The 57,671-nt window shown below is 41.0% G+C and carries 56 protein-coding genes, 1 pseudogene and 1 riboswitch (2 of these 58 running past the window's edge); of the genes and pseudogenes, 41 read left to right on the top strand and 16 right to left on the bottom strand.

Features of this window, described 5'->3' with window-relative positions; translation table 11 throughout:
- Nucleotides 1–7 carry the 3' end of a hypothetical protein gene (locus ACZ43M_RS06390; protein ID WP_464506576.1) on the top strand. It extends 374 nt beyond the left edge of the window, so the window shows 7 of its 381 coding nt (coding positions 375–381); its start codon lies beyond the left edge, outside the window; the stop codon is at nt 5–7.
- A 774-nt stretch (nt 8–781) separates the two neighbouring features.
- On the opposite strand, the gene ACZ43M_RS06395 is transcribed toward ACZ43M_RS06390, so the two are convergent.
- From ACZ43M_RS06395 to ACZ43M_RS06405, 3 genes are all read right to left on the bottom strand, one after another.
- Nucleotides 782–1,000: a hypothetical protein gene (locus ACZ43M_RS06395; protein WP_464506578.1), complete on the bottom strand. Its 219-nt coding sequence runs from the start codon at nt 998–1,000 to the stop codon at nt 782–784.
- Nucleotides 1,001–1,297: 297 nt separating this feature from the next.
- A complete protein-coding gene (locus ACZ43M_RS06400; RefSeq protein WP_464506579.1) occupies nt 1,298–2,233 on the bottom strand; it encodes a polysaccharide deacetylase family protein in 936 nt (311 codons plus the stop codon).
- Nucleotides 2,234–2,438: 205 nt separating this feature from the next.
- Nucleotides 2,439–2,639, bottom strand: coding sequence for a hypothetical protein (locus ACZ43M_RS06405; RefSeq protein ID WP_464506580.1), 201 nt, complete (start codon nt 2,637–2,639; stop codon nt 2,439–2,441).
- 120 nt (nt 2,640–2,759) lie between these two features.
- Between ACZ43M_RS06405 and ACZ43M_RS06410 the strand changes: the two genes are divergently transcribed.
- Entirely contained in the window at nt 2,760–3,134 is a 375-nt protein-coding gene (locus ACZ43M_RS06410) for a DnaJ family domain-containing protein (protein ID WP_464506581.1), read from the top strand.
- A 594-nt stretch (nt 3,135–3,728) separates the two neighbouring features.
- A riboswitch (cyclic di-GMP riboswitch) is annotated at nt 3,729–3,821 on the top strand.
- Nucleotides 3,822–3,851: 30 nt separating this feature from the next.
- A complete protein-coding gene (locus tag ACZ43M_RS06415; RefSeq protein WP_464506582.1) occupies nt 3,852–4,013 on the top strand; it encodes an anti-repressor SinI family protein in 162 nt (53 codons plus the stop codon).
- Between the two features lie 24 nt (nt 4,014–4,037).
- On the opposite strand, the gene ACZ43M_RS06420 is transcribed toward ACZ43M_RS06415, so the two are convergent.
- The gene (locus tag ACZ43M_RS06420) at nt 4,038–4,364 is read right to left on the bottom strand and encodes a helix-turn-helix domain-containing protein (RefSeq protein WP_464506583.1); all 327 of its coding nucleotides are present in this window, start codon (nt 4,362–4,364) and stop codon (nt 4,038–4,040) included.
- 262 nt (nt 4,365–4,626) lie between these two features.
- Here ACZ43M_RS06420 and map point away from each other — a divergent pair, with 262 nt between their 5' ends.
- Nucleotides 4,627–5,382: a type I methionyl aminopeptidase gene (map, locus tag ACZ43M_RS06425; protein WP_464506584.1), complete on the top strand. Its 756-nt coding sequence runs from the start codon at nt 4,627–4,629 to the stop codon at nt 5,380–5,382.
- 26 nt (nt 5,383–5,408) lie between these two features.
- Here map and ACZ43M_RS06430 read toward each other — a convergent pair whose 3' ends face one another.
- The gene (locus ACZ43M_RS06430) at nt 5,409–5,633 is read right to left on the bottom strand and encodes a DUF1128 domain-containing protein (RefSeq protein WP_464506585.1); all 225 of its coding nucleotides are present in this window, start codon (nt 5,631–5,633) and stop codon (nt 5,409–5,411) included.
- A gap of 204 nt (nt 5,634–5,837) precedes the next feature.
- On the opposite strand from ACZ43M_RS06430, the gene ACZ43M_RS06435 reads away from it, so the two are divergent.
- Both ACZ43M_RS06435 and ACZ43M_RS06440 read left to right on the top strand, forming a co-directional pair.
- Nucleotides 5,838–6,200, top strand: coding sequence for a YtxH domain-containing protein (locus ACZ43M_RS06435; protein ID WP_464506586.1), 363 nt, complete (start codon nt 5,838–5,840; stop codon nt 6,198–6,200).
- Nucleotides 6,201–6,235: 35 nt separating this feature from the next.
- Complete coding sequence (locus ACZ43M_RS06440) at nt 6,236–7,072, top strand: YihY/virulence factor BrkB family protein (protein ID WP_464506587.1); 837 nt, start codon at nt 6,236–6,238, stop codon at nt 7,070–7,072.
- 232 nt (nt 7,073–7,304) lie between these two features.
- Here ACZ43M_RS06440 and ACZ43M_RS06445 read toward each other — a convergent pair whose 3' ends face one another.
- Together ACZ43M_RS06445 and ACZ43M_RS06450 are read right to left on the bottom strand one after the other, a co-directional pair.
- Complete coding sequence (locus ACZ43M_RS06445) at nt 7,305–9,218, bottom strand: heavy metal translocating P-type ATPase (protein ID WP_464506588.1); 1,914 nt, start codon at nt 9,216–9,218, stop codon at nt 7,305–7,307.
- A gap of 162 nt (nt 9,219–9,380) precedes the next feature.
- On the bottom strand, nt 9,381–10,559 hold the full coding sequence (locus ACZ43M_RS06450; protein WP_464506589.1) for an MFS transporter: 1,179 nt from the start codon (nt 10,557–10,559) through the stop codon (nt 9,381–9,383).
- Nucleotides 10,560–10,771: 212 nt separating this feature from the next.
- Between ACZ43M_RS06450 and cax the strand changes: the two genes are divergently transcribed.
- The 14 genes from cax to ACZ43M_RS06520 all read left to right on the top strand — a co-directional run bounded on the left by cax (nt 10,772) and on the right by ACZ43M_RS06520 (nt 25,322).
- The gene (gene cax / locus ACZ43M_RS06455) at nt 10,772–11,827 is read left to right on the top strand and encodes a calcium/proton exchanger (protein ID WP_464506590.1); all 1,056 of its coding nucleotides are present in this window, start codon (nt 10,772–10,774) and stop codon (nt 11,825–11,827) included.
- Between the two features lie 535 nt (nt 11,828–12,362).
- Nucleotides 12,363–13,130 (top strand): YfkD family protein, encoded by a 768-nt coding sequence (locus tag ACZ43M_RS06460; RefSeq protein ID WP_464507977.1) that lies wholly within the window; start codon nt 12,363–12,365, stop codon nt 13,128–13,130.
- 124 nt (nt 13,131–13,254) lie between these two features.
- Nucleotides 13,255–13,452 carry an SE1561 family protein gene (locus ACZ43M_RS06465; RefSeq protein ID WP_464506591.1) on the top strand — a complete coding sequence of 66 codons (198 nt, stop codon included), beginning with the start codon at nt 13,255–13,257 and terminating at the stop codon, nt 13,450–13,452.
- Nucleotides 13,453–13,655: 203 nt separating this feature from the next.
- Entirely contained in the window at nt 13,656–15,179 is a 1,524-nt protein-coding gene (locus tag ACZ43M_RS06470) for a fumarate hydratase (protein ID WP_464507978.1), read from the top strand.
- Between the two features lie 384 nt (nt 15,180–15,563).
- Nucleotides 15,564–16,520 (top strand): nuclease-related domain-containing protein, encoded by a 957-nt coding sequence (locus ACZ43M_RS06475; RefSeq protein ID WP_464506592.1) that lies wholly within the window; start codon nt 15,564–15,566, stop codon nt 16,518–16,520.
- A 74-nt stretch (nt 16,521–16,594) separates the two neighbouring features.
- Nucleotides 16,595–17,362, top strand: a complete 768-nt coding sequence (gene pdaA / locus ACZ43M_RS06480; RefSeq protein WP_464506593.1) for a delta-lactam-biosynthetic de-N-acetylase — start codon at nt 16,595–16,597, stop codon at nt 17,360–17,362.
- Between the two features lie 77 nt (nt 17,363–17,439).
- Nucleotides 17,440–18,306, top strand: a complete 867-nt coding sequence (locus tag ACZ43M_RS06485; protein ID WP_464506594.1) for a DNA-3-methyladenine glycosylase family protein — start codon at nt 17,440–17,442, stop codon at nt 18,304–18,306.
- Nucleotides 18,307–18,323: 17 nt separating this feature from the next.
- Nucleotides 18,324–19,706, top strand: a complete 1,383-nt coding sequence (gene rlmD, locus ACZ43M_RS06490) for a 23S rRNA (uracil(1939)-C(5))-methyltransferase RlmD (protein ID WP_464506595.1) — start codon at nt 18,324–18,326, stop codon at nt 19,704–19,706.
- A gap of 253 nt (nt 19,707–19,959) precedes the next feature.
- Entirely contained in the window at nt 19,960–20,949 is a 990-nt protein-coding gene (locus ACZ43M_RS06495) for a tRNA dihydrouridine synthase (protein ID WP_464506596.1), read from the top strand.
- A 54-nt stretch (nt 20,950–21,003) separates the two neighbouring features.
- On the top strand, nt 21,004–22,098 hold the full coding sequence (locus tag ACZ43M_RS06500; RefSeq protein WP_464506597.1) for an NADH-dependent flavin oxidoreductase: 1,095 nt from the start codon (nt 21,004–21,006) through the stop codon (nt 22,096–22,098).
- A gap of 140 nt (nt 22,099–22,238) precedes the next feature.
- Entirely contained in the window at nt 22,239–22,805 is a 567-nt protein-coding gene (locus tag ACZ43M_RS06505) for a DUF4256 domain-containing protein (protein ID WP_464506598.1), read from the top strand.
- Nucleotides 22,806–22,969: 164 nt separating this feature from the next.
- A complete protein-coding gene (locus ACZ43M_RS06510; RefSeq protein ID WP_464506599.1) occupies nt 22,970–23,365 on the top strand; it encodes a DoxX family protein in 396 nt (131 codons plus the stop codon).
- A 25-nt stretch (nt 23,366–23,390) separates the two neighbouring features.
- Nucleotides 23,391–24,242 carry a VOC family protein gene (locus ACZ43M_RS06515; RefSeq protein WP_464506600.1) on the top strand — a complete coding sequence of 284 codons (852 nt, stop codon included), beginning with the start codon at nt 23,391–23,393 and terminating at the stop codon, nt 24,240–24,242.
- An 18-nt stretch (nt 24,243–24,260) separates the two neighbouring features.
- Nucleotides 24,261–25,322 carry an LLM class flavin-dependent oxidoreductase gene (locus ACZ43M_RS06520; protein WP_464506601.1) on the top strand — a complete coding sequence of 354 codons (1,062 nt, stop codon included), beginning with the start codon at nt 24,261–24,263 and terminating at the stop codon, nt 25,320–25,322.
- A gap of 48 nt (nt 25,323–25,370) precedes the next feature.
- On the opposite strand, the gene ACZ43M_RS06525 is transcribed toward ACZ43M_RS06520, so the two are convergent.
- Nucleotides 25,371–25,586, bottom strand: coding sequence for a hypothetical protein (locus ACZ43M_RS06525; RefSeq protein ID WP_464506602.1), 216 nt, complete (start codon nt 25,584–25,586; stop codon nt 25,371–25,373).
- Between the two features lie 154 nt (nt 25,587–25,740).
- Here ACZ43M_RS06525 and ACZ43M_RS06530 point away from each other — a divergent pair, with 154 nt between their 5' ends.
- From ACZ43M_RS06530 to phoU, 6 genes are all read left to right on the top strand, one after another.
- The gene (locus tag ACZ43M_RS06530) at nt 25,741–26,643 is read left to right on the top strand and encodes a phosphate ABC transporter substrate-binding protein (protein WP_464506603.1); all 903 of its coding nucleotides are present in this window, start codon (nt 25,741–25,743) and stop codon (nt 26,641–26,643) included.
- A gap of 69 nt (nt 26,644–26,712) precedes the next feature.
- Complete coding sequence (gene pstC / locus ACZ43M_RS06535) at nt 26,713–27,636, top strand: phosphate ABC transporter permease subunit PstC (protein ID WP_464506604.1); 924 nt, start codon at nt 26,713–26,715, stop codon at nt 27,634–27,636.
- Nucleotides 27,633–28,520 (top strand): phosphate ABC transporter permease PstA, encoded by an 888-nt coding sequence (gene pstA / locus ACZ43M_RS06540; protein ID WP_464506605.1) that lies wholly within the window; start codon nt 27,633–27,635, stop codon nt 28,518–28,520. Before pstC ends, pstA begins: the two co-directional genes overlap by 4 nt.
- 17 nt (nt 28,521–28,537) lie before the next feature.
- Nucleotides 28,538–29,296, top strand: a complete 759-nt coding sequence (pstB, locus tag ACZ43M_RS06545; protein ID WP_464506606.1) for a phosphate ABC transporter ATP-binding protein PstB — start codon at nt 28,538–28,540, stop codon at nt 29,294–29,296.
- Between the two features lie 12 nt (nt 29,297–29,308).
- Entirely contained in the window at nt 29,309–30,082 is a 774-nt protein-coding gene (gene pstB, locus ACZ43M_RS06550) for a phosphate ABC transporter ATP-binding protein PstB (protein ID WP_464506607.1), read from the top strand.
- 15 nt (nt 30,083–30,097) lie between these two features.
- Complete coding sequence (gene phoU / locus ACZ43M_RS06555; protein ID WP_464506608.1) at nt 30,098–30,757, top strand: phosphate signaling complex protein PhoU; 660 nt, start codon at nt 30,098–30,100, stop codon at nt 30,755–30,757.
- 79 nt (nt 30,758–30,836) lie between these two features.
- Here phoU and ACZ43M_RS06560 read toward each other — a convergent pair whose 3' ends face one another.
- Nucleotides 30,837–31,553 (bottom strand): response regulator, encoded by a 717-nt coding sequence (locus tag ACZ43M_RS06560; protein ID WP_464506609.1) that lies wholly within the window; start codon nt 31,551–31,553, stop codon nt 30,837–30,839.
- Nucleotides 31,554–31,838: 285 nt separating this feature from the next.
- On the opposite strand from ACZ43M_RS06560, the gene ACZ43M_RS06565 reads away from it, so the two are divergent.
- The 8 genes and pseudogenes from ACZ43M_RS06565 (at nt 31,839) to ACZ43M_RS06600 (ending at nt 44,008) form a co-directional block, all read left to right on the top strand.
- Complete coding sequence (locus tag ACZ43M_RS06565) at nt 31,839–32,768, top strand: phosphate ABC transporter substrate-binding protein (protein WP_464506610.1); 930 nt, start codon at nt 31,839–31,841, stop codon at nt 32,766–32,768.
- A gap of 185 nt (nt 32,769–32,953) precedes the next feature.
- Nucleotides 32,954–34,141 (top strand): annotated as a pseudogene (locus ACZ43M_RS06570) (sulfite reductase subunit alpha); the annotation flags it as partial.
- Between the two features lie 124 nt (nt 34,142–34,265).
- The gene (locus ACZ43M_RS06575) at nt 34,266–35,453 is read left to right on the top strand and encodes an LL-diaminopimelate aminotransferase (RefSeq protein WP_464506611.1); all 1,188 of its coding nucleotides are present in this window, start codon (nt 34,266–34,268) and stop codon (nt 35,451–35,453) included.
- 265 nt (nt 35,454–35,718) lie between these two features.
- Complete coding sequence (locus ACZ43M_RS06580) at nt 35,719–36,894, top strand: C40 family peptidase (RefSeq protein WP_464506612.1); 1,176 nt, start codon at nt 35,719–35,721, stop codon at nt 36,892–36,894.
- A 508-nt stretch (nt 36,895–37,402) separates the two neighbouring features.
- Entirely contained in the window at nt 37,403–39,328 is a 1,926-nt protein-coding gene (gene abc-f / locus ACZ43M_RS06585) for a ribosomal protection-like ABC-F family protein (RefSeq protein WP_464506613.1), read from the top strand.
- 457 nt (nt 39,329–39,785) lie between these two features.
- Nucleotides 39,786–41,021: an IS110 family RNA-guided transposase gene (locus ACZ43M_RS06590; protein ID WP_464506614.1), complete on the top strand. Its 1,236-nt coding sequence runs from the start codon at nt 39,786–39,788 to the stop codon at nt 41,019–41,021.
- Nucleotides 41,022–41,404: 383 nt separating this feature from the next.
- Entirely contained in the window at nt 41,405–43,084 is a 1,680-nt protein-coding gene (locus ACZ43M_RS06595) for a transposase (RefSeq protein ID WP_464506615.1), read from the top strand.
- A gap of 258 nt (nt 43,085–43,342) precedes the next feature.
- Nucleotides 43,343–44,008: a YdeI/OmpD-associated family protein gene (locus ACZ43M_RS06600; protein WP_464506616.1), complete on the top strand. Its 666-nt coding sequence runs from the start codon at nt 43,343–43,345 to the stop codon at nt 44,006–44,008.
- A 50-nt stretch (nt 44,009–44,058) separates the two neighbouring features.
- On the opposite strand, the gene ACZ43M_RS06605 is transcribed toward ACZ43M_RS06600, so the two are convergent.
- Entirely contained in the window at nt 44,059–45,279 is a 1,221-nt protein-coding gene (locus ACZ43M_RS06605; protein WP_464506617.1) for an MFS transporter, read from the bottom strand.
- A 253-nt stretch (nt 45,280–45,532) separates the two neighbouring features.
- Here ACZ43M_RS06605 and ACZ43M_RS06610 point away from each other — a divergent pair, with 253 nt between their 5' ends.
- Nucleotides 45,533–46,162 carry a fumarylacetoacetate hydrolase family protein gene (locus ACZ43M_RS06610; RefSeq protein WP_464506618.1) on the top strand — a complete coding sequence of 210 codons (630 nt, stop codon included), beginning with the start codon at nt 45,533–45,535 and terminating at the stop codon, nt 46,160–46,162.
- Nucleotides 46,163–46,210: 48 nt separating this feature from the next.
- On the opposite strand, the gene ACZ43M_RS06615 is transcribed toward ACZ43M_RS06610, so the two are convergent.
- On the bottom strand, nt 46,211–46,846 hold the full coding sequence (locus tag ACZ43M_RS06615) for a pentapeptide repeat-containing protein (protein WP_464506619.1): 636 nt from the start codon (nt 46,844–46,846) through the stop codon (nt 46,211–46,213).
- An 89-nt stretch (nt 46,847–46,935) separates the two neighbouring features.
- Nucleotides 46,936–47,253 (bottom strand): hypothetical protein, encoded by a 318-nt coding sequence (locus ACZ43M_RS06620; RefSeq protein ID WP_464506620.1) that lies wholly within the window; start codon nt 47,251–47,253, stop codon nt 46,936–46,938.
- 229 nt (nt 47,254–47,482) lie between these two features.
- Between ACZ43M_RS06620 and ACZ43M_RS06625 the strand changes: the two genes are divergently transcribed.
- From ACZ43M_RS06625 to ACZ43M_RS06635, 3 genes are all read left to right on the top strand, one after another.
- Nucleotides 47,483–48,499: a pirin family protein gene (locus tag ACZ43M_RS06625; RefSeq protein WP_464506621.1), complete on the top strand. Its 1,017-nt coding sequence runs from the start codon at nt 47,483–47,485 to the stop codon at nt 48,497–48,499.
- Between the two features lie 105 nt (nt 48,500–48,604).
- On the top strand, nt 48,605–49,417 hold the full coding sequence (yidA, locus tag ACZ43M_RS06630) for a sugar-phosphatase (RefSeq protein WP_464506622.1): 813 nt from the start codon (nt 48,605–48,607) through the stop codon (nt 49,415–49,417).
- A 123-nt stretch (nt 49,418–49,540) separates the two neighbouring features.
- Nucleotides 49,541–50,974, top strand: coding sequence for an amino acid permease (locus tag ACZ43M_RS06635; RefSeq protein ID WP_464506623.1), 1,434 nt, complete (start codon nt 49,541–49,543; stop codon nt 50,972–50,974).
- 99 nt (nt 50,975–51,073) lie between these two features.
- On the opposite strand, the gene dctA is transcribed toward ACZ43M_RS06635, so the two are convergent.
- Nucleotides 51,074–52,336: a C4-dicarboxylate transporter DctA gene (gene dctA / locus ACZ43M_RS06640; protein WP_464506624.1), complete on the bottom strand. Its 1,263-nt coding sequence runs from the start codon at nt 52,334–52,336 to the stop codon at nt 51,074–51,076.
- Between the two features lie 232 nt (nt 52,337–52,568).
- Complete coding sequence (locus ACZ43M_RS06645) at nt 52,569–53,630, bottom strand: DctP family TRAP transporter solute-binding subunit (protein ID WP_464506625.1); 1,062 nt, start codon at nt 53,628–53,630, stop codon at nt 52,569–52,571.
- Nucleotides 53,631–53,708: 78 nt separating this feature from the next.
- Here ACZ43M_RS06645 and ACZ43M_RS06650 point away from each other — a divergent pair, with 78 nt between their 5' ends.
- From ACZ43M_RS06650 to ACZ43M_RS06660, 3 genes are read left to right on the top strand one after another with little or no spacing between them, the layout of a single operon-like run.
- A complete protein-coding gene (locus ACZ43M_RS06650; protein WP_464506626.1) occupies nt 53,709–55,280 on the top strand; it encodes an ATP-binding protein in 1,572 nt (523 codons plus the stop codon).
- Nucleotides 55,281–55,310: 30 nt separating this feature from the next.
- Nucleotides 55,311–55,985, top strand: a complete 675-nt coding sequence (locus tag ACZ43M_RS06655; protein WP_464507979.1) for a response regulator — start codon at nt 55,311–55,313, stop codon at nt 55,983–55,985.
- 25 nt (nt 55,986–56,010) lie between these two features.
- Nucleotides 56,011–56,157 (top strand): hypothetical protein, encoded by a 147-nt coding sequence (locus ACZ43M_RS06660; RefSeq protein WP_464506627.1) that lies wholly within the window; start codon nt 56,011–56,013, stop codon nt 56,155–56,157.
- Between the two features lie 10 nt (nt 56,158–56,167).
- Here ACZ43M_RS06660 and ACZ43M_RS06665 read toward each other — a convergent pair whose 3' ends face one another.
- Both ACZ43M_RS06665 and ACZ43M_RS06670 read right to left on the bottom strand, forming a co-directional pair.
- Nucleotides 56,168–56,716, bottom strand: a complete 549-nt coding sequence (locus tag ACZ43M_RS06665; protein WP_464506628.1) for a GNAT family N-acetyltransferase — start codon at nt 56,714–56,716, stop codon at nt 56,168–56,170.
- A gap of 244 nt (nt 56,717–56,960) precedes the next feature.
- Nucleotides 56,961–57,671, bottom strand: partial view of an MMPL family transporter gene (locus ACZ43M_RS06670; protein WP_464506629.1) — the 3' portion only. Its footprint extends 1,413 nt past the window's final position; only the last 711 of its 2,124 coding nucleotides appear in the window; the start codon falls outside the window, past its right edge; its stop codon occupies nt 56,961–56,963.

The following is a 57,671-nucleotide window of genomic DNA, read 5'->3' on the forward strand; positions in this document are numbered from 1 at the left end:
TTTTTGAGAGAACAATATGATTGCCGTCAGGACCGAGCAGGAGGATCATCAGGACATTTTACATACAACTTCATTGTATCCCCACCGTTACCTGACGATATTTCAAAGACGGAATTAGTTTTTAGGGAGTATAGCGACCCCTTTAGGGAAAAACCAACAGGACTTGAAATTGTTATGAATATAAAATAATAAGCAAATAGGTAAAACAACTTAACTTAGATCCGGACGTAAATTAGCCGGATCTTTTTCTTTTTCAACTAACAATGCAGTTTAGTGTAGGAAGAAATTAACTTTTTTGTGGTAAAATATTGGTAAAAAGTTGCATTGGGTTTCCCGACAAATTAGTGAACGTTATCATATGATTCTGTTATTGGAACCTCTTGTTCATAAAATGTTCAGGAAGTGGTAGTGCATATTAATTGAATTTGAAAGCGTTTGCAATTATAATTAAATTGGGTCGGATGGCAAACGTGGCCGTCATGGTATGCAGCGTAGGTGGGGCTGATACTCAACAGGAGCTTATATGCTCTATTTTTTTTGCAGAAAAAATCCACTTTACATTTGAAGAACACAAAGAAAAAAGCCCATTTTAAAACAAATGAGGCTTAAATAGTTGAAACACCTTTATAGTTTTGCGAAATGGCTCACTTTTCACTTGCGAAATACAGATTGCCTAAAGTCAGATACATGTGTTTCTTTATGAACCTTGTTGCACCGGTCACAATAACATATTCTTTTTCCAACTTCCATCCCTGGCTGTGTCCCCCTTTTTCAAATGAATTTACCAAAACCTATTAGGGTTTGACCAAAAATCATCTTGATCTGATTCCTTAGGAATTATCCTGTATTCCAAAGTAGCTGGCAAGCTGTTTCTGATTCCCTCGATAAATGCTTCGGCAGCTTTTTCATTATCAAAAAACACTTCTTTTTCCCCAATGATTGTATTTTTAAACTCAATTTCCTGGCCATCTCGTTCAAAGGCTTTAACGATAAATTTCATGTTATAACCATTCCCTTCCCTTCTCCTCCATTCAATAAAACAACAACCTTAAAAGGACTTGTTCACTTATAGGTAGACAAAGCCATCTAAAAGAATGGCTACGGAAAATGGACATTTTTTTTACCTCAATATATATATATATTCTATATTCCATACTGACCAAAAATGGGAATACAAAAAGAGTCGGGGAAAATAGTTTTTATAGGAGGAGCTGCTATTTTTGATATTAATTATCTTCGCCTCTGAACAGCCTCTTTTAAACTTTGAATGATAAATTCTTCTTGTGTACTCGTTTTATCATTTTTCACTCATTAGATCACTTACGGTACCAAGTCGGTATCCTTTTTCCTTAATACCTTTTATCATATCTTCTAGCCCTTCTGCAACGGGCTTTGTTGGATGCATAAGAACCATCGAGCCATTATCTACATTTGTGATAATACGACTTACCATTTCTGATGCTGAAGGCTTTTTCCAATCTACTGTGTCAACTGTCCACAAAATAGTTCTCATATGAAGGTCATTTGCAACTTGAACGGTAACTTGGTTGAAACTTCCGCTGGGCGGTGCGAACCACTTCGGTTTTATGCCTATGGTTTCTTCAATGAGAGCATTCGTCTTTTCTAACTCTTGTATGGTATCACTTTTAGAGCGCTTCTTAAGATCAGGATGACTATAAGCATGATTTCCAATTTCATGGCCTTCCCGATAGATCATCTTAGCTAGGTCAGGATTCTTTTTAACCCAGCTACCATCGAAAAAAAATGTCGCCTTGACCTTGGATTCCTTTAGTGTGGTAAGGATCGTTGGAATGTACTCATTACCCCAAGCAACATTTATTAATAACGCCACCATAGGCTTTTCTGGATTCCCTTTATAAATCGGGTTGGGTGCTAGATTTTCTAAATGGACATTTGGAGGTTTTTCCTTATAAACAACTTTGTTTTTGTGAAAATTACCATCTGATTTCATTTTTTTATAACTAGATTCAATATCTACATCCAATCCATTGTATCCAGGTATTGCCTTCCACACTCTATCGACTTTTGCATCAATCGGTTCAATTTTATGTGCCTCTCTATAAGCTTTAATTTCTTTGTAAAGTTCATCATTTTTCCCTTTTAAGGCTGCTGTACCAGAACCAATAGTATTAAATGGTCCAATAAGATCCGTAAGTGTTAAAATGAAAGTACTTAAAAACACTATTAATATTAGCGAATTTTTTTTCCTCATAAAACTCCTCCGCAATATAACCTAATAATTTTAAAATACCCATCAACAATAGACTTATGTAATTTTAAAAAACAATCATATCACTAATCTTATAGGCTTATTATTCCTATCCTATTAACTACAGCGTAGGAAAAATCGGCTTTCTTCATGTCTATATTGCTTAGCGTATGTTTCCACGTTTGTTGTTGGGACTCTCAATAAAAAATTATTTACCTTTAATTAAGGATGTTATTAAACCCACAGAGGTAATAGCTATACATGAATAAATGAAGGTATCTAATTTTAATAAAGCCAGACCTGCTAACACAATAATTCCATCTATCTTTTTCTCAGCCATAAACGCATGTTGAGGAAATTCACCAGGATGGTTCTTTTTTTTGTGGTTAAAATGTTGTCCTCGTGCCATTTGCAACACTCCTTTCGTATTCGCAAGTAGCATTCCCAATCATAAGATAAATCATTACCGGGATGAACAACAACTTTGTTATGATAACATTGTGACTATGCTTAATAAGGGGGACGAAAAATGGATATGTTTCATATTGTCTCAGAAGAACGAATCAAAAAAGCATATAAAGATGGAGAATTTGACAATCTTAAGGGTTTTGGTAAGCCGCTTGAGCTTGAGGATCTATCAGGCATACCGGAAGAATTACGGATGGTGTATAAAATTCTAAAAAACTCTGGTTACTCGGAGGAAGAAAGTCATTTGCGCAAAGAAATGATGACGATTGAAGATCTAATTAAAAAATGTGATGACAGCGGTGAAAAAGAAAACCTTGTCCGAAAAATGAATGAAAAGCTGCTTCGTTATAATCAACTAATGTCCAAGCGAGGTGCAAAAACAAATTCCGCATTATTCAAAAATAACGAATTAAAAATCCAGAACAAATTAAAATAACAAGTATAGTAAATAAAATAGAAAAAGCTGTGCGAAGGAGGGTAAGTTATTCCTCGCCAGCTTTTTCTTCTGATTGTGCCGGCTTGCACATCCGGTCAAGCATAAAGCCAGCGAACACCATAAACGCAATGGGAATAGCAAAGTTTAGAACATGTATGACAGTCATATTATATGTCACCTCCAAATTATTAGAAAATTAATAATATTAAGTATATTTTTATGTTGTTAATATTATATTCTATTTGTCACATTTTAGACAAATATTTTTATATATAGAACCCACGGGGACGGTTCTGGTGGCTCCTTGGGGACTTGTTAATCCATTTATATAAAAATTTTCTAAAAAGAAGGAGATTTCGACTGAAATCTCCTTCTTTCTTTTTTAACTTTCTATTTATCGAAAATAGCAAGAGCTGACTTTTGTAAAGGTTTGACAGATTATGTCTAAACATTGGGGTCGGTATTTTGAAAATATTGACAAAAACTAACACAATGTTAGGAAGGAACTAGTTATAATGTACTTATTACATAGTCAAATATGATAAAAGCCCTAGCTAAAAAGACAGAGATTGCCATGGCCTTTAGTCGTAGAAAAACAGAAAAGGGCAAACCTGTTGAAAAACAGGGACGCAAAGCTTGCGGGTCTAAGGTAAGTGACAGGATTACTAGGATGGCCGAGCTGCCTGGAATACGCTGGTATTTTGGGAGGAATATAAAATGAGTATGGTGAATGGGCAAATGCAAAAGATTGACAAGGAATGGCTAGCACTTATCTTGGAAGCGAAGGAACTAGGATTATCGGTAGACGAGGTGCGGGATTTCCTCAGTGGAAACAAGGGAGCGGATCTGCCCGTCAAAAAAGCATCCTACAAAAATTAATTTTTTGTAGGATGCTTTTTTTTGTTAATTCTTCCCTTGATTATTCTTCCACTGGGTAAATTCCAAGAACTCGCGGAATTGGTCTTTGGAAACACCAGAAGTCATCGCTTCCTTAACGAGATTCATCCAATCACTATCCAAATCGGACTTATCAACCTGTTCATGAATTAAATGTTCAACCGGAATATTTAAGACTGCTGCAATCTTTTCGAGAAACTGAATTGATGGATTCTTTTGCAGGTTTCTTTCAAGAGAGCTTAAATATGATTTCGCAACTCCTGCTTGTTCAGCAAGTTCAGACAGTGACATCCTTTTCTCTTGGCGAAATTTTTTTACGCGGTCACCTATCATAGAGCCTCACACACCTATATAAATAATTTATATGTTTATTCTACCAAAAAGAATAAATAAGCACCATATTAAGAACGTATCATTATGATAAAAAAACGAACTTTATGGCACGTATAAAAAAAATTTTCCCAATGTCAAAGTATTTTTGAAAAAAATACTGTATAGAGTTAATATAAGAAGTGTTGCATTTTATATTTAATATCTTAATATGCACCATTATGTTCATTATATATAAAATTAATTCAAAAGGCGGGGAACTTACATGATCGTGCTTAAATCACAACGTGAAATTGAGGCCATGAAAAAGGCTGGAGAAATCCTGGCTGCCTGTCATAAGGAAATTGCAAAGTTAATCAAACCAGGTGTAACGACTTGGGAAATTGATCAATTTGTTGAGGAATTCCTGCGGAAGCACAATGCGACACCGGAGCAAAAGGGGTACAAGGGCTATGAATACGCCACCTGCGCTAGCATTAATGATGAAATCTGCCACGGTTTTCCGCGAAAAGAACCATTAAAAGAAGGCGATATCGTCACCATTGATATGGTTGTTAATTACAATGGGGCCCTGGCTGATTCTGCTTGGTCTTATGCAGTCGGTGAGGTTACAGATCAAACGGAACATCTCCTAAATGTAACGAAAGAAGCGTTATATCGGGGAATTGCCCAAGCTGTGCCTGGAAACCGAATCGGGGATATCGGACACGCGATTCAAACCTATGTGGAGGGGGAGGGACTGTCGGTAGTCCGCGATTTTATCGGTCACGGCATCGGCTCAGTAATCCACGAAAAGCCGGATGTGCCTCATTATGGCTTGCCTGGCAAAGGACCGCGAATTAAGGAAGGCATGGTATTTACAATCGAACCGATGGTCAATATCGGCATGTTATTCACAAAAATGGACGAAAACGGTTGGACCGCCAGAACGGTTGACGGCACGTATTCGGCACAATATGAACACACCATTGCCATTTCAAAAGACGGCCCGGTCATTTTAACAGACCAAGATGAAAAGTAAAAAAACAGATCGCGAGGATCTGTTTTTTATTTTTTTCGTAAACTCCCTAATTCCTCTGCCAGTGCCTGCATTTCACTTGGGCTGAAGGAATTTTTCCGTTGCACCATTTCATAAATTTCCTTTAACTCTTCATACATTTCTTCGTCAAAGTGGGACGGCTTGATTGCACCGAAATTTAACACTTTTAACTTTTCTTTAATTTGCTCAATCATATACTCGACATTTTCAATTGATTTCTGCGTCAAATCCATTTTCGGTCATCCTTTCCGAATTCATATGTTCATCTTTTCATGTAAGCAAAAACATGTCAATACTTTGCCTGTGATAATAGTGTTTACTAAAAATTAAAACGGGTAGACTTGCATAGGAACCAAAGATAAAGCAAAATAAATGAAGGACAACTATTATTGGTAAGATTTTCATAAATTTTTACATAAAGCTAAGGAGACGTTAAAATGACTAGGAAAAATCAATTTTGGAAGGGAATGTTTTTCGGCGCGCTTGCCGGTGGAGTCGTTACTCTTCTCGATAAAGATACTCGTGAGGCGATGAAGGAAAATGTGAAAAAGGTATCGGGAGTAGTATCTGATGTAGTCCGGAATCCTGGTGAAATGGCTGATAAAGTGAAAGGAACCGCCGCTAAATTAAAGACTACCTTCGAACAAGTTGGGGAGGATATTTCCTTCATTGTTGAAAAGGTGGATGAATTGCGGGAGTTAACACCAAAGGTGACCGATGCAATTAAGGAAACGAAGGATACCTTGAGTACAGACGATCAACTTTTGGAAGAACTGCTTGAAGAAAAAGAATATCGGTAAATCTATTCAAATTACAATAAATCAGAGGTGAGGGGATGAAGGACAAAGGAAATATCCGCTCGTCATTGCTGCGGATGCTTTGGCACCGAATTGATGAGGATGATCTTCCAGGAATGAGTGCCCAACTGGCTTATTATTTTCTTCTTTCACTTTTTCCACTATTAATTGTTATGTTTTCTTTACTTCCGTATTTGCCAATTCATGAACATGATATGCTTGGAATGATCCGCGGCTTTGCCCCAGAAGAAGCAATGCAGTTAATTGAAAAAAACGTTAGTGAAATCATGAGTCATCGTCATGGAGGACTGCTCTCATTCGGGGTTATCGGAACAATATGGTCTGCCTCCAATGGAATTAACGCGATTGTTAAAGCCTTCAACAAAGCCTACAATGTGAAGGAAAGCCGCTCATTTATCGTTTCGCGGGGGATGGCGATTCTCCTTACGTTTGGGATGATTCTCGTTTTTATAGTCGCCATTATATTGCCTGTGTTTGGCAGGGAAATCGGTGTATACTTGTTCGCTCAATTTGGCTATTCTGATGAATTTATTCGGCTCTGGAATACCATTAGCGTAGCGGTGAGTGCCGTCATTTTATTTCTCATTTTTACTGGTCTGTACTGGATTGCGCCAAATGTAAAACTTCGCTGCCGCAGTGCGTTTCCTGGCGCCATTTTTGCCACAATCGGCTGGATTGTTTCTTCGCTTTGTTTATCTTTCTATTTAGGAAATTTCAGCACCTATACTGTCACATATGGAAGTATCGGGGCAATCATCGTATTAATGGTATGGCTGTACATTTCGGCATTCATCATCATTTTAGGCGGGGAAATCAACGCTTTTTATACCGAAGAGAACAAGTCCAACTGCTAATAGTTACCTTTATGTAATTGCTGCTGTCGGTCCAAACTAGGATAGAGGGGTCCACGCTCCTCAAGTAAAGCAGGGAGGTTTGGACAATGACCAAGCATACAAAAAAAGATGGCAGCACGAAGCAGAAAAGCAAGGGTGCTAAAGGGAACAAAACATCAGGATCTGCAAACGGGTCCAACAGCTACCACTAAATAAAAATGGAAAAAAAGACCGGGTGAACGCTCACCCGGTCTTATTTCAATAATCTAAGGCTATTAAGGATAACAAGGATCGTACTGCCTTCATGGCCAATGACCCCAAACGGCAAGTCAATCGATTGGAAGAAGTTCGAAGAAATCAACACCATAATGACAGTAATCGAAAAAATAACATTTTGCTTGATAATTTTGTTCATTCGCTGTGATAAGTGGATAGCTTCGGCGATCCGCGGCAGGTCATTTTTCATAAGGACAACGTCCGCCGTTTCCAACGCAACATCTGTGCCTTCGCCCATCGCAATTCCGACATTTGCCATCGCTAGTGCCGGTGCATCGTTAATCCCATCACCGACCATTGCCACTGTTTTATATTTCTCTTTTAATTGCTTCAAGTGTTCCACTTTTGTTTCTGGCAAACATTCAGCAAAATGCTCATCGACATGGCTTTCGGCAGCAATTGCTTTGGCAGTATTTTTGCTGTCACCAGTGAGCATGACGGTGCGAATGCCTTTCTTCTTTAAATGGTCAATGGCAAGCTTCGTTTCTTCACGAACGACATCCTTTAAGGCAATCACTGCACTTAGCTCACCGTTAATCTCAATAAAGACGAGGGTATTGCCCGCTGCAGCCAAATCCTTGGATTTTCCACCGGCAAATTGCTCGGCATTGTCCTTGCCAACAAATGCCGCTTTCCCGATCTTCCACTGTTGTCCGTTAATGACTGCTTTTACACCCCAGCCAGGGACATCCTCCAAACTATCGGGATAAAACAGTTCTTTTGTGCCGGCTGCTTTCGCATATTTCACTATCGCTTGAGCGAGCGGGTGGTTTGAATGACTTTCAATTGATGCGGCCTTCCAAACCAAATCCGATCGGTCGAGTCCATCCTTTACTAAAACATCAGTGACCTCTGGTTTACCTTTAGTCAACGTCCCAGTTTTATCAAAGGCAATTGCGCCCAAATGGCCCAAATTTTCAAGGTGGACACCGCCCTTGACGAGAATCCCATGCCTCGCTCCGTTTGAAATCGCTGACAAGGTAGCGGGCATAATTGAAGCAACAAGCGCGCATGGTGAGGCAACCACCAGTAAAATCATAGCCCGATAAAAGGCCTCATGCCAGCTCCAGCCAAACAAAAACACTGGGAGGAAGAACATGGCGAAGACCACAAGCAGGACAACCTTTACATAAGTTCCTTCAAAGCGTTCAATAAACTGCTGCGAAGGTGATTTTTCACTTTGCGCAGATTGCACCAATTGAATGATTTTTTGGAACAAGGTATCGCTGCTTTCCTTTGAAACTTCAACAGTGATGGAGCCGGTCATGTTAACTGTCCCGGCGAAGACTTCCTCCTGGGTGCTTTTGGAAACGGGCATTGATTCACCGGTAATGGCTGCTTCATCGATATTAGTGTGTCCCTTGATGATGACACCATCTGATGGGATCCGCTCACCCGGTTTAATTAAAATCTGGTCGCCCACCCGCAGCTCGGTTACAGATACACGCTTTTCATTCCCGTTGCTAATCAACCATGCTTCTTCAGGTTGCAGCTTCATTAATGATGAAATTTCCTTATGGCTTTTATTCATCGTGTATGTCTCGAGGGCACCACTGACAGCAAATATAAAAATTAAAATGGCGCCTTCTGTCCAATAACCGATAATCGCTGACCCGATGGCTGCAAAGACCATCAGCATCTCCACGTTCAATTCCTTGTTTTCATAAGTGGCCTCAACGCCTTCCTTGGCTTTGGCAAAACCGCCAATAACAAACGCCAGCAGATAGGCAATAATCGAATCGGCCCCTTGACCATATTTATCGAGCAGCCAGCCGGCAAGGATGAAAACTCCGCTTAATCCCGCAGCTATCAGTTCAGCATATGGTTTAATTTTTTCAAAAAAACTCACCTTTTGGATACTTTTTGTTAGTGCCTTTGTTTCTGAAACCATGGTTTCTCCCCCCTAATTGAGAAAAATAATCAAAATCACAACCCCTAAAAAACACGAAAGCTGTCATCGAAAGTGATGACAGCAGTTTTCCTTTGAGCAAATATTATTATTTTGTTATGTTTATTTTACCATACATATTATGCCAGTGGTATGATTTTGCCTCTAAGATTTGCTTCGTTCGACGACAATGACGGCTTTTTTTCCAAACATAAAGATGAAAGCCGAAACAGCGAGGAGCAGGACACTGATAATGTAGAAAAAGCTGACATTCTGAAAAAATTTAATAAACAATCCCCCGATAATCGGTCCGCATAAGCTTCCCATGCTAAAAAAGATACCGCAGAGCAAATTTCCGGTCGGAAGCAGATCCCTTGGCATCAAGTCGGCCATGTAACTGATTCCCAGCGAGAAGGTAGAGCCGACCACCATTCCGGAAATTAGGATGGCAGCAGCCAAGCTAATTACAGAATGCTCTAAGAAACTAGCTGCCGTAAAACTACAAAATCCTAAAGAGAGCACTGTCATTAACACGTTTCGGCGTCCGTATTGGTCGCTCATCATCCCTAAAGGTAGCTGTGTGATAATACTCCCGATAGCAAAAGCCGACAAAACAACCGAAACACTAGAAACATCAAGATCCCGCCTTAATGCATAAACGGGGAAGCTCCCGTTTAAAGATGATTCCAAAAATCCATAGACAAGCGGCGGTAAAAACGCGACCCAGCCATATTTCATGGCTCTTCCGAATTGTTTAATCGTCGCCAGAAACGAATTGATTTTCACTTCTTGTTCCGGCAGTTCATTATTTAACGTAAAAACAAACACCCAACCGGCCAAGCAAAGGATTGAGGAGATGATAAATGGCAGGGCCTCATTTACATCGACAAGCGGGGTCATCAACGGACCTGCCGCAAAGCCAATGCCAAAAAATAACCCGTAAAGGGAAATATTCCGCCCCCGTTTTTCAGGCGTGGAGAAGGAGGTAATCCACGTTTGGGTTGCAAAGTGCAGAGCATGGTCGCCGATTCCAATTACCAGCCGCAAGACAAACCAAAACCAAAATGATTTCCATAGTGGAAATAAGGCCAGTGAGACAATGACGAGCCCTCCGCCGATTATGATGACTGGTTTATAGCCATATTTTCTGAGTGGCTGTTCCATAAATGGAGATACTAGCAGTATCCCAATATAAAGGGCGGTCGCATTTAAACCATTTAACGAGGAAGATAAGCCGCCTTTTTCAAAAATCACTGCAATCAACGGCAGAAGCATCCCTTGCGAAAAACCGGAAACTGCTACAATACTCACGAGAATCCAGAATCGAAGCTGATTTTTATTCATTAACTTTCCCCAATTCAAAATTAGTTTCAAACCTGATGGTATCTCAAAATCTTCCATCCATGCAAGAAAAATGTTGCTTCCTTACAGGCCAAATGGTAATCTTTTTTTTGTAATTGCACTTATTTTCCTATATTGGATTCAATTGGGTGGCAAGCTGGGCAAGTTAATAAATTTGCCGAGATAAAGGAAACTATTTTTAAGGAGGGGATGCGGTGGCGAATAAAATTTTTATGTTGTTAACCTTCATCGGTGTTCCGGTATCAGTAATTGGAACTTTGTTGCATTGGCCGAGTATTCTTTTATTTATTATTTACTGTTTAACCATTATCGCGCTGTCGAGTTATATGGGAAGGGCGACAGAAAGCTTGGCGATTGTAGCTGGACCACGAATAGGCGGCCTGCTTAATGCGACTTTTGGAAATGCTGTTGAATTGATGATTTCAATCTTTTCTTTAAAGGCTGGGCTAATCGGGGTTGTCTTGGCCTCGTTAACGGGTTCGGTACTGGGGAACCTGCTTTTGGTGGCAGGGTTGTCGTTCTTTGTTGGCGGCTTAAAATTCAAGCGCCAGAAGTTTAATGTTTATGATGCCCGCCATAATTCGGGGCTATTAATGTTTTCGGTTATCGTCGCGTTTGTGATTCCGGAAGTTTTTTCGATGGATATGAGTAATTCGAAAAATTTATCGTTTAGTGTTGGCATTTCGATCACGCTAATCTTGCTCTATCTTGCCGCTCTGTTCTTTAAGCTTGTTACCCATCGCGGGGTCTACCAGAGCGAGAGCGAAGCCCAGCATCATGATGAAGAACCGGAGTGGGGGAAAGGGAAGGCAATTGCGGTATTATTAGTGGCGACACTTGCGGTTGCTTATATTTCGGAGAATCTGGTTCATACCTTTGAATATGTAGCCCAATCATTCGGCTGGTCTGAACTATTTATTGGTATTATCATTGTTGCTATCGTCGGTAATGCCGCTGAACACGCATCAGCAGTATTAATGGCATACAAAAACAAAATGGACGTTGCCGTCGAAATAGCGATTGGATCCACTTTACAGGTTGCGATGTTTGTAGCACCATTGTTAGTGTTAATCTCACTGTTTTTTGAAACATCCATGCCGCTTCTGTTTACATGGCAAGAGCTAACGGCTATGGCCTCGTCTGTCCTGTTAATGGTCGTCATCTCTAATGATGGCGAAAGCAACTGGTTTGAAGGACTAACCCTGCTTGCAGCATACGTCATCATGGGAATTGGATTTTATCTTCTATAAACATAAAAAGACTCTGCGCCGGTTGACGCAGAGTCTTCTTTCATTTGAATTCAAAATCGGGGTAATTCATTTTTTTAAAATCAACTGGTGAACCTATTCATGTATGGGTTATTAAATCAATCGCTTTTTTCCTGGGACCATCAATCACCAACCTTCATGTTTGTTAAATAAGAGAAACACGAGTGTTGACTATCATATATGTGAGTAATCCCAACCTCCTTAAAGATATTCGATAAATTGGTTAGCAGATTGATTGCAGCCCTCCTTTTTGAAAGGTTAAGTTTATTATAAATGATTATTATAATTTTGTAAATGTTCTAATTATTACAATTATATTACTTTTCGCCTGAATACTAGAGAATGAGATCATTGCCCCGGTAACAAGGAAGCAAAAATAATTTTCATGCAATGGTCAGAAAGTGGATAATATTTATGAACTCCGAAAAAACTACTATCAGACTAATTTACTATTGTCGCGAAAGGAGTTCTTCACACTGTGAAAAAATTAATACCTGTCTTTATGTCTGTGCTATTAATGATTACCATTTTACCAGCTGCCTTGGCTGAAAAAGCACCTGCTAATAAGGAAGTAAAATATCAAATTCCGGCCTCGGTACGTAATATTTCAAAAGAAAATACGTACCCCAATTCAACGCAGGACCTGCCAGAATTACAGCCGAGTGAGCTGACTAAAAAATTGATCAACTCCTCAAAGGTAAAAATCAAAAATCCTGATTTGATACGTATGCTTAACGAGACTAGCATCAACAGTTCACCGTTTGCACTCGGTTATCGTGCGATTATTTACCTTGGCCAGTGGCCGTTGAACTATGAATCATCGGAAACATCGCCAAACTGGGAGTATCAAAAAATTAATACCAATTACTTTGATAACCGCGGCGGAAATGCTCCTTACAAAATTAAATATGTTCAAGAGGCCCAAAAAATTGTTCGTGGCGGGCTGACGGCAAAGATTCCAAATGCCGAAGATGTGAAAAAAATGATGCTATTGACCGCCATGGAGAAAACAAAACTGCCACTTGCCTTCGAAACGATTATCGGAGCAGGAACGAAAAATGATCATATCTATAACATTCCAAACAACCGGCTAGGTTACTTGTATGCTTATGCCCCTGGTGTGAACGAAAAGGGGAAAGTCACATACGGCGAAGTCTATATAATGCTGAAAGGCAGTAAAAAATTTATTGTGGTTAAAAATGTCACCTCACAAGGCATTGGTGCCTGGATTCCTGTTCAGGACTATGTGTCGTTTGGGTTTGTTGCATCAGAACGGCCGAGATAATCAGCGTGCTCCTATCCACCTTTGTGGGTAGGAGCCTTTATTTTGGAGAAAATGAAACTAACCATTGCGAAAGCCGCAAGATTTAGGTAGGATAAAAAAGGTAACTGAAGGGAGTGAAAACCACTTGGGCAGCCAAATTAATGATAAAAATGTACAAGTAAGTTTCTTAAAGCAACGCTTAAATATGTTTATTGATGTTCTCGACGCCATCGATCCGGAAGAAACGGATCTTGAAGATATCGATCGTCTCATTTCCATTCTTGATGAAATGGAATCCAAATGCCGCGAATTTAATAACCGCGATTTACCCGAGCCTGTTTAAATAAGCAGGCTTATTTTTTTGAGTAATAGAATGAGGTAACCCCACGTATTTCAATGAAATCGATTGCAACCAATTTCTTTAATTCTTACCCCTTTAGGAGTATAATTTAAACGTGTGAAAAATTGTAATTTTTAAAAAGAGATCTTCAGAGGACAAAGGGAAAGGGGAATTCCAAATTGAATATCGCTACATTTGAAGAAAGCATGTACAAGCTGGTTGTAGAAACTTCCACGAAGCTTCCAAAGGATGTTCGCCGTGCCATCAAGGCTGCCAAGGAAAAAGAAAACGCTGGCACTCGTGCAGCAATGAGCCTTGCGACTATTACCAACAACATCAAAATGGCTGACGACCAGGTATCGCCAATTTGCCAGGATACCGGCCTGCCTACATTTAAAATTAAAACTCCAGTTGGTGTTAACCAATTAGAATTAAAAGAAGCGATCAAAAAGGCCATCATCCAGGCTACAAAAGAGGGAAAGCTACGCCCGAACGCTGTAGATTCGCTGACCGGGGAAAACAGCGGCGACAACCTTGGAGCGGGAGTACCTGTTTTTAAGTTTGATCAATGGGAAAAAGACTATATCGATGTGAAGCTGATTTTAAAAGGCGGCGGCTGTGAAAACAAAAACATCCAATACAGTCTGCCATGTGAACTCGATGGACTTGGCCGCGCTGGCCGTGACCTGGACGGAATTCGCAAATGTATCATGCATTCCGTTTACCAGGCACAAGGTCAAGGCTGCTCAGCAGGGTTCATCGGTGTCGGCATCGGCGGCGACCGGTCTTCAGGTTATGATTTAGCGAAAGAACAATTATTCCGCTCAGTTGAAGATGTGAATCCGAACGAAGACCTTCGCAAGCTTGAAGAGTATGTTCTGGAAAATGCTAATAAATTAGGGATCGGTACGATGGGCTTCGGCGGCGAGGCGACTCTGCTTGGCTGTAAAATTGGCGTCATGCACCGGATTCCAGCTAGCTTCTATGTATCAGTTGCTTACAACTGCTGGGCATACCGCCGCATGGGCGTCTCAGTTGACCCAGAAACAGGAGCTATTCTTGAATGGGCGTACCAAGATGGCGAATTCATTGATTTCGCTTCAGAGAATGAAGCAGCTGAGGCGGAGGTTGCCGCTGCAGTGGAAGAGGATGTTATTACATTGCAGGCACCAATTACGGAAGAGCAAATCCGTGGTCTGAAGGTCGGGGACGTTGTCCAAATTAACGGCATGATGTACACCGGCCGCGACGCAATCCACAAATATTTGAGCGACAACCACGCACCAGTTGATTTGAACGGCCAAGTCATTTACCACTGTGGTCCGGTTATGTTGAAGGATAAAGAAGGGGTATGGCACGTCAAAGCTGCCGGCCCGACAACCAGTATCCGCGAGGAGCCATACCAAGGCGACATTATGAAGAAATTTGGCATCCGAGCCGTCATCGGTAAAGGCGGAATGGGTCCGCGGACATTAGCTGCGTTGCAGGAACACGGCGGCGTATACCTCAATGCCATCGGTGGCGCTGCGCAATACTACGCTGACTGTATCAAAGGCGTCGAAGGCGTTGACTTGATGCAATTCGGAATTCCAGAGGCCATGTGGCACCTACGTGTAGAAGGCTTCAAAGCGGTCGTGACAATGGACTCTCACGGTAACAGCCTGCACGCCGATGTGGATAAATCTTCTTTAGAAAAATTAGCTCAGTTCAAGGAGCGGGTTTTTAATTAAAAGATATTTAGGGGCGGACCTGGTTTTGCGGGTCTGCCTTTTTTTGTGGGGAGTGGGTTTTGGTTTTTATTAAAAAGGGTAATTTTGGGGTTTTGGTTAAGGGGGAGTGGGGTGTACTCAGTTGGGTTTGGATGCTTTTACTAAAGGAAATTGTCAGTTTGTAGAATTGTTTGGGATACTTGTAGAATTCCCATGTAAATGCGTAGAATTCCTTTAGACCTTCGTAGAATTTATAGTCATTTACGTAGAATTAACAACGAATCGCGTAGAATTATGTCTGATTTGTGTAGAATTAATTTATTTCATATGAATGTTACATATAACATGGAAGGAAAATAGAGTTTTTTGTAGAAATTATACCCAAATGACATAGGAGGGATCAAATTGTTTGATAAAAACCTTACCAAACCACTAATTTTAGAGCAGCACGAGGCGCTTGAACGAAGATTAGTGCAAAATCACCCAAAAAGATCCGAAGTTGAAGAAAAATTAGGTGCCCTAAGAGCAGGTTACCGAGGAGAAAAAACCCTAAACTACTTCTTAAGCTTACTCCCACCAAAAAAGTACCACATTTTCCACGACGTACGCCTTCCCATCGGGCCAACCTTTTTCCAAATTGACGCAGTTCTAACGTTCGAGAACATGGGATTCATAATAGATAATAAAAATTACGCGGGAACATTAACGCTAGACAAATTCCAACTAACACAACAATTTAATAATACTGAAAAAGTATATCAAAATCCCATTTCACAAACTAATCGTCACATAATCCTCTTGAGAAATTTATTTGATCAATTCCAAGTACCAATTATTCCATTTGAAAACTTAGTTTGTTTTAGTAACCCAACATCCATAATAAAAATTACACCAGGTTATGGTGAAGCAGAAAAAAGGGCCTTCAAAGCGGACAATCTTTTAAAGAAAATTGACGAATTCGAAAGATACTATAAAAAAGAACTTCTCGACCAAAAGGCCTTGGGAAAAATAAAAAAGTTTATCCTAAATAAACATACACCATTAATAACCGATATACTTAAAACTTATAATATTGGGCCGGGAGATATCGTACCTGGTGTGCAGTGTCCAAAATGTTTGCATATACCGATTTATTATGAAGCAGGTAATTGGATTTGTCCGTGTTGTTTGGCAGTTTCTAAAGATGCACATCTCCCTGCAATTCAGGACTTTTTTCTTCTAATAAAACCGTGGATTACTAATTCGGAATTAAGGGAATTTCTTCTTCTCCCCTCACCAAGGGTAGCAACCTACATATTCTCATCTTCAAACTTACCTATCAGCGGAAGTACAAAAGGCCGCATCTACCACCAACCCAAATGACTTTCCTTTATATACTAATCATCATTTCCCACCAACAACAAACAATATAAAAAACAAATTTGGGGGAAAATTGGATGAAACGATTATTGTACGCACTAAGTGTGTTGATTCTATTGGTGCCAAGCATTACATATGCGGCATTACCGAACCGGCCGATTCATTGGGGCTTTAAGAAATCAGTTGATGAACAGCCTCCAGAGGCAGGTGCAGAGTATGATGAGATACTAGCCAAATACGGGGCTGTTTACAAAGGTGACCCTGATAAAAAAATCTTATATCTGACTTTCGACAGCGGTTATGAAAATGGACAAATGCCGAAAATTCTTAAGGTGTTAAAAAAAGAAAAAGTCCCAGCGACGTTTTTTGTAACGGGGCATTTTCTACTATCGCAGCCGGAGTTGGCCAAACAAATTGTCGATGAAGGACATATCATTGGCAACCATTCCTGGCATCATCCCGATTTTACGCAGGTCAGTGACGAACGGGTTCGCGAGGAACTGAACAAAGTCAAAGAGAAAACCAAGGAAATTACAGGTCAGAAGAAAATGAAGTATCTGCGTCCGCCGCGCGGAGTTTTTAGCGAAAGAACGATGCAACTTGCCAAAGACGAGGGCTACACACATATTTTCTGGTCATTGGCCTTCGTCGATTGGAATATCAATGGCCAAAGGGGCTGGCAATACTCATACAACCACATCATGAAGCAGGCGCATCCCGGAGCCATTATTCTGCTTCACTCGGTTTCAAAGGACAATGCCGATGCCCTTGAGCAAGCGATTCAAGACCTCAAAGACAAGGGCTATAAGTTCAAAAGCCTCGATCATTTAATGAAGAAGAAATAAGCCGGATTTCGCTTGAAATTCGGTTTTTTCCTGTTTCGTGCTATAATACGGGGAAAATAATAAAGGATGGAACCCCCGTGTGGCAGGAAAGTATACAAATTGCTGGCCCCTATAATTTTGATAGCATTTTGGACCGGCATGCGCCCGATCCGTTAAAACAAGTAAATAAAGAGGAACGGCTGATTCGGGTACCGGTCGTCATCGGCAGTGAATCCCATGTTGTTGACATTAAGGCAATTGGAACTGTTGAAGAGCCTAAGTTTCATCTATCCGGAAAAAACGCTGCCGATATAGAGGCAATCCTCCATCGAATCGAAGAAATTTTTCAATGGGATAAACCGTTAAAGCCCATACATCAGCTTTTTCAAAAAACGGACTTAAAGGAAATATTCAATCAGTTCATTGGAACACCGCTCGTACTCGATTTTAACCTGTTCGACTCGCTTATCAAATGCATCATCCATCAGCAAATCAATATGAAGTTTGCCTATACGTTAACGGAGCGTTTTGTAAAAACGTTCGGCTATGAAATGGATGGAGTTTGGTTTTTTCCAAGCCCGGAAACAACTGCGAGCTTAACCGTTGATCAGTTACGCCCGCTGCAAATGAGCGGCAGAAAAGCAGAGTATGTAATTGGCATTGCAAAGGAAATCGTCGGAAATGGCTTGGACCTGGAGGCGTTGAAAAATGAATCTGATGAAGCTATTTTTGAAAAATTAATGAAAATCCGCGGAATCGGCAAATGGTCGGTAGAGAACTTTCTGTTGTTTGCCCTTGGCCGTCCGAATCTGTTTCCAATGGCCGACATTGGGATACAAAATGGAATCAAAAAGCTATATCAGCTCGAAAAAAAGCCCACCTATGAAGAAATGGAACAATACAAACAAGGCTGGGAGCCTTATTTAAGTTATGCTTCCCTTTATCTATGGCGGAGCATCGAATAATTCTGGAGTGAACTTTTATGAAAACAGAACAAAGTGTCAAGATCCAACCAAAGCAAACCTTTCCGCTTACCATCAAACGCCTAGGTATTAATGGCGAAGGTGTCGGATATTTTAAAAAGCAAGTCGTCTTTGTGCCCGGAGCGCTTCCTGGTGAGGAAGTGGTCGTGGAGGCTACGAATATTCATCCGAAGTTTGCCGAGGCAAAAATTAATAAGATTCGCATTAAATCACCGCATCGGGTCAAGCCGCTTTGTCCGGTATATGACCTATGCGGCGGCTGTCAACTGCAGCACCTCGATTATCAGCAGCAGTTAAAAGAAAAGCGAGATATCGTCCTTCAATCGCTTGAGCGTCACACCAAATTGAACCTCGAAAAACTCGATATCCGTGACACCATTGGGATGGAGAACCCATGGGGCTATCGGAACAAGAGCAGTTTTCAGGTCGGAGAAAAAGCTGGCAAAGTTTTGGCAGGATTATATGGGCTAAACTCCCATCAACTCATTAACATTGAGCAATGTGCCGTCCAGCACTCGCAGACAAATGAAGCAACAGCAGCCATCAAACGAATTCTAGAGGAACTACAAATTTCAATTTACAATGAAAAAACGAAAAAAGGCATCGTTAGAACCATTGTCACCCGCGTAGGTGTGCAAACCGGCGAGCTCCAGGTAGTCCTGATTACATCACAAAAAGAGCTTCCCAAAAAAGATGTTATTATCACGGAAATCCAAAAAATGCTGCCAAACGTGAAATCTATTGTTCAAAACATTAATGGGGAGAAGACATCTCTGATTTTTGGAGAGGAAACCCTACCGCTTGCAGGTGAAGATTTTATCCAGGAAACTCTAGGTGACCTTCAGTTCGAATTATCAGCGCGGACATTTTTTCAATTAAATCCAACCCAAACTATAAACCTTTATGACGAAGTTAAAAGGGCCGCCCAACTAACCGGTACGGAAAAAGTGGTTGACGCCTATTGTGGTGTCGGGACAATCGGTCTTTGGCTTGCCGACCAGGCTAAGGAAGTGCGCGGCATGGACGTGATTCCAGAGTCCATCGAGGATGCGAAGAAAAACGCCAAGCGCCACGGCTTCACTAATACTAAATACGTTCCCGGGAAGGCGGAAGAAGTTCTGCCAAAATGGGTCAAAAAAGGGTGGAAACCAGACGTTATCGTCGTTGATCCGCCAAGAACCGGTCTCGATAAGCAATTGCTCCAAACCATTTTACAAGTCGAAGCGGAGAAGGTCATCTATGTCTCCTGTAACCCATCAACACTGGCAAGGGACATCGAAACCTTAAGCAAGAAATATCATGTCGAGTATATTCAGCCTGTAGACATGTTTCCTCAAACGGCCCATGTTGAAGCGGTCGCGAAAATAATACTTAAAATGTAAAACAAGCTCTTCTGCTTGCAGCCCTGATTTTGTGAAAAGTACATTTTCGATTTTCAGGGCTGTTTCATGCTAAAAACTCGATTTCTTTGCACTTTTTATTTGTTAATACTAAAATGGTTAATGATTAAATTTACTGTAGTTTGATAAAAAGTGCTTAAGCATAGAATAAGTGTAATAAAAGCAGTGAAATCATTGCTTTTTATTTTTGGGGACAAGGGGTTGCCCAATTGTCCAATAATGAGAGGATTTGAATATGAAAGATAATTTTTGGCGTGATTTACCAAAGCCGTTTTTTGTACTAGCACCAATGGAAGATGTGACGGATGTTGTTTTTCGTCATGTAGTGAGCGCGGCAGCTAAACCTGATGTGTTTTTTACAGAGTTTACAAACAGTGAGAGTTATTGTCACCCACAGGGAATTCAGAGTGTGCGTGGGCGTTTGACTTTTACAGAGGATGAACAGCCAATTGTAGCCCATATATGGGGGGACAAGCCTGAGAACTTTCAGCAAATGAGTATTGGTATGGCTGAAATGGGCTATAAGGGTGTGGATATCAATATGGGCTGTCCTGTACCCAATGTGGCACAGCATGGGAAGGGAAGCGGCCTTATCTGCCGCCCGGATGTTGCAGCAGATTTAATACAGGCTGCAAAAGCAGGAGGATTACCCGTCAGTGTAAAGACTAGGCTTGGTTTCACAGAAGTAGACGAATGGCAGGAGTGGCTGACACACGTATTGGAACAAGACATTGCTAATCTTTCCATTCATCTGCGTACTAGAGAGGAAATGAGCAAAGTGCCTGCTCATTGGGAGTTGATCCCGGAGATTAAAAAACTGCGTGACAAGGTAGCACCAGGTACACTTTTGACGATCAATGGGGATATTCCTGACCGGCAAACGGGCCTGAAGCTCGCCCTTCAATACGGTATTGATGGGGTTATGATCGGTCGTGGTATTTTCCATAATCCATTTGCCTTTGAAAAAGAAAAAAAAGATCACAGCAGTAAGGAATTACTTGATTTGTTACGTTTGCATTTAGATCTCCATGATAAATATTCAAAATTACAGCTGCGTTCGTTCAAGGCTCTTCATCGCTTTTTCAAGATATATGTTAAAGGATTCAGTGGGGCGAGTGCATTGAGAAATCAATTAATGAATACAGAGTCAACCGATGAGGTGCGGGCAGTGCTCGATAATTTTGAGAGGAAAAATGTTACTGCTGGGGCGGCGGGGGAACAGTAGAATGCTGTGCCCCCGAGAATAAATTCGGATTGTGAATTTCAAGGAGTGAATAGGATGACAACTTATTTAACACCATTTAAATTTAAAAATGGAGTCGAGCTTCGTAATCGCTATGTGATGGCACCAATGACGACGTATTCTGCTAATCGTGATGATACGGTATCTGATGAAGAATTGGCGTACTACCAAGAACGTTCCTATGGAGTAGGGGCAGTGATTACAGCATGTACATATGTCATTGCCAACGGTAAAGGATTCCCAGGGCAATTTGCGGCACATAAGGATGCTTATATGGACAGTTTGCATAAAGTGGCACAAGCAATACATAAAGGCGGTGCGAAAGCGATACTGCAAATTTATCACGGTGGCCGTCAGTCGCCACGTGAACTTGTCCCAAATGGCGATGTTGTCAGTGCTAGTGAAACGATAGCGGCAGATGGTGGCAAAGCGCGTGCATTAACGGTTGAGGAGATTCACGAAATCGTGAAAGCGTTTGGGGAAGCAACGCGCCGCGCTATTGAAGCAGGCTTTGATGGCGTTGAAATACATGGTGCAAATACGTATTTACTGCAACAATTTTTCTCTGGCTTCACAAACAAACGTAGTGATGAATATGGTGGGACACTTGAAAAACGGATGCGCTTCCCATTAGAAGTAATCGCAGAAGTGAATTCAGTAAAGCAACAATATGCTGATGATTCATTTATCGTTGGCTATCGGTTCAGTCCAGAAGAACCGGAAAAAGATGGTATTACACTCGATGATACGGTACGGCTTGTAGATACTTTAGCGAATGAGCCGCTGGATTACTTGCACATTTCACTCGGGGATTTCCGTTCATTAGCACGCCGTTATGAAGGGGAGAAAGAAAATCGAATTAAAATTATCCATCGTGTCATTAATGGCCGTGTACCGCTTATTGGTGTAGGCTCTATTTATTCGAAGGAAGATGCATTCGAAGCGATGGAAACGGGTGCAGAACTACTAGCACTAGGGCGGGCATTATTAATTGAGCCTCATTGGGTTGAAAAGGTTTCGGCAGGGGAAGAAGTCATTACCGAAATGGATATGGAGCGCGATAATGTTATTCCCGGACCGTTGATGCGAATGATGCAATCACATCCTGGCTGGGTACCTGGCGTAAAATAGGACACGAAAAAAGAGGTAGCCTTCTTCATATGAGGGTACTGCACCCGGGATAGAGTGAAAATCTATCTTCCGGGATGTTTATAAATGGCTAAATATAGTGATAAATATAGATAAGATAAATGTTTAGCGGGAGGTTTAGTATGGAAAGTGAAAAAGGAAAGTTGTCACCACATCAACTGGAAGAATTACTTGAAATATTAAAAGTACGTTTTGAGAAAAACATGAATCGCCATGAAGGACTGGAATGGGCTGAGGTACAAGCCAAGCTGGAAATAAATCCTGAAAAACTGTGGTCGCTTCATGAAATGGAAAGAACGGGCGGCGAACCTGATGTGATTGGACATGATAAACAGACGGGTGAATACATATTTTATGATTGTTCAGCGGAAAGTCCGAAGGGCCGCAGAAGTGTTTGTTATGACCGTGAGGCGCTGGAATCAAGGAAACAACACAAACCGCAAACCAGCGCTATCGACTTGGCTGTTGACATGGGAATTGAGATTTTAACAGAAGAACAATACCGTGAACTGCAGAAGTTAGGAAACTTTGATAATAAAACATCTAGCTGGGTGAAAACTCCTGATAGAATTAGAAAACTGGGCGGGGCTATCTTTTGTGATCGACGCTACGACACTGTTTTTGTGTACCACAATGGTGCAGATTCCTACTATGCTGCCAGGGGTTTCCGTGGCTCGCTTAAGGTATAAACAGATACCTTGGATGTAAGAACGTAGGAGTCAAATACCATGAAGAGATTTTCGCTATAAGGCTGTATCATTGCTGAATCATTGCCAAGAAAAGGCTGTAAACCACTGCATTAACGCAGGAGTTTACAGCTTTTTTTCTTTTACTGCTAAGTATTAATTGAAAAATGAATAAAAACGAAATAGGGAAAGTTATCTTAAGAGTAATAGTAGGTCTTACCTTTTTTATTCATGGATTATCAAAGTTTCAAGGTGGAATTTCAAATACTGTAGGCTTCTTTGATAGTCTAGGGGTCCCGGGATTTATGGCGTATGTTGTTGCAGTAATTGAGTTAGTTGGTGGTATCGCATTAATTCTAGGGCTTGGAACACGAATTGTTACCCTGTTATTTGCATTAATAATGATAGGGGCTATTTTTACTGCAAAACTTTCACTAGGTTTTCTTGGCAATGGGCAAATGGCAGGATATGAACTTGACCTTGTATTATTAGCGGCTTCCCTATATTTTGTCTTTGCAGATAAATCAACATTTTCATTAGATCAGAAGTTTTTTCAATCATAAAAAGTACTCTAGGAGGACGATCTATATGGGATTTCACAGTAAACCAACCACATTTATTAGCCATGTAATAGTGAAAGTGGAAAATTTACAACGTTCAATTGAGTTTTATCAAAATGTCCTGGGATTCGATATCTTAGAACAAACAGCTTCAACAGTAAAACTAACAACTGATGGAAAAACAAGCTTTCTATCGCTGGAACAGCCTGAAAATGTTATTCCAAAACAAGGAAAAACAACTGGTTTGTATCATTTTGCGATTCTATTACCAGATCAATCGGATTTAGCCAATATTGTCATTCATTTGGTGGATAGAGGAATTCGTTTTGGGTCTTCAGATCATCTAGTTAGTGAAGCATTGTACCTGCATGATCCAGATGGGAATGAGATTGAAATTTACCGTGATCGGGCGCCGATTGAATGGAATTGGAAGGGCGACGAAGTGGATATGGCGGTTGACCCAATTGATTTTGAAAAATTGCTCATGCATGCTACTCCGGGTAAACCTTGGCAAAGAATGCCTGATGAAACGGTAATGGGTCACATTCATTTACATGTGTCAGAATTAAAGAAAACAGAAGAATTTTATGTAAAAGGGCTGGGAATGGACGTAGTCAATCGATTCGGAGGGCAGGCATTATTCCTTTCTTACGGAAAATATCACCATCATGTAGGGGTCAACACATGGAATGGCGTTGGGGCACCATCTCCTGCCAAAAATAGTGTAGGTCTTGAATCGTTTACGCTCCTATTTGATAATGAAGGAGCTCGTCAACAAACGGTTACGAATTTGAAGCAGATTGGTGCGGAGGTAGGAGAAGAAAACAATCATTTTATCACCTATGATCCTTCTGGCAATCGCATCGAGTTAGCTTTGTAAAGATGGGAGGAATCCAGTTTGGCTGCTAAAGAAGGTGCTGGTATGGAAATTGGTATATACACACTTGCAGATATTGGTCCAGACCCCTTAAATGGAAAGACGATAAGTGCTAAGGAACGAGTAAAAGAAATCATTCAAGCCGCAAAACTTGCTGATGAAGCAGGGCTTGATGTATTTGGAGTTGGAGAGCATCATCGCCTAGATTACGCTTCCTCTTCTCCTGCAGTTGTATTGGCGGCTATTGCACAAGTGACAAAACAAATTAGATTAACAAGTACAACAAGCGTTTTAAGTACGCTTGACCCTGTTCGTCTATTTGAAGATTTTGCTACTTTGGATTTAATTTCGGAAGGGCGAGCCGAAATACTGGCTGGCAGGGGAGCATTTATCGAATCATTTCCTCTATTTGGATATAGTACAAACGATTATAATGAATTGTTTGAAGAACATATGGACCTCCTGTTACAACTGGCTGAAAAGGAGACTATCACGTGGTCAGGGAAGTTCCGTTCTCCTTTAAAGGATGCTGAAATTGCCCCAAGGCCGGTACAAGAAAAATTACCCATTTGGATTGGGGTCGGAGGTACACCCGAAAGTGCTGTTCGTGCTGGAAGATTTGGGGTGGGAATGGCCTTAGCGATTTTGGGTGGTAATCCTAGTCGTTTTAAACTGCTGGTCGATTTTTATCGTCAAGCCGGAATAGCCGCCGGCCATGCACCACATGACTTAAAGGTTGGGGTAACCGGCCATGCTTACCTAGCTAAGACAACCCAGCAGGCCAAAGACGAGTTCTATCCTTATTACTCCAATTACTGGGGATATGTGAACCGTCAACGGGGAATGGGTACTAGGATGTCAAGGGATGACTTTGAACATATGGCTAGTCCGGAAACTGCTTTGTTTGTGGGGAGTCCACAGGAAGTTGTCGAAAAAATCCTTAAACAACACGAGCTCTTCGGGCACCAACGGTTCCTTGCCCAGTTAGATATAGGTGGACAGCCTTTTAAGAATGTAGCAAAAGGTATTGAGTTGTTGGCAACGGAAATTGCTCCAATTGTCCGAAGAGAAACTAGTAAATAACGTCATGCTACAGGAAGCCGGCTCCCACATGGAGGCCGGCTTCTTTTTTTATTTTTTAATCGGAGGACTGTTACTATCAACAAGAAAAGGAAGGAAATTGTTTTCTTCAGTATTTCCGTAAAATTTCTCCTGTATTTCTTGATTCGCTCTCTCTGCTTCTGAATTTGCCTCAGACGTTCCTCGATAATCATAGTCCTTGAATTGTTCACTCATTTTTACATTTGCTTCTTTAGTCGAATTGTGATTTTGGTCTTGGGTTGACAATCGGATTCTCCTCATTTTTTATTGAAAAATCTTTCATAAATAATTCTTTAAGAAGGCATTCTATAAGAAGAAAAAGATTCCTAAAACACTTGTAAAGATATTATGTGCCAAGCAAGGCAAACTTAAACCACACCATATTTAGGGGGTTAAAAAAATGAAGTGGATGAAAAATGCTGGTTTATTAATGGTTATAACAGCTTTAATGATGTTTTCTGCAGCATGTGGAGGCGGAGACAAAAATGATACCGGTGGTGGCAATGGCGATGGTGAAGTTTCCGGATCGCTGGTGGTCTCCGGCTCTTCTGCGATGCAGCCTTTGGTAGCAGCCGCAGCAGAGGAGTTCATGGCTGAAAACCCTGGCGCGGATCTTCAGGTGAATGCAGGTGGTTCTGGTACAGGCCTATCTCAAGTGGCGGAAGGTTCAGTTGATATTGGAAATTCCGACGTTTTTGCAGAGGAAAAAGAGGGAATCCCTGCCGAAGAGCTTGTTGATCATAAAGTGGCAGTAGTCGGGATTACGGCCGCAGTAAATCCAAATGTAGGAATTAAAGATATCTCAAAAGCAGATTTAATTAAAGTTTTTACAGGTAAAATTACCAACTGGAAGGAAGTTGGCGGGAAAGATCAAAAGATTGTCCTGGTAAACCGTCCGGATGCCTCGGGTACACGTGCTATCTTCAATAAATTTGCTCTTGACGGTGCGACTCCTGCCGAAGGAATTACAGAGGATTCATCTAACACGGTGAAGAAGATTCTAACCGAAACGGAAGGTGCAGTTGGCTATCTTGCTTTCTCGTATTTCACAGATGATTCGATTACTCCTCTTTCTGTCGATGGGGTTGAACCAACCGAAGAAAATGTTCAAAGCGGTAAATTTCCAATCTGGGCTTACCAGCATTCTTATACAAAAGGTGAACCTAAAGGCCTTGCAAAAGAATTCCTGGACTTTTTGATGTCTGCCGATATCCAAAACACATTATTAAAAGAGCAAGGCTATTTACCTGTGACAAAAATGAAAGTAGAACGAGATGTAGAGGGGAATATCAAGAATCTCTAAAAATTGCAAGGGTAAATGCAGTAAAAAGCATTTACCCTATTAAGTCGTAAAGAGGTGTTTTGGTGCATTATGGAAAAAACAATTCCTGCTAAGGACCGATTATTGAAATCAGGAAAAAGTGGATTAGGGAATGAAACACGTGGCAGGGTCCTAGTAATACTATGTGCGGTGATTATGATTGCCGTTACGATCTCTATCACCATTTTCTTAGCAACAAAGGGGTTACAGTCATTTATAAGAAATGGTGTCAGCCTGATCGAATTTATAACCAGCACAGAATGGAATCCCACCAATAAAGCAAATCCAGCATATGGGGCATTCCCGTTTATTTTTGGCTCATTTGCTGTTACCCTGCTTTCAGCGTTAGTGGCGGCCCCGCTTGGGGTTGGTGCTGCAATATTTATGACAGAAATTGCTCCTTCGTGGGGAAAAAAGGTATTACAGCCTGTTATTGAACTTCTGGTCGGAATTCCATCAGTTGTTTACGGGTTTATCGGACTTTCAGTGCTGGTTCCGTTTATCAGGGAAAATATCGGCGGGCTCGGGTTTAGTTTATTAGCAGGAACGGTTGTACTATCCATTATGATTCTACCGACAATAACGAGTATTGCTACTGATGCAATGAGTTCGCTGCCTAAAAATCTTCGTGAAGGTTCCTATGCGTTAGGGGCAACTCGCTGGCAAACCATCTGGAAAGTCTTAATTCCTGCAGGGTTACCCACGCTGTTGACAGCTGTTATTCTTGGAATGGCGCGAGCATTTGGGGAGGCATTAGCAGTCCAAATGGTAATCGGAAATGTAAGGGATTTACCTTCCAGTTTCCTTGATGCATCTGCGACTCTCACGACAATCATCACGTTAAATATGGGTCATACCACATACGGAAGCGTTGAAAACAATACACTGTGGTCGATGGGCCTAATACTATTAATCATGTCATTCGTGTTTATTATCCTCATCCGCTATATATCATCAAGGAGGAAAATGCAATGAACAGCAAATCAGCAGATCGAATTGCGACAGGTGTATTTGTTGCGATAGCTGTCATCATCATATCCGTTTTAGTCGGATTGTTTTCCTATATTCTAGTAAATGGTTTAACCCATATATCTGTGGATTTTTTAACATCGCCCTCTAGTAATGTTCGTGCTGGCGGCGGAATTCGAGATCAATTATTTAACTCATTTTATATCCTGGTTTTAACCATGTTAATTTCTGTGCCGCTTGGCTTAGGCGGTGGAATTTATATGGCAGAGTATGCAAAGCCGGGAAAGGTTACAGATATCATCAGGTCTTGTATTGAGGTTTTATCCTCATTACCGTCGATTGTCATCGGAATGTTCGGCTTATTGATGTTTGTTAATTTAACTGGTTGGGGATATACCATACTAGGAGGATCATTAGCACTGACAGTATTTAACCTTCCTGTTCTGGTTCGAGTCAGTGAGGATGCCATCCGGTCGATTCCGCGTGAATTAAAGGAAGGAAGTCTTGCCCTCGGAATTACACATTGGCATACGATTAAAACGATTCTTTTACCTAGTGCTTTTCCATCGATATTAACGGGCGCCATTCTTGCCTCAGGTCGTGTATTTGGTGAAGCAGCTGCCCTTTTGTTTACAGCAGGTCTTTCCACACCAAGACTGAATTACTTAGATTGGAATCCATTTTCTGAGCGGTCGCCTTTAAATATCTTCCGGCCCGCTGAAACACTTGCTGTCCATATTTGGTCTGTTAATACTCAAGGGCTCATCCCGGATATTGAGGATGTTTCAAATGGGTCTGCTGCAGTCTTAGTTATTTCTGTATTGATTTTTAATTTATTGGCAAGGTGGATTGGCACAATAATTCATAAAAGAATCACAGCAACGAGATAAAAGGCTGGTGAGATCATTTGAGTGAACTAATCTTGCAGGTAGAAAATTTGGAAATCTTTTATGGTGAGAAACGTGCCGTAAATGGAATTTCAATGGATATTGAAAAAAACTCGATCACCGCACTAATTGGACCTTCAGGGTGTGGAAAGTCAACATTTTTACGCACGATTAATCGAATGAATGATTTAATTCCCGGGGCTAGGGCTGAAGGTAAAATCATTTATGAAGATATAAATTTATTATCAGACCAAGTAAATGTTGTCGCATTACGAAAAGAAATTGGGATGGTTTTTCAAAAACCCAACCCATTCCCGAAATCGATCTATGATAATATTACCCACGCATTGAAATATAATGGGATAAAAAAGAAGAGTAAGTTAGACGAAATTGTCGAGGAAAGTCTGAAGAAAGCGGCGTTATGGGATGAAGTAAAGGATCGGCTCCACAAATCGGCTTTATCACTCTCGGGTGGTCAGCAGCAGCGTCTTTGTATTGCGAGGACCATTGCAATGAAACCGGCGGTAATGCTCCTTGATGAACCTTCTTCTGCGCTAGACCCGATTTCCAATGCGAAGGTAGAAGAACTAATTATTGAGTTGAAAGAGGATTATTCCATTATTATTGTTACACATAACATGTCGCAAGCATCACGGATTTCTGATAAGACGGCATTCTTTTTTAGCGGTGATTTAATTGAATATGATGTAACCGAAAAAATTTTTACTACTCCTTCAAAAAAGAAGACGGAGGAATATATTTCAGGACGGTTCGGATAGGAGGAAACTTGAGTGTCCGCCATTTCAACAGCAAGAACGGTTTTTGATATAAAAGATTTAAATTTATGGTATGGGAACCATCATGCTCTAAAAAAGATTAATTTTCCAATCATAAAAAAAGAAGTGACAGCTATAATAGGTCCTTCGGGTTGTGGTAAATCGACTTTTATAAAAACGTTGAATTTGATGATTAATTATGTTCAAAATGTAAAAATGACAGGCGAAATTAATTTCGACAGACAAAATATTTTAAATGACAAATTGGACCTAGTTGAATTGCGAAAAAAGGTGGGCATGGTTTTCCAAAAAGGAAATCCGTTCCCTCAATCTATATATGATAATGTGGCGTATGGACCCAGAATTCATGGAACCAATAGAAAGCCGCATCTTGACGATATTGTCACTAAATCATTGATGGATGTAGCGTTGTGGGATGAAGTAAAAGATCGTTTAAATGCACCTGCTCTTGGTCTTTCCGGTGGGCAGCAGCAAAGGTTGTGTATTGCCAGAGCTCTTGCAACAAAGCCGGATGTCTTATTAATGGACGAGCCAACATCAGCGCTAGATCCTATCTCAACACTAAAAATTGAAGAATTGATCCTAACTCTAAAAGAGAAATATACAATTGTCATTGTTACGCATAATATGCAGCAAGCATCAAGGGTATCAGATAAAACAGCTTTCTTTTTAATGGGAGAACTAATTGAGCTTGATGAGACTTCAACGATTTTTTCAAACCCAGCAGATGAAAGAACGGAAGGTTATATTACGGGAAGATTTGGATAATAGGGGTGAAACAATATGAATACAAGATCAAATTTCGATAACAATTTAAAACAATTAAACGACCTGCTAATCGAGATGGCACGGAAATCAGAGACTGCAATAAAAGAAAGTATAAACACCCTCATTCATCAAGATTTGGAGAAGGCGAAGGAAATTATTCAAAATGATAACATCATTGATGAATTAGAACATGAAATAAACAATAAAGCAATTGTATTAACGGCCAAGGAGTCCCCTGTTGCTAGAGATCTTAGAAAAATTATCGTCGCGCTGAAAATATCTTCAGAAGTAGAACGAATTGCTGATAATGCGGTTAATATTGCAAAGTCCACCATACATATTGGCAGTGAAAAGCTAATAAAAGAAATTGTTGATATTCCCAAAATGATGAATCTGGCACTAGAAATGTTAAGTGATTCACTTTCAGCCTTCTTAAAAGAAGATGTGGACCTGGCAAAACAATGTGCTGCGAAGGATGACAAAGTGGATGAAATGTACGGAGTATTAGTTAAAGAACTTATGGGGTATATCCAGCAGAACCCAGAGAAAACGAATCAAATTACCCAGTTAGCTTTTGTGTGCAGGTATATCGAAAGGATTGCGGACCATTCGACTAACATTGCTGAGCATGTTATATACCTCGTGACGGGAAAACGCTATGATTTGAATGCATAATGAAAAAGGCTGTCGACCCTAACTAAAATAGGTGAGACAGCCTTTAAGTGGATATAATTGTGTTACATTCGGTTTTATTTCAGTTGATTTTCGGTTCTTCCAACTTATAGCCAATTCCACGTAATGTTTTAATATAAACAGGCTTTCTTGTGTTTTCTTCAATCTTGTCACGTAAATGGGAGATATGAACATCCACGATTCTTGAATCACCAGAAACATCATAATTCCAAACAGCATTAAGCAATTGATCGCGGGATTGTATCCTGTTTTTATTTTTGGCAAGATGAAGCAGGAGTTCAAATTCCTTTAAAGTTAGATCTAAAAGTGTATCTCGGAAGCTGGCTTCATATTTGTCGGGAAAGATGATTAATTCCCCAATTACAATTGAAGCATCTTCCATTTCTGTGTTAATTCCAGGTTCAGGTTGAGTATGGACCCTTCTAAGGATAGCTTTTACTCTAGCAACCACCTCTCTGGGACTAAAAGGCTTAACAATATAATCATCAGCTCCAAATTCAAGACCTAATATTTTGTCAAGCTCACTGTCCTTTGCTGTAAGCATGACGATTGGAGTATTGATTTTTTCTTGTCTAAGCCTCCTGCAAACTTCTAGTCCATCTAATTTTGGAAGCATTAAATCCAAGATGATTAGATCAAGTGTTTCAGTTTCTGCAATATTTTTTCCAACTTCCCCATCCATTGCTATGATGACCTCAAACCCTGCCTGCTCCAAGTTATATTGAAGCAAAGTAACGATTGAAGGTTCATCATCGACTACTAGTATTCTATGTTTCATATTCCCCTCCCCCAATACACATTACAATTTCAATTCTATTAAACAATCGTTAATGCTTTATTAAGTTAATGTAAAGAATTATTAATTTCGTGCTTAATTGCGGGAGGGGAGTCTATTTTGGAAAGGTAAATAAAACAAACCAAGACCTTTTACATAACATTTACGTCTATTTTAAATCTAATTAATATCTAATTAACAGCCAATTAACACTATTGATTTATAGTAATAACCGTAAGAACAAAAGCATTCTAAAAAACTATGAATCAATGGGAGGAATTTTTTCACATGAAACGTCTAAAACATCTTAGCCTGCTTACATTACTTTCGGCCTTAATGATCGTCATGGCCGCTTGTGGAGGCGGAACTTCAACTGAAAAATCAGAAGGTAATGCCAGCAAAGAAGCACCAAAGACGGAAGAAAAGAAAGAACTATCAGGTTCATTAGTCATCTCCGGTTCATCTGCCATGCAGCCATTGGTAGCTGCTGCAGCTGAAGAATTTATGGCAGAAAATCCGAACGTGGATATTCAAGTAAATGCAGGCGGTTCTGGTACAGGTTTATCACAGGTTGCAGAAGGTTCGGTTCAAATCGGAAACTCTGACGTTTTTGCTGAGGAAAAAGAAGGAATTCCTGCGGACGAGCTTGTTGACCACAAAGTGGCTGTCGTTGGTATGACAGCAGCAGTTAACCCAAAAGTGGGAATTAAAGATATTAAGAAAGATGATTTGATTAAAGTATTCACTGGTAAAATCACAAACTGGAAAGAGCTTGGTGGAGAAGATCAAAAAATCGTTTTAGTTAACCGTCCTGACTCTTCTGGTACAAGAGCTATTTTCAATAAATTTGCCTTGGATGGTGCTACACCAGCTGAAGGAATTACAGAAGATTCATCCAACACAGTTAAAAAGATCATTAGCGAAACTGACGGAGCGATTGGCTACCTGGCATTCTCCTATTTTACAGATGATACTGTAACACCATTAGCAATCGATGGCGTAGAAGCAACTGCAGAAAACGTTCAAACTGGTGATTTCCCTGTATGGGCATACCAGCATTCCTATACGAAGGGTGAGCCTACTGAGCTTGCAAAAGCATTCCTTGACTATTTAATGTCAGATGATATCCAAACAACTTTATTAAAAGAACAAGGATATCTTCCTGTAACAAAAATGAAAGTAGAACGTGATGTCGAAGGAAAACAATCTAATATCTAATTAAACTGAACTAAAATCCGCTTTCCAAAAATGGAAGGCGGATTTTTTGCTATATATGAACCAAAGTGGTAAAACAGAGAGGACAATTATGGCTGCTAATAATTCCATTTATTTAGCTATTGTGTGTCAAATTACACATCTGTTATGCTAATGCTGTGCTATCTTTTGTATATATAACTTTTGGAGGTAATAAAACAATGCAAACTACCTTGGAAAACCCGAAAAATACCAAAAGTGACAAACTGCCATTTTCAAGAACCAATCCATTTCAAGCGAAGGTTCTTACGAATATTAATTTGAATGGGGAAGGCTCCAGTAAGGAAACAAGACATATTGAATTATCATTAGAAGGTTCCGGTCTAACCTACAATCCGGGTGATGCACTTGGTATTGTTCCATCGAATGATCCTGAACTTGTAGCTTCCCTTCTTAAGGAAATGGGGTGGGAGGACCAAGCGATTGTAACAGTAGGAAAGCAGGGTGAAGCACTTTCACTAAAGGAAGCGCTAACAAACTACTGCGAAATCACTCTGTTGACGAAAAAGATTTTACAGCAGGCAGCGGCTTTCAGTGAAAATGAAGAGCTCCAAACGCTGGTACAGGTTGAAAATGCCGACCAACTAAAACAATATTGCAATGGCCGTGATTTACTTGATATGCTGCGTGATTTTGGTCCATGGAAAGCTTCTGCCCAGGATATTGTTTCCATGTTAAGAAAAATGACGCCGCGCCTTTATTCGATTGCCAGCAGCATTGCCGCCAATCCGAATGAAGTTCATCTAACCATCGGTGCTGTACGCTACACGGCGCACGGACGAGACCGCAAAGGCGTTTGCTCTGTTTTATGCGCTGAACGTGTTCAGGATGGTGATACACTTCCAGTCTTTGTGCAGGGTAATAAACACTTCCATTTACCTGAATCACAGGAGCAAGATATTATCATGGTTGGCCCTGGGACAGGCATTGCACCATTCCGTTCTTTTATTCAGGAACGTGCGGTGAATAAGGCGACTGGCCGTTCATGGTTATTCTTTGGTGACCAGCACGCAGCTACAGATTTCCTCTATCAAGCTGAGTTGGAAAAATATCTGCAAGATGGTGTGTTGACAAAACTTGATGCTGCCTTTTCCCGTGATAGTGATCAAAAGGTGTATGTGCAGCACAAAATGCTTGAACATGGTAAGGAATTATTTGACTGGTTACAAAATGGGGCTACTTTCTTCGTTTGCGGGGACAAAGAACATATGGCGAAGGACGTCCATGAAGCACTGATTAATGTAATCGAAAAAGAAGGTTCCATGTCTCGTGAGGAAGCTGAAGCATATCTGCAAAACATGCAGAAGCAAGGTCGTTATCAACGTGATGTATATTAAAATTAGAAGAAATCCTCTGTTCTGGAGGATTTCTTTTTATTTCCAGTGATTATCTATAAGAATTTATTTTTGAAAATTATGATAAAATTGAAAAAGGAAATCTTATAGAACAAAGGTGATTTAGATGAAGATCGTACCATCAAAAAAAACACAAAACATGGCGACAAGTATTTTTACCGAATTGGCTGATAAAAAACGTGAGGCAATGAAGAAGGGGATTGAGGTCATTGATTTAAGTGTCGGCAGTCCAGATATGCCGCCGCCGGCTATTGTGGTGGATACATTGGTCCAATATAGCAAAGATACAACAAAATATGGCTATACATTAAGAGGAATACATGAGTTCCATGAGGCAGTGGGGTATTTTTACAAACAGCGCTATGGAGTTGAACTTAATCCGACTAAGGAAGTATTGCAGCTGATGGGTTCACAGGATGGATTGTCACATTTGGCAACTGCCATGATTGAACAGGGTGATTATGTTCTTGTCCCGGATCCTGGCTACCCCATTTATGAACAAGGGGTCATGATTGCCGGCGGTTCTATTTATCCAATGCCGCTATTGGAGGAAAATAACTACCTGCCAAAATTGACCCAGATTCCACTGGAAGTTTTACATAAAACGAAAATGATGATTATCAGTTATCCGGGAAATCCGGTTACGGCTTTGGCAAGTAAAGAGTTTTTCGAGGAAGTAGTGGAATTCGCTAAGAAATATAAAATATTGGTTGTGCATGATTTTGCCTACTCAGAACTGATTTTTGATGATAACCCGCAAATTAGCTTTATGTCTGTTGAAGGGGCAAAAGAAGTAGGGATCGAATTCAATTCCTTGTCGAAAACCTTTAATATGGCTGGATGCCGGATTGGCTACGCTGTTGGCAACGAAGAAGCCTTAAAGATTTTGGCTTCGTTTAAGTCCAATATTGATTATGGGGTTTTTTATCCGATTCAAATGGCGGCGGTCTCCGCGCTTACTTCTGATTATAGTGTGCTTAGGGAACAATTAAAAGAATACCAGAGACGCAGAGATATTTTGATTGCCGGACTTGAGGAAGGCGGCTGGGAAGTAGCTAAGTCACCGGCCACAATGTTTGTTTGGGCAAAGATTCCTGCTGGATGGACATCAAGAAAATTTGCTTTTGAATTAATTGAAAAAGCAGGAGTGGCAGTGGTTCCTGGGGATGCCTTCGGAACACAAGGGGAAGGTTATGTCAGGATGGCACTTGTCCAATCCCCTGAAAAGTTGGCAAATGCAGCGAAACGGATTCAGAAATTTCTTCAAGAGCATAGCAAGTTGCAATATAAATAGTAATAGTCCAAAAGCCCTTTTCTTAGGAAAGGGCTTTTGGTGTTTTAAAGGAATAATCTATGAAATTCGACAATTATTAGTAGAAACGTCTGACGTTGAACTGTAATGCAAGAGAAATGTTGTCGATTTTTTGTAATATTTTTCAACATTAAATTACAATTACATTACAAATCCGACACATTCATTGTTTTTCGTTGAGTCGGCATATAAACTATAAATATATTAGACGAACGAAAAAATGCTAAGTTACAAGAGGAGTTTTGTAATGATGAAAAAATTTATTAAATATACCATATCGGCTGTCGTTCTTGCCAGTATGATTCAAGTAACAACACCTACATACGCTGAAAGAATTAAGAAAAGTGATATTGAAGCACAAAAGACTCAAGTAGAAGATGTTGAAACACAATTACAACAATTGGGCGACCGTATCTCCATTGCAATGGAGAAAGTTCAACAACTAAATCAACAAATTCAAACACAACAAGGCAAAATTGAAGAAGCAAAGGTTGAAATCGAGCAGGCCCAACAAGACTTGGATACGCACAAAGAGATTTATGCTGAACGATTAAAGAGCATCCAGGCGGAAGGGAAAACGTCCGTTGCTACTTATGCTGAATTTTTACTTTCATCTGGTGACCTTTCCCAGTTTTTAACTCGTTTCAGTGCAATCTCGTTGATTATTGAAAAAGATACTGACATGTTAAATAGTTTAAAAGAAAAGCAGCAAGTGTTAGAAGATGCAAAACAAAAATTACAAACAGAACTAGCAAACCTAAACATCAGTAAAGAACAAGTAGCTGCCGAACAAAAAAAGATTCAAGAAGATAAAGTAATAGCTGAAAGAATACTAGCTGAAAAGAAAGATGAACTACAAAACTTACAAACTGCATTTGCCCAACAAGAAGAGAAAGATCGTCAGGAGCAGTTAGCTCGAGAAGAGGCAGCGCGCCAAGCAGCAGCACAACGTGCAGCCGCCGCAGCTGCAGCCCGTCAGAGCTCAGCCCAGCAGCCAGCAGCTCAATCTTCAAGCCGTAGCTCAGCAGCAAGCTCAGCACCATCAATTGCAGTGAATGTACCAGCCTCTGCATCAGCAAGTAGTGTCATTTCTTATGCAAAACAATTCTTGGGCACTCCGTACGTTTGGGGTGGTACAACGCCATCTGGATTTGACTGTTCCGGATTTACATCCTATGTATTTAGAAATGCAGCAGGCATCAGTCTTCCAAGGGTATCACGTGATCAGCAAAGAACTGGAACCAGTGTTTCTTTAAGCCAAGTACAACCAGGAGATTTAGTCTTTAGAGGCAGCCCAGCTTACCACGTCGGCATTTACATTGGCGGAGGACAATACATCCATGCACCGCAAACAGGTGATGTTGTAAAAATATCTTCTTTCAATCCGGCTAAATTCACAAATGCAAGAAGAGTATTACCTTAATACAAATCATATGTTAAGTAGCCCTATCTTAGGATAGGGCTTTTGTGTTTTATAAAAACTGTTAATTATCCGAATAATCTATTTTACAAAATTATGGAAGTGTGTAATAATAAAGGAAATTTGCGAGGAGGGAAGTAAGTTTATGGAACCAGCTAATTGCCAATGTTAATTTTTCAAAAATTAATATGTATTTTGTAATGAGTATTCATTTTTCCTAAAGTTGATTAGGTTTATTTGGCATGCTCTTTATGGAATCAGGCAATGTGGATGGTAACTTACTTTACTGAAATCGGAATAATGATTAATTACTTGGCGAACGGGAAACGAGCATTTTTTGTGCCCTAATTTTTGCACAGGTAGATTATATTCATGACGAATTTTTAGACTGTAAGAAGAACCTATCTTCTTATGGTCTTTTTTATTATCAAAATTAAATAGTATTGGAAGTGCTGCTTTGCTCTGTCCATAAAGGCATGAACTATATTATGGATGAAAGAGGGTATTTGAAATGTTGGAAATGAAGTTAATAGGCGTGAAAAAGTTTATGGAGGCCACGCTCGTTGTTGAAAATATCAGTTTTGAAGCATATGAAGGAGATAAGGTCGGCATTGTCGGGGCAAATGGAAGCGGAAAGAGTACGATTCTGAAACTGATTGCCGGGGTCGAACAGATGCATTATTACCCGGGTTATCCGCAAACCTCTAGCTACGGGTATGATGAAGGACTAATCAATTTGCCGCGCGGGGCAACCAGGGCTTACCTTGAACAAACGCCGGTTTATCCTGAAGGCCTGAAAGTGATCGATGTATTAAACTTTGCTTTCGAAGAAGTAGATGACATCGAGAAACAAATGCGTGAATTGGAACTGCAAATGCAGAATCTTGAAGGGGAGCCGCTTGAAAAAGCGCTAAACAAGTACAGCAATCTACTTCCGTTATTTGAAGTAAAGGGTGGATATGAGCGGGAGGAAAAACTAAGCAAGGTTTGCACGGGACTCCGTTTTTCAGAAAGCTTTTTAAACAAAGAGTTTGATTTATTAAGCGGCGGAGAAAAAACGACGGTCGTTCTAGGGAAACTGTTAATTCATAATCCGGACATTTTGCTGCTCGATGAGCCGACAAACCATCTGGATATGGAAGCGATTGAATGGCTGGAAGGTTATCTAAAGACCTATAAAGGGATTATCATTATTGTCTCCCATGACCGTTATTTTCTGGATAATGTTGTCAATAAAATTGTTGAAATTGAGGACATGAGATCCATCGCTTACAAAGGCAACTATTCTTCCTTTGTAAACCAAAAAGAAGAAAATATGCGGATTCAGTTTGAGCATTTTCGTGAGCAGCAAAAGAAAATTAACTCGATGGAACAGACAGTGAAAGATCTGCGTGACTGGGCACTGCGCGGCGGCAATGACAAGTTTTTTAGAAGAGCAGCAAGTATTCAGAAGCGCCTGAATAAATTGGATCGAATTGATAAGCCCATTTTTGAGAGACGGAATATGAGACTTGATCTCAAAGCAGCAGAGCGATCCGGGAACGAGACGATTAAGGCTGGCGGACTCACGAAAAGCTATGGAGACAAGGTGATTTTCAAAAACAGTAATGTCCTCATAGAGTATGGCGAAAGGGTTGGACTCATCGGGCCAAATGGCAGCGGTAAAACGACTTTCTTAAAAATGCTGTTAGGGGAAGAGGAGCCAGATGCTGGTGTCGTGGAACTGGGTGCGAATGTGATGGCTGCGTATTTACCGCAGAAGATTACATTTAACGATGAAGAACTTACAGTGCTGGAAGCGTTCCGGGAGAATATTTCAATTCTGGAGGGCAAAGCTCGTGAATACTTGTCCAAATTCATGTTTTATAAAAACAGCGTCTTCAAAAAGGTAAAGCATTTATCTGGCGGCGAGCGAATCAGGCTGAAGCTTGGCATGCTCTTGTATCAGGATATTAATTTATTGATCCTTGATGAGCCGACAAACCACCTGGATATCGATTCAATTGAAACGCTGGAGGAAGCACTTGAGGACTTTAAAGGGACCATTTTCTTTATCTCGCATGACCGCTATTTTATCAATAAAATCGGCAAACGGGTGGTTGCCCTCGAGGACTATAATCTAAAAAGCTATCTTGGAAATTACGATTATTATAGGAGTGAAAAGGCGAAGTTGATCCGGCAGGAGGAACCACAGAAAAAGCCAGTTGAAAAAGTGGAAAAGAAGCAAAAAGCAAAGGGTCCTGCCATGAAGCTGGAAGCTGTAGAAGCCAAAGTGCTGGCAAAAATACAAAATCTCGAAAATGAAATAAGCGAGCTCGATCACGCCATGGCTGACGGTCAACTAGACTATGAGGAGCTAAATAGGCTGTACCAAAGGAAACAAATAGTAAGCATAGAGCTGGAAGAAGTATTGGAAACGTGGTTGGATATTAGTTAGGAAGCGGGGGTGGATTACTGCTTCAATGTGACAAGAAGGAAGCAGGAACATAACCCTGCTTCTTGTATTTTATAATTAGAAAAAATTTTTTTGTTTTAGTTAAATTCTCTTCCAGATTTTTATAGGTTCATAAGGGGTCCGTACTTTTCGGTTGGGGGATCAGCTTAAGCACCTGAGTTGATAATAGACGGAGAGATCAAACATGATCTACTGGTCACTGCCAGGGATGAAAATTGATTTGATGCACAGCCACTAAAGAACTATATTTTCCTTTTTTTGTCTAAACTGACTATTAACAGATCAAAGGCCGTCGGAATATTGGTGTTTTTAACCCGAGGAGAAATCCGGCCTATTGCACGTACGAGTACCGCCGATTGTTGCCTCGAGCACGTGTATAAAACTACCTTACTTAAAAAGTGCATGATCTGTTAGTCTATTAATGAAAAGAGGAATCCTCATGGATGCTATTCGGAAATGTTGTGCTGGTTTGGATGTTCATCAAGAATCAATTACTGCTTGTATTTTGGACAGTCCATTAGATCGAAAACCTAAGCCGCTAATCAAAAGTTTTGGAACAACAACTCGAGAGTTACTTCAACTGCAAGATTGGTTAGCTGAACACAACTGTACGGAAGTAGCTATGGAAAGTACCGGTGTTTATTGGAAATCGGTATGGAACATCCTTGAATCGTCTTGTAAACTTACGCTTGCCAATCCTGCTCATATTAAAAACATGCCAGGGCGCAAGACTGATGTAAAGGATGCTCAATGGATTGCTCAACTGCATCGATGTGGTCTCATTCAAGCCAGCATGGTTCCCGCCCAGGATATTCGAGATCTACGAGACCGAACTCGCTATCGCCAAAAACTAGTACATATGATTGCATCAGAGAAGAATCGTATTCATAAGTTATTACAAGATGCCAACATCAAACTAACCACGTTCGTTTCTGATTTGTTTGGAGTTTCCGGACGGACCCTTCTAGAAAAACTTATGGACGGCGAAGTGTTAGATGAAGAACAAGTGAGAGGCTTGGTTAAAACAAAACTTAAGAAAAAGGTACCTCAACTAGTAGATGCTTTAAATGGAAAGGTACGACTGCATCATCGTGAAATGATACGTATGCACATGGACACCGTAAAGTTTTTGGAAAAAAAGGTAGAAGAGCTTGAGCAATCCATTCAAGAACTACTGAAACCATATGAAAAAGAAGTTGAACTCCTGGAGACGATTCCTGGGATTAAAACTGATGCCGCGGCGAGCATCATTGCAGAAATTGGAACCAAAATGGATCTTTTCCAAACAGAAGCTCATTTGGCTTCATGGGCTGGAATATGTCCAGGAAATAACGAAAGTGCAGGTGTTAAAAAAAAATCCAAATCCCGTAAAGGGAACAAGCATTTAAAGGCTATGCTTTGTCAATCCGTATGGGCTATAAATGCAAAAAAAGATTGTAGAATCACATCTTTCTTTCATCGAGTGAAGAGACGACAAGGGGACAAAAAAGCAGTTATGGCAACTGCTCATCTCTACCTAAAAATCATTTACTTCGTCTTATCAGATAAAGTAGAGTACAGGGAATTAGGCACTCATTATTTACCGAATAAAAAAGAAAGAACCCTAGGTCAATTAAAAAAACAAATAGAAAAAATGGGTTATGCGATACAGCTACAGCAAATACAAGCCGGTTAGTCGCATATAACCCATTTTTAAAAAACACGATCCCGGACCTTAAGAGGCCTTTTTTTGCTTTTTTGGGTGCACCAGCCATCAATTTTCGTATAAATTCCGCTTAATTAGTAATTAGTATTAAAAAAGGCTTAAACAGACGGAAAGATTCCGCCTATTGACTCGGAAAATTTGAAAATGGGGGTTTTTGCTTTGCATAATCGGAAAACCTTCCCTTATTTACCCTTAAAAGAGCCCGATTTTGCATTTAACCGAAAAATCGAGACCGTCGATTAACTCACGACAAACACCTTTTTCACATACTTTTCTAAATTCTATTATTTTATTATCATCCACTCCATATATACGATAAAATTAAGATATATCTTATGTATGGAGTGATTGTGATGGCGCACATTCAATATAAAACATTTGGCCAGTTAACCTTATCAGATTATGAAGTCTTCGCTTCAGTTCCTCCCCATCCTTTCTGGAGCCGAGTGGAACAAGTGGTTGACTTTTCCTTTGCAGATGAACTCTGTGCGCCCTTATATTCCTCAAATGGGCAACGTCCTTTTGCCCCTTCATTAAAATTAAAGATTCATTTTGCTCAACGCTATCACAATTACTCTGATCGTGAAATGGAAGAGGCCATCCTTTATCGTATGGATTTAAAACGTTTTTTCGGAGTACCTGTAGCTTTTAACGGATTCGATCATAGTACCTTGGGGCTCGACCGAGACCGCATGGGTTCTGACCTTTTTGATGCGTGCCATCATCATATTCTTTCCCAGGCTGTGGCGAAAGGGCTATGGGGGAAAGAAGATGACCGTTGGCTTATCGATTCTTTTCATACCTACGCCAACATTGCCAAGGTGGGGGCATACCGTTTAATCCAGCAAGGGATCCTTCAACTTATCCAACACATCAAACGTACATATCCGAAGTTATATACCCATCTTTTACAGGACTGTCCCCTCAAAAGCTTCCTGAAACGGCTATCAGATCGAACAACTGAAAAGGATCGATTGGTATTATTTAGCCGCCTGGCGGTGGAAGCCTACAGCCTATTACATTGGCTAGAAAGTGAAAGGGTACACCCCTTATTTTGGACATGGAAAAAAGCGGAGCAGCAGCTTCGTTGTTTGGAGCTTCAAGCGACCCTCTATCAAATTTTACAAGAGAACACGAAACCGATGGTTTCAAATAAACCTGAAGGTACTGGACAGGAACCACTCCACTACCAAGAATTATCGAAAAAAGAAAAACCACAAGACCGTATCCGAAGTGCCTATGATCCAGAAATCCGGAGTGGACACAAAACGAAATCAAAGAAGTTTACCGGAGATAAAATCCAAGTCTTGGAGTCAAGGGAGCACGGATTAATCTTAAATGCGGAACCCATTCCAGGCAACGAATGGGATGGGGACCGTCTTGTCCCGATGGTGGAGGAAATGATTAATCGCCATGGTGTGGCACCGAAACATGTCATCGGTGACACGGCTTATGGTACAGGTGAAAATCGCCAGAAAATAACAGAGATGCAGATCTTACTGAGCGCCCCCATACAAAGAAGTACAAATCCAACGGGATTGTTGGAAAACGATTGGTTTGTCTATGACACTGAATTGGATGAAGTCACTTGTCCGCTGGGGAACTCGACTTCTAAAAAAGTACGAAATAACAAGGCGCAAGGGTATCAATTTAAATTCGGAGAAACGTGTAAAGCCTGCCCGTTGTTTGAACAATGTACGACGAATAAAGACGGCCGGTCTATCTTTATCAGTGATTATTATGAACTCATGGAACAAGCGAAGTCCTTTAACCAAACCGAAGCTGGAAAGCATGCATTAAGGGCCAGGTATGATGTGGAAAGGACGAATCATGAAGCTGCCAACCATCATGGACTCAGGAAGCCAAGAACACGAGGAAGGGAACCATTAAGGATTGCGTCCAAATTGACGGCCATGGTCATCAATTTAAAAATTATGGTAAAGAAATTAGCCGAACCCATCAAGCCCTTTTACCGTTACAAAAAATGCGAAAATCGGGTGATGGCCCCCGTCTGCCCAAATTGGGGAAATTAGGAAAAACAGAAGGCCTTGGAACGCGAAAAGACCAAAAAAATCATGAAAGATTGTGAAAAAACTCAATAAAATTCACAAAGTATGTGAAATAGGGCTTAGAAGGCGACTAAACTACAACTTAATCGACGGTCTCAAATCTCCGGTTATTTTACTTCCTTTATTTTAATAGAATCGGGGGTTTCGCACCTTTTCAAGTTGCGAATACGCAAAGATACTTTTACACTAAAGTTAAGAACTAAATGAAAATAGGTGAGATACGTGGCTAAGTCGATAGTAGAAAAATTAAACTTACATAAATATAAAAAAGTGGCGATAATAGAGTTGCCGGATGGTACTGATTACTTCTCGGAGCTGGAGGATTATGATAACGAAATAACTAATCCCCAGTACGATTTAATCTTCGCCTTTGTATTAGATATGGACTCATTAAAAACACTCGTTCATAAGATTATAGAAAAAGATTACCTTAATAAAAATGGCTACCTCTACTTGGCCTATCCGAAAAAGGGGAACAAGGTCTATCCGACTTTTATCCATCGGGATGAAATATTAAGCGGAATGGGTGCAGATGTGGATGGTTACGTCGGGAAGAGTTCTATTAAATTTGCCCGGATGGTAGGGTTAGACGATGTGTTTACAGTGGTAGGCTTGAAAGAAGAGGCGAAAGGCAAGGTAACTAATAAATCAAGTCAAAGAGTGGACGACTATGAAATGATGATACCGGATATCGAAAAAGATTTACAGGATGCACCGGAATTGCTGGCATTCTACCAATCGCTGACCCCAGGGTATCGCAAGGATTGGGCACGATATGTCTATAGTGCAAAACAGGAAGCCACGGTGGCCAAACACCGCGAAGAAATGAAAGCCATTTTAGGAGCAGGCTTCAAAACAAGGGACCTCTATCTAAGAACGAAAAGATGAAAACCTAAAAGAACTACCAGGGCTGGCACTAGATAGAGTCAGCCCTAGTTTTATTTAGAACTTGGCCATTGTAATTTCTCAAGTTTAGAAAGCTTTATTTTGCCTCCTAATATAATGGATACGAGAATAGAAGCAAGTGAAAGAACAACAATCATCGTCACGACCCCGACCCAGCCAAAATGTCCATAGAAAGCGCCGCTTGCAGTACCGCCAATGCTTGAACCGGCATAGTAGAAAAATAAGTATAAGGCCGAGGCTTGCGCTTTATCGTGAGTAGCAGCCTTCCCCACCCAGCCGCTGGCAATCGAGTGAGCGGCAAAAAAGCCGTAAGTAAAGACTGCAATTCCTAGAATCTTAAAAACTAGATTTGAATTTAGAGTCATACAGGCGCCAATTAACAGAATAGACAATGAGAACAGGAGTATTTTTCTTTTTCCGTATTGATCGGCGAGCATCCCCATCCATGTTGAACTAAACGTTCCCACAATATAGACGATAAAGATAAATCCAACCAATGTTTGGCTCAGAGAATAAGGCGGCTGTATCAACTGAAACCCAATATAATTGTATAGTGAGACAAAGCTGCCCATCAGTAGAAATCCGATGATAAATAGGTAAAGCAGTCCTGGTTCCTTAAATTGACTGAACAGAGAACCGGTCAGTTTCTTTAAAGTGAATTTTTGCGGACTGAAATGTGTGGAGGGAGGCAATATTAACAAAAAGATGACACTTGCCAATAAACTAATGATGCCAATCCCCAATAAAGCGATATGCCAGCTAAAATAGTCTGTTAAAATGCCGCTGATAATCCGGCCGGCCATCCCGCCAACTGAATTTCCGCTGATGTACAATCCCATTGCCATTCCTAAGCTTTTTGGTTCAATTTCTTCCCCTAAATAGGCCATCGCCACTGCCGGAAGGCCCGCCAAAGCAATTCCTTGTAAAACCCGCGACAGTATCAATAAATGGAAATTTGGCGTGAATGCGGTTAGTATCGATAGAATCGAAGATACAAACAAGGAAAACGCCATCACCGGTTTCCGGCCAAATACCTCCGATAATGTCCCAAATATTAATAAACTAATAGACAGCGCGATGGTTGTCGATGACAAACTTAAGCTTGAAACCGCTGGGGTAACATGGAATTCCTTTGCAAGGTCGGGGAGCAGCGGCTGCGTTCCCCAAAGGATGGCAAAGGTACAAAACCCACCTGCAAATAAAGCCAAGTTTACCATTTTGAATTTGTGCGTCCCTCGCTGAACATAACTCATATAAATGCCCCTTTAATTTAAAAAAACTTCCGTTCTTTAAGACTTTTTATCATGTTATACCATTTGACTCCACCATGCTGGGATTCTGGTATTCCATGGTTGGTGTCCCAAGAAATGTAATTCACTGCTTTATTCAACTAAATTATTGATCCTAATAAATTATGATACTCCTCTTTTTTGATTACTTCTATTTTAAAAACCTATGAATGAAATGGTAAAATTGACTAATGATTCGTAGAAGGGAGAATAGAAAGTGAATAGTATCCAAAATATTTATTGTGTAGGACGAAATTACGCTGCTCATGCTGCCGAATTAAACAACAAGGTACCGACTTCCCCATTCTTATTTTCCAAGCCGACCCACGCCCTGGTGGAAGCTAAGGGTCAGGAAATTGCTTTGCCGGGAAAACAAGGTCCGATTCATTTTGAAACGGAATTAGTGATAAGAATTGGAAAACAGTACGAAAAAGGTATAAAGGTAGACGAGATTGTTGACAGTAAGGCAATTGGTATAGATTTCACGTTGCGAGAGGTGCAAAGCGAGCTTAAGAAAAAAGGCTATCCATGGCTGCTTGCCAAAGGGTTCCCAAATTCTGCGGTTGTTAGTAAATTTATTCCATTTCCTGGTGTGGAAGAGCTTATGAAAAAAAACTTTTCTCTTAGTAAAAACGGGGAGCAAGTCCAGTCGGGGAATATTTCGAATATGATCTTTGACTTGCAGACTATCATTGATTTTTCGGCAGAACATTTTGGACTGGGTGAGGGAGATATCATTTTTACCGGTACCCCCGAAGGTGTTGGAGAGGTGATGGATGGTGACCAGTTGTCATTGCTGTGGAATCAAACTGTGCTTGGAGAATGTATGATTAGATTAATCAAGTAGAAATCAGGGACGGTGCTCATTCTGAAGCGCGAATCCGTCCCCTTTTCTTTAATCCTTAATAATCAAACCCATTAAAGCCGCAAATTGAATTGCCTGGTAGGAGGAAACTTTACAGCCTCTTAATTGTTCTATTGATATGGTAATCTGTTCGAAATTGGAGGTGCTGATATCGATCCCTTTTAACGATGTTCCTTCAAAATTGGCCCCGTCGAGATTACAGGTTTTAAATTCAACACTCTTCAGTTTGCATTCAAAAAAATCGGTGCTTTTTAACGAGACATCGTGGAATAACACCTTTTCCAGTTTCGATTCCCCGAACGCCGTCAAGTTTAATACGGAATTCTCAATCAGCACATTGCCGAATCGGGACTCTGTGAAATCTGTCCCTACCAATTTGCAGTTTTTAAAAATAACTCGGTGAATCGAAGACTTGGCTAAATTGGCATTCGACAAGTCGCAGTTTTCAAAGGAGACATCCGTTATATCAATATGTTGGAAATCGGTATGATTGAACCGGGAGTTCTTGATAACCATATTGGACAGACGGGCACGGGCAACGGTTTCATTTTCAAACACATTGTCAGTAACCTGGCACATTTCCAGTTCTGGGTCTTCTTCATAGAAAATGTCAATGAAATTTTTAATAGGTAAATTATCCGAAATACGAGGAAGATCTAGTTTCATATATGAACCTCTTTCTAAATTAAACTAGAAACAGTATAAATTAAAAAACACCACAAGGAAATTTTCTTGAGGTGTTTTTTATGAAAAAATTATTTTTCAAACTCTAAATGCTGGTAGCCCTTCTGGGTGGCAAACACTTCATACCATTGATATTTCGGTTCTTTGAACCATTCGTACTTCGGTAGATATACTAGATACCGGATATTGCCTTCACAATCTAGCATAGTTTTGAAGATTGTCACTTTGCCAAATCCGAAGGTACGATCTAAATATCCATCCAAGCCATCCCTGACAATTTGGCTTTTCTCCGCCTCTTCCTGCTTGTATAATTCGAACAATCCGCCTACAAACATACTCAACAGGACAAGAGCTGCAGCGATTAAGACAAAAACTAAAATCTGTAACAAAACCATAACCTCCATCAAATTTTTTTGTGAAAAATATGTAATCCATTATTGCACCACTATATCTGGGTCCCTAAATACCGATCACAAACCGGAAATTAGCCTCAGCCCCTCTTCTTTTGATAGAATCAATATGATTTTACTTATGAGAAAGATGTGTAGGTGTGATTCAGATAACAGGTTTTATGTAAAAATAAGAACAATTTATGAATTATTGGAAGGAGCAAGGAGAATGTCTGATAAAAAAATCCGTAAAATCCAAAAGCTCGGTTTTCAGTGGGAAACAGAAGATCCGTTTCTTTTTACCGTACATCATCAAGATGATTATCCGTCTGGAAACGATGAACAAGGTCCTAATACATCATTAGCAGGAAGAAATCTGGGAGAGGACTTTACCATAAAAGATGGGTTTAGAATGTATCATGGAAAAACCGTCCCAGGCTTTCCGGCACACCCGCATAAAGGATTTGAAACCGTTACGATTGTGCTCGAAGGGTTCGTGGATCATTTTGATTCAACAGGGGCAAAAGGACGTTACGGGAATGGGGATGTGCAATGGCTGACAACCGGAAAGGGCTGCCTTCATTCCGAAATGTTTCCGCTGGTACATAAGGAAAAAAGGAATCCACTTCACCTTTTTCAAATCTGGCTTAATCTTGCAGCCAAGGACAAGAGTGCAAATCCGGAATATAAAATGCTGTGGGCAGAGGACATTCCTGTTATTGAAACACTAGATGCCAACGGCAAGAAAACGGTTATCAGGCTGATTGCCGGGAAAACGCAAGGAAAAGCCAGTTTGGAGCCGACGAATGCTTCCTGGGCAAAGGATCCAAACCATCATGTAGGGATTTATCTGTTGCATCTTGAACAGGGGGCGTCATTTACTTTGCCTGCAGTGTCAGGAACCATGAATAGAAATTTGTATTTTTACGAAGGTGAGTCCATCGCTCTAGATGGGACAACCATCCAAGTCTCCCATCGTGTCAAACTAGCAGGAGACCAAGAAATTGAAATCACCAATGGCAGTAAAGATGCCTATCTTTTGGTTCTTGAAGGTGAGCCGATTGGGGAAAGTGTCGCACAATACGGCCCATTCGTCATGAACTCTCAGCAAGAGCTCCAGGAAGCCTTTAGCGAATACCGCAGAAACCAATTCGGAGGCTGGCCTTGGGGATCTTACGATGTTGTAAACGACCGTGAAACAGGCCGATTTGCTCAGCACGGAAACGGAACGGTTGAAAAAAAGTAATGGGGCTTATGGACGGTTCTTTGCCTTTAAAGGGGACCAGTAGAACCGTCCCCATGGCACCCCCATGGCACCGATAGCACCATAGATGATTGAGGAGGAGTTAAGTTGTATAAATTAGTAGCGATTGATGTTGATGGGACGTTGTTAAATGATCAAAAGGAAATTACCAAGGAGGTAAAAGAGGCGATTCAGGCTGTGAAGGCAAAAGGGGTAAATGTGGTTATATGCACCGGCAGGCCCATTGGCGGGGTCCGTCCCATTTTAGAAGAATTGAATTTAGCGGATAAAGATGAATACGTGATTACATACAATGGGGCTATTGTGCAGAAAAACAATAGTAGTGAGGTGGTTTCCGAGACTTCCTTGACAGTTGGTGATTTAAAGGTACTGTACGAGTTAAGTCAACAACTAGGGTCACCGATGCACTTTTTTGATACGGAGCGCATCTATACTCCGAACAAAGACATTAGCCACTATACGATCTATGAATCCTTTGTCAACAAAGTGCCGCTCTCATTTAGGACAATAGAGGAAATTCCTGAAGACATGCTGATTCCAAAGGTCATGTTTATTGACGAACCGGAGCGATTAAATGAAATTATGGCCGCCATACCTGCTTCCTTCCGTGAAAAATATACCATGGTCCAAAGTGCGCCGTTCTTTTTGGAAATACTTCATCCAAGTGTTAACAAAGGCAATGCCGTAAAGCAACTGGCTGAAACGCTTTCGATTAAGCAGGAAGAAGTCATTTGCATGGGCGATGGGGAAAATGATCTGGAAATGGTGAAGTATGCCGGCTGCGGCGTCGCTATGGGGAATGCAGTACCTAGCGTCGAAGAAGTCGCTGAGTTTCAGACGTTAACTAATAATGAGCATGGGGTCGCCTATGCCCTTGAAAAATTGATTTTAAACAAATAGATATTAGATGTGAACAGGGGACGGTCGATTGCTTAATAGAACCTTCCCCTGCTTCATGAAGAATCTTTTTCTATAAAATGTAAATAATAACCTCAAACTAATTTACTGTATAGGAGAAGATTCATGGAGAATAAAGGTAAAGGTCTGTCAGCGTGGCAGCTTACGATGATGGCTCTGGGAAGTGTGATCGGAGGCTCGTTTTTTCTCGGCTCGTCTGTGGCCATCCATGCTGCAGGACCTTCAATTATCATATCTTATATATTGGCGGGAGTTCTCATTTATTTTATTTTGTTTGCCTTGTCTGAAATGACGGTTGCCAATCCGACAATGGGGTCATTTAGCACGTTTGCCTCACAGCAGCTCGGCGAGGGTGCTGGTTTCGTTGTTGGCTGGCTATACTGGACCGGAATCGTTCTATCAATGTCAAGTGAGGCAACGGCCATCAGTATTTTGTTAAGAGAGTGGTTTCCAAATGTCTCGATTGCATGGCTCGGGAGCGCGATCATTATTGGTGTTACGCTTATAAACCTGTTAGGAGCAGATAAGTTGGGTAAATTGGAAAGTGCTCTTTCGGGTGTGAAAATTTTTGCGATTATTTTCTTTATCCTAACAGCGGTAGTGCTAATTTTGGGAGTACGGCCGGGAGCAGCACCAATTGGGGCCGGTGCCCTGGGAGATGAGCCTTTTATGCCTGGAGGGATTAAGGGGCTTGCCGGAAGCATGCTGCTGATTATATTTGCTTATGCCGGTTTTGAAATTATTGGACTTGCCGCATCGGAGGCCGAAAACCCACGGGAAACAATTCCGAAAGCCATCCGTTATACGGTTTTTTCATTAGTAGGTTTATATGTTTTATACGCTGTTGCACTGCTGCCACTTATCCCAACTGCCTCCCTAAACGAGAATATTAGCCCGATGGTCGCGTCACTCGACCGCTGGGGAATTGGCTGGGCGGGAAGTGCTTTAAACATTGTATTAATTTCAGCCATTCTTTCTGCAATGCTGGCAGCGATTTTTGGAATTGGACGAATGATTCGCTCGCTGTCAGATGAGGGCCATGCGCCAAATTGGCTGAAGGATAGGCGGGATGTACCGTACCGGGGGATATTATTTTCCGGCCTTGCGATGCTTTTTGGATTAGGCTTTGGTTTATTGTTTCCCCGGGCCTATTTAGTTTTAATTAGTACCGGTGGATTCTCATTGATTTTTACCTACGCAGTCATTATGGCCAGTCATATCCGACATCGCAAAAACCATGGCTGTCCCCCAGGGGGAATCTGTCAAATGCCCGGATTTCCGTATAATTCCTGGATTGCCTTAATCAGCATGATTATTGTACTGATTAGTATGCCATTTATTCCAGGTCAAGGGACAGGTCTGATTTCAGGGATAGTCATGGTCATCTTTTTTTCTTTAACTTATTTAGTTATTAGGGCCCGCCGAAAAGGAGACCAGCCAGTTGAGAAGAGAGTACAGCTTAGGAAGCTTAAACCTAACCTAGCGACTGAATTTTCCGAAGAATTGAACGGAGACGTAAATAAGAAAGAGGATGAATAGCATTTTTCGGTATAGGGATGGTTGTTTGGTATCTGCCTGCCTCCTTAGGTAAAAATAAAAACAGGCCGGCTCTAAAAAAAAGAGTCGGCCCTATTTTTGTTAAGAAGCAATCGAAGCTTCTGTATCCTCTGCAGTTATGTTATTAGGATGAAATTCCTTTTCTGTTTTTGAGATAACGACGGTTGCGACCCCATTTCCGATCAAGTTGGTAATCGCGCGTGCCTCTGACATGAAGCGGTCAACGCCAAGAATGAGTGCCATGCCTTCTACTGGAATCATTGGGAATGCTGCCAAAGTAGCGGCCAATGTGATGAAACCTGAACCTGTTACACCAGCAGCTCCTTTAGAGGTAAGCATTAATACCCCAAGTAAGGTTAGAAGCTGGACAACAGTTAAATGAACTCCGTAAGCCTGGGCGATAAACACTGCCGCCATCGAGAGATAAATGGAGGTTCCATCTAGATTAAACGAATAACCTGTTGGAACGACCAGGCCGACAACTGACTTCGAACAGCCAAATTTCTCAAGCTTTTCCATCATCTTCGGCAACGCGGATTCAGAGGATGACGTTCCTAAAACCAATAGAATCTCATCTTTTATATATTTGAGGAAGCTAAAGATATTGAAGTTATAAAATTTTGCAATAGACCCAAGAATCACTATGATAAACAGGAACATCGTAATATAAACTGAACCCATCAATTTTCCCAGGGAAACAAGTGAGCCAATTCCGAAATTGCCAATTGTATAGGCCATTGCTCCGAATGCGGCAATCGGAGAAATCTTCATGATAATGTTAACAATCGAGAAGAAAATTTCCGAGACTTTTTCAAAAAATGAAATCACTGGTGCGGCCTTTTCCCCCAAAGACGCAGCAGCAATTCCGAATAGTACGGCGAAGAACAATACAGGAAGCAAATCTCCTCCAGAAAGGGCAGCCAGTGCATTATCCGGTACTATCCCAAGGATAAAGTCCATGAGTCCATGGCTCGTTTCCTCAGCGGCCTTCGTGTACTGTGATACGTCGGCCCCTTCTGCCCCTTTGGTGTTAAAGCCATGCCCTGGTTTGATGATGGAAACAACGAGAATCCCAATCCCCAAGGCAAACGTGGTGACAATTTCAAAGTAAAGCAGTGCCTTGCCGCCGATCCGGCCAACCTTCTTTAAATCGCCCATATTGCCAATTCCAATGACAATGGTGAAGAAGATGATGGGTGCAATCACCATTTTAATAAGTTTAATGAAAATATCCGCAAGAACCTTTAACTTTGCTCCGAATTCCGGAAACAAAAACCCTATGGTGATCCCAAGTATAATTCCAATGATAACCTGAACTGTCAAATTGCGAAAATTGATTTTCATTCTATTCCCTCCCTTTGTTTGACAACGCTTTCAAATCCCCTAACTTTATATTAATTGATAATTTAGAATTGTTATGGTTTTGGTGATAATGTTCTTTTTGGTCTTTTTGGTCGTAAATGAAAACTCGCCGACTGGCGAGTCCGTTAGGACGAAGACAGAGGCGTAGTTGAATTTATGCGTTAAGAAAGTATCCAAATTTTATACTTTCTTATTAGCTAAAAAAAGAAGACACTTAATGTGTCTCCATTTGCACCATCCGCTGCTTTACAAATTCCTTCATTTTATCGTCATCGATCATATCAAGAAACTTTTGGTAAACAGGTTTCAATGCCTTAAACCATTTTTTCTTTTCCTGCTCTGACAAGTAATCAATATGAATAGAGGATTCCTTTTCAATTAATTCAAGCTGTTCCCGGTTGACCCGGAGTGATTCGGAAATCATCCACGAGGTTGTCTCGGCCATTGATTGGTTAATGTCGCCCTGAACATCTTTCGGCAGTTTGTCCCAAAATTCTTTGTTCATCAAGACAGCATAACCTAAAAAGCCATGATTGCTTACTGTCATATATTTTTGCATCCCATAAATACGTCGGGAGTAAATATTCGAAATGGTATTTTCCTGACCGTCAAATGCCTCTTCCTGGAGCGAGGTATACAATTGGTCAAACGGAACCTCAATCGGCTCTGCGCCAAATGCCTTGAACTGTTCGGCAATAATCGGGCTAGGCATAATTCGGAACCGCTGTCCGGAAAAATCTTCGGGATTCCGAAGCGGATTTAAATTGCTCGACATTTGCTTAAACCCATTGCTCCATAACGCAAGCCCCTTGATTCCCTCATTCTCATTTAACGTTAAAAACTTGTCTCCAAGCTCACTTGAAAGGGTATTTTCAATGTCCTGATCATTTTCAAACAGAAATGGCAGATCAAAAAGAGCCCATTCGGGTGCCAGTTTTGTCAGTTTTGATAGGGAAGGGGCAATCATTTGTACATCATTATCGATTAAGGCGTCAAGTTCATCCTCATCTGTATAAAGTGCGCCGTTTGGAATGACCTCCACTTTGACCTTGCCATCACTTTTTTCCTCTACCAACTGAGCAAATTTCTGGGCGGCAAGCCCTTTCGGCGTATTTTCAGCGACAACGTGACTAAATCGGATGACAATTTGTTGTGATAATCCATCCTGTTCATCATCATAGGGGATTTCCTTGCCGGTAAATATATTCACGGGGAAAAAGAATATCCCGACTATTAAGGTCATAACAAGCAAGCTTGCCCCAAGCAAATACTTCATTCTAAATTCCCTCCCTGTTTCCACTATAATTTTATCATGATAAAATTATTTTAGAAGTATCATGAAAGGAATCCTGCTATGAACTCACTTACCATTCAAACAAAGATTACCGGGTTAATATTTTTTATTGTGGGATTCTCACTATTGCTTGCCGGAATTATTGTCATTAGTAATTTTATAGATTCACAGGAAGATGAATTAAAAAAACGAGCCCAGCTGACGGCACAGGTTGTTGCTGAGGATGCAGAAATCAAATCCAATATTACCGGAAGTGATGAAGAAAAGGAAAAAATCCGCAGCCGGGTAGAAAAGCTGCGAATCATCCATCATGCCGAGTATATAGTTGTCATGGATATGGATCATATTCGATTATCACACCCTGTTTCCGCCTTAGTTGGAAAAGAGTCGGCTGGAAGCGATGAAGGGCCGGCTTTTGCAGAACTCACGTATACAACGAAGGCAAAAGGGGAGGTCGGAACAGTAATTCGTGCCTTTGTTCCAATTATGAATGAGGAGCATCAACAGGTTGGCGTTGTCCTAGCAGGATATTTGCTGCCGACTTTCTTCGAAATGATGTGGGAAATGCGGGTGGAAATTATCGTCGCTGGGGCAATCTCATTATTTTTTGGCGGCTGGGGTTCCTGGCTCTTGGCTTCAAAAATGAAAAAGCAGATGTTCAATTTGGAGCCGCATGAAATTGCCCAATTAGTGCAGGAGAGGACCGAAACCTTCAACGCCATGCATGAAGGCATCATTGCAATTGACAAAGACCAGCGGATTACCATTTTTAACGATAAGGCCAAAACAATGATGGGGATATCAGGTGATGTCATCGGCCGGTCCATTAGCGAGGTGGTCCCTGACACCAGGCTGCCAGAAATCCTCGAGCTCAAACAGCCTATTTTTAACAAAGAGCTGACTGTACGAAACTTAAATATCTTCAGCAATCGGATTCCCATTAAGGTAAATGAAGAAATCATCGGGGCTGTGGCCATTTTCCAGGATCGTACCGAAGCGAAAAAGCTGGCGGAAGAGTTAACGGGTGTAAAGGCATTTGTCAGTGCACTCAGGGTGCAAAATCATGAGCATATGAACAAGCTCCATACGATTGCTGGGCTGCTCCAGCTTGGCAATCCTAGAAAAGCGTTGGAATATGTGTTTAAAACTACCGAAGAGCAAGAGGAATTGACGCAATTTTTATCAAGAAATATTAGAAGTGAAAGCCTGTCGGGCCTGCTGTTAAGCAAAGTCAGCCGCGCCAAGGAATTAGGGATACATTTGCAGATTGACCGGAACAGTACGCTGCATTCCTTTCCGGACCCGCTCGATGAACACGATTTTGTGATCATTATCGGTAATTTAGTAGAAAACGCTTTCGATTCTTTTAGGGACAAAGAAATCGAGAGTAAGAATATTTATGTCAGCATTGAGCAGGATATCGACCTGCTATCTATTTTAGTTGAGGACAATGGGTGTGGAATACCGGAGGACATGCTGCCACATATTTTTACGAAGGGCTTTTCAACAAAGGACAGTTTAGATCATGGCATTGGTCTATTTTTAATAAAAGAAATCGTGGAAAAAGCGAACGGCACGATTCAGGTAGAGTCTGATTTAGGGAAAGGAACTACTTTTATTATTACAATATAGTGGAAGGGGGCTTTCGTTATGGCTAGTGAGTTGATTACAGTACTGTTAATTGAGGACGACCCGATGGTCCAAGAAATAAACCGGCAGTTTGTCGAAAGGGTAGAGGGCTTTAAGGTCATTGGCTGTGCTGCAAACGGGAGAGAAGGCATTAGGCTGATTAAAAAAGAAAAGCCAGACCTCGCGTTTGTCGACATTTATATGCCGAATCAGGATGGGCTGACAACGATTAAACAAATCCGCTCAGAAGAGTTGGGGACGGATGTAATTGCGGTGACAGCGGCAAGTGATATTGAAACCATCCGAGGGGTGCTCCAGCTTGGTGCTGTCGATTATATCATGAAGCCGTTTAAATTTGACCGGATTCAACAGGCTTTAATAAACTATCGAAACTATCATCAAAGCTTTCAGAAGAGAGAGTCTATTTCCCAGCAGGAATTGGACAGCCTGCTGTTTCAGCAAGGACGGCATGTTAAAGGGGAACTGCCTAAAGGTTTAAATTCACTAACCTTGGGTAAGGTAATGGACTTTTTAAGTAATCAGGACGAAGCCATCTCGGCAGAAGCAGTGGCGGAAGGCATCGGCATTGCCCGGGTGACCGCCAGACGGTACCTGGAATATTTGGAACAGAACAGTAAAGTGGAAATTGTTATGGAATATGGCGGAATTGGCCGGCCAGTGAATCAGTATAGAATAGTAAATAGATAGGTTTAATCGAGGGGGCCCTGCCAATATGGAAGACATCAGGAACATCATTTCTTTTATAAAAGAACTAGAACGTTTAAAAATTAATACAAGGACGGCATGGACCAGTACTGGCAGGCACGAGAGCATCGCTGATCACAATTTGGATACAAAAAACGGCTCAGTCGAAAACTGAGCCCCTGTTACTACTTTATCCACTGTTCCCGCGTCAACTTCATATTAAAGGCATCAATCCATTCGCCTTCAAACTCCAGGTCATTTTTATCGACACTATCGACAGTGAAGCCCATTTTTTCATACACTGCTATTGCTCTTGGATTGAATGCATAAACACCAAGAGTAACTTGGTTTAGCGTTGTATTCTCAAAAACATGATTTATGATCAGTCGTGTTGCTTCCGTTCCGAGACCTCGATTTCTTCCCCTGGGACCGATTAGTATTCTAAAATTCATGCTGCGATTAGCTTCATCATATTCATTTACGACAACTTCACCAACCAAAACATTCAGAGATTTATCCACAATCGCTAGATCTAATCGATCGCTTTGTTCATTTCTCGTAGTATACCAATTTATGATTTTGTCTCTATCAAAATCGTCTGTGCTGCCAGTGAACTTTAACACCTCAGGATCCTGCAAACACTCCTCTAAATAAGGGAAGTCCTCCACAACGTTAAATGGTCTTAAAACAACCTTTTCCCCAGCAAGTGTAGGCTTATTACTTAAATCAACCATCTGTCACACCCCATTATTAGTATCTACTAGCATAATTTTACAGTAGATAGCTATTTTGGACAAACATGATTGCAGCAGTATATACTCTATGAATCCTTCATAAGACACGTACAATGGAAAAAATGAGATTAGTGCGCTCTATGAGCCTTTCATAAGACTGGTTAACGGGTTCTATGAGTTCTTCATTCAGTCCATAAATGCAATAAAAAAGCGAACCAAATCCGGTTCGCTTTTTCAATTCAACCTATCCCCGTACAGTCACGCTCTTCTTCTTCTCCTTCTTGCCCTCAAACAGGACAATCATTCCCGGCAGCAAAACACCACGGACCAAGAAGGTATCCAGCAAAATTCCGATGGCAACGATAAAGCCGAAAACAAACAGTAATTGGATTGGCTGCGTCATCAGGACCGCGAACGTGGCAGCAAGAATGAGTCCGGCAGAGGAGATAACTCCACCGGTGCTGGCAACGGCAATTTCGACCGCTTCACGCACCGAATGCTTCGCCCGTTCCTCCTGATAACGCGAAATCAGCATAATATTATAATCGATGCCGAGTGCAATCAGGAATACAAAGGAATAGAGCGGAACCCGGTTGCTGATAGTATCGATATCAAAGAACAAATTGCTTAAGAACATTCCCAGCCCAAGGGCAGCAAGGAAGGAAATCAAAATCGTTCCAATCATATAAATTGACATCCGTATCGAGCGGGTCAAACTAATCAACATCACAAAAATCAACAGTGTTTCCAAAGCAACAATTACAATTAAATCCCTGTCATTAATCGCACGGTCATCGACCTTAGTGGCCGTCTCGCCGGCAAAATAAAGTTCTCCATCTAGACCTGCACCATCAACGAGCTTATCAGAGCGGTCACGCATCGACTCCAAAGCATCCATTGTCTTAGCGGAGTACGGATTTTCCGCAAAAGTCAGGCTGTATTGCACGACTTTGCC

It is taken from the genome of Neobacillus sp. B24 (assembly GCF_055381825.1).

Excerpts from the sequence above, each read along its gene's own strand:
- ACZ43M_RS06395 (WP_464506578.1), bottom strand. The coding sequence starts at position 1,000 with ATGAAATTTATCGTTAAAGCCTTTGAACGAGATGGCCAGGAAATTGAG.
- ACZ43M_RS06400 (WP_464506579.1), bottom strand. The coding sequence starts at position 2,233 with ATGAGGAAAAAAAATTCGCTAATATTAATAGTGTTTTTAAGTACTTTC.
- ACZ43M_RS06405 (WP_464506580.1), bottom strand. The coding sequence starts at position 2,639 with ATGGCACGAGGACAACATTTTAACCACAAAAAAAAGAACCATCCTGGT.
- ACZ43M_RS06410 (WP_464506581.1), top strand. The coding sequence starts at position 2,760 with ATGGATATGTTTCATATTGTCTCAGAAGAACGAATCAAAAAAGCATAT.
- ACZ43M_RS06415 (WP_464506582.1), top strand. The coding sequence starts at position 3,852 with ATGAGTATGGTGAATGGGCAAATGCAAAAGATTGACAAGGAATGGCTA.
- ACZ43M_RS06420 (WP_464506583.1), bottom strand. The coding sequence starts at position 4,364 with ATGATAGGTGACCGCGTAAAAAAATTTCGCCAAGAGAAAAGGATGTCA.
- map (WP_464506584.1), top strand. The coding sequence starts at position 4,627 with ATGATCGTGCTTAAATCACAACGTGAAATTGAGGCCATGAAAAAGGCT.
- ACZ43M_RS06430 (WP_464506585.1), bottom strand. The coding sequence starts at position 5,633 with ATGGATTTGACGCAGAAATCAATTGAAAATGTCGAGTATATGATTGAG.
- ACZ43M_RS06435 (WP_464506586.1), top strand. The coding sequence starts at position 5,838 with ATGACTAGGAAAAATCAATTTTGGAAGGGAATGTTTTTCGGCGCGCTT.
- ACZ43M_RS06440 (WP_464506587.1), top strand. The coding sequence starts at position 6,236 with ATGAAGGACAAAGGAAATATCCGCTCGTCATTGCTGCGGATGCTTTGG.
- ACZ43M_RS06445 (WP_464506588.1), bottom strand. The coding sequence starts at position 9,218 with ATGGTTTCAGAAACAAAGGCACTAACAAAAAGTATCCAAAAGGTGAGT.
- ACZ43M_RS06450 (WP_464506589.1), bottom strand. The coding sequence starts at position 10,559 with ATGAATAAAAATCAGCTTCGATTCTGGATTCTCGTGAGTATTGTAGCA.
- ACZ43M_RS06460 (WP_464507977.1), top strand. The coding sequence starts at position 12,363 with ATGATTACCATTTTACCAGCTGCCTTGGCTGAAAAAGCACCTGCTAAT.
- ACZ43M_RS06470 (WP_464507978.1), top strand. The coding sequence starts at position 13,656 with ATGTACAAGCTGGTTGTAGAAACTTCCACGAAGCTTCCAAAGGATGTT.
- pdaA (WP_464506593.1), top strand. The coding sequence starts at position 16,595 with ATGAAACGATTATTGTACGCACTAAGTGTGTTGATTCTATTGGTGCCA.
- rlmD (WP_464506595.1), top strand. The coding sequence starts at position 18,324 with ATGAAAACAGAACAAAGTGTCAAGATCCAACCAAAGCAAACCTTTCCG.
- ACZ43M_RS06495 (WP_464506596.1), top strand. The coding sequence starts at position 19,960 with ATGAAAGATAATTTTTGGCGTGATTTACCAAAGCCGTTTTTTGTACTA.
- ACZ43M_RS06500 (WP_464506597.1), top strand. The coding sequence starts at position 21,004 with ATGACAACTTATTTAACACCATTTAAATTTAAAAATGGAGTCGAGCTT.
- ACZ43M_RS06505 (WP_464506598.1), top strand. The coding sequence starts at position 22,239 with ATGGAAAGTGAAAAAGGAAAGTTGTCACCACATCAACTGGAAGAATTA.
- ACZ43M_RS06510 (WP_464506599.1), top strand. The coding sequence starts at position 22,970 with ATGAATAAAAACGAAATAGGGAAAGTTATCTTAAGAGTAATAGTAGGT.
- ACZ43M_RS06515 (WP_464506600.1), top strand. The coding sequence starts at position 23,391 with ATGGGATTTCACAGTAAACCAACCACATTTATTAGCCATGTAATAGTG.
- ACZ43M_RS06530 (WP_464506603.1), top strand. The coding sequence starts at position 25,741 with ATGAAGTGGATGAAAAATGCTGGTTTATTAATGGTTATAACAGCTTTA.
- pstC (WP_464506604.1), top strand. The coding sequence starts at position 26,713 with ATGGAAAAAACAATTCCTGCTAAGGACCGATTATTGAAATCAGGAAAA.
- pstA (WP_464506605.1), top strand. The coding sequence starts at position 27,633 with ATGAACAGCAAATCAGCAGATCGAATTGCGACAGGTGTATTTGTTGCG.
- phoU (WP_464506608.1), top strand. The coding sequence starts at position 30,098 with ATGAATACAAGATCAAATTTCGATAACAATTTAAAACAATTAAACGAC.
- ACZ43M_RS06560 (WP_464506609.1), bottom strand. The coding sequence starts at position 31,553 with ATGAAACATAGAATACTAGTAGTCGATGATGAACCTTCAATCGTTACT.
- ACZ43M_RS06565 (WP_464506610.1), top strand. The coding sequence starts at position 31,839 with ATGAAACGTCTAAAACATCTTAGCCTGCTTACATTACTTTCGGCCTTA.
- ACZ43M_RS06575 (WP_464506611.1), top strand. The coding sequence starts at position 34,266 with ATGAAGATCGTACCATCAAAAAAAACACAAAACATGGCGACAAGTATT.
- ACZ43M_RS06580 (WP_464506612.1), top strand. The coding sequence starts at position 35,719 with ATGATGAAAAAATTTATTAAATATACCATATCGGCTGTCGTTCTTGCC.
- abc-f (WP_464506613.1), top strand. The coding sequence starts at position 37,403 with ATGTTGGAAATGAAGTTAATAGGCGTGAAAAAGTTTATGGAGGCCACG.
- ACZ43M_RS06590 (WP_464506614.1), top strand. The coding sequence starts at position 39,786 with ATGGATGCTATTCGGAAATGTTGTGCTGGTTTGGATGTTCATCAAGAA.
- ACZ43M_RS06595 (WP_464506615.1), top strand. The coding sequence starts at position 41,405 with ATGGCGCACATTCAATATAAAACATTTGGCCAGTTAACCTTATCAGAT.
- ACZ43M_RS06605 (WP_464506617.1), bottom strand. The coding sequence starts at position 45,279 with ATGAGTTATGTTCAGCGAGGGACGCACAAATTCAAAATGGTAAACTTG.
- ACZ43M_RS06615 (WP_464506619.1), bottom strand. The coding sequence starts at position 46,846 with ATGAAACTAGATCTTCCTCGTATTTCGGATAATTTACCTATTAAAAAT.
- ACZ43M_RS06625 (WP_464506621.1), top strand. The coding sequence starts at position 47,483 with ATGTCTGATAAAAAAATCCGTAAAATCCAAAAGCTCGGTTTTCAGTGG.
- ACZ43M_RS06635 (WP_464506623.1), top strand. The coding sequence starts at position 49,541 with ATGGAGAATAAAGGTAAAGGTCTGTCAGCGTGGCAGCTTACGATGATG.
- dctA (WP_464506624.1), bottom strand. The coding sequence starts at position 52,336 with ATGAAAATCAATTTTCGCAATTTGACAGTTCAGGTTATCATTGGAATT.
- ACZ43M_RS06645 (WP_464506625.1), bottom strand. The coding sequence starts at position 53,630 with ATGAAGTATTTGCTTGGGGCAAGCTTGCTTGTTATGACCTTAATAGTC.
- ACZ43M_RS06650 (WP_464506626.1), top strand. The coding sequence starts at position 53,709 with ATGAACTCACTTACCATTCAAACAAAGATTACCGGGTTAATATTTTTT.
- ACZ43M_RS06660 (WP_464506627.1), top strand. The coding sequence starts at position 56,011 with ATGGAAGACATCAGGAACATCATTTCTTTTATAAAAGAACTAGAACGT.
- ACZ43M_RS06665 (WP_464506628.1), bottom strand. The coding sequence starts at position 56,716 with ATGGTTGATTTAAGTAATAAGCCTACACTTGCTGGGGAAAAGGTTGTT.